This window comes from Rhizobium sp. ERR 942, assembly GCF_007828395.1.
GTDB lineage: Bacteria > Pseudomonadota > Alphaproteobacteria > Rhizobiales > Rhizobiaceae > Rhizobium > Rhizobium dioscoreae.
On the sequence record NZ_VIUA01000002.1, the window covers coordinates 689885 to 747400 of the forward strand.

The window sequence follows — 57516 nt, forward strand, 5'->3', positions numbered from 1 at the left end:
CCTGCAGACCGATCTTACCGTGCTTGCCGATCCCTCCATCTTGCTGCTGACGGCCGCCATCGTCATCATAGCGAGCATCGGCAAGTTCGGAGGCGCTTTTGCCGCCGCCAAGTTTGGCGGCTATTCGGCATCCGAAGCTCTGGCGCTCGGCTGTGGAATGAACGCCAGGGGATCGACGGAAGTCATCGTCGCGACCATAGGCCTGTCCGTCGGCGTATTGGACGAAAAACTCTTCTCCATCATTGTCGCCATGGCCGTCATCACCACGATGGCGATGCCGCCAACGCTTCGCTGGGCGCTTGCCCGCCTGCCATTGCGCGAAGAGGAGCGTGACCGGCTCGAACGTGAAGAATTCGAAAGCGAAAGCTTCCTCGGAAATTTCGAACGCATCCTGCTGACCGTGGATGGCTCGCAAAGCAGCCGCCTCGCCACGTGGATCGCCGCCTTCTTCGCCGTGACGCGCAAGATGCCTGTCACCGTCCTGGATATCAGGGAACCACGCGACGCAATATACGATCCAAATGATACAGCGACGACAGGCGCAGCGCCGCAAGGTCGAGCCGTCGCTGACGATTTGAGACAATGCGCGACCGATTTACTGGCGTCGGCTTCCCCGAAGCAGGATATGGCCAGCGAAAGCGATATCCATGTTACGGTCTGGGAGAAGAACGACACGCTGGAAACCATGCTCGAAGATGTCTCGGGTGCCGGCCACGATCTCCTCTTCATGGGCATCGAACCGACCATGGGCGAAGACGGGCGCTTCAGCACGGCCCTGCAAATCATGACCTCTGCCTTCCAGGGAACGTCAGCTATCGTAACAGCACGCGGTATGCTCCCCGAACGTCCCCAGGACTTGAGAATCCTGCTGCCGGTCAGCGACACCGAACGCTCCGTCCGGGCAGCCGAATTCGGGCTTGCGATTGCGAAGGCGGCGGGAGCCCATTGCGCCCTGCTGCGGATCGTTGAACCGCGACAGGTCAGAGCCATTCCGCGCATCAGCGACCGAGGCAATGACCAATGGGACGTTCTCAACAAGGTCGGCGCGATCGCGGATTACTATGGCGTCGAGATCGAGAAGGTGGTTCAGCAAGGACCGTCACCGGAGCTCTCGATCCTGCGGCGCGCCCGAAGCGGCAAATATAATCTGATCGTGCTCGGCGTGAGCAAGCGAGCCAGTGGCAGCCTCTCCTATGGCAGCGTGGCAGACACACTGCTGCAAACGGCAGACAGATCATGCGTCTTCATTGAAACCGACCTGGCCGCCTCGCAGGCAATTCGCGAATAGCCCTGTCCGTCAACGGTGGGATGGATCAAGAGAATCAATAGGCGCCATCAGTACTATTCATTTCTCGAACGTAGCCCCGTGAAGCATATTGACCGGCAGCACGATCTTTTGCAGAGCCCGATATGTCCGACCTTATCCTTTCGCGCGACCATGAAGAAGCCGATACGCGGGAAGGATGGAAGGTCGTCGCCGCCACCCATGTGCTGACGACCGTGACGTTCGGAGCCGCCTACTCCTTCTCCGCCACTTTGCCGGGGCTTGCTGCGGAGTTCAATGCGTCGCGCGGCGAGGTCGCCCTCGTCTTTTCCATTTCCGCATTTCTCTTCTACTCGCTCGGCGCGATTGCCGGGCCTCTCGCCGACAGATGGTCGTCGCGCAGCCTTGTTCTTCTGGGACTGGGAGCAATGATCATTGGCTATATCGCCGCCAGTCGTGCCGGATCCTTGACCGCACTTTACATCTGGTATGGCTTCGGCGTCGGATTTGGGATCGGCCTGTCATACGTTCCGGCGATCGGAGCGGTGCAATCCTGGTTCATCCACAAACGAAGCCAGGCGTCGGGCGTCGCGACGGCGGGGATTGGGCTTGGGACCTTGATCCTGCCCTTCGCCATCGGCCAGGCTCTTCCCTTCATCGGCTGGCGAAGGTGTTTCCTTGCGCTTGCCTGCATCTTCGCCGTTTTTGGCATACCGGCGGCTCTGCTTGTCCGCAAGCGCCGTGACGGTACGATCTCGTTCCCGGCGCACGCCGGCAATCCCAAGCTCCCCGCTATATGGCGCGACGGACGGTTCTGGCTTTTCTATATCGTGCTTCTCCTGTCCTCTCTGTGCACCTTCATCCCCTATGTTCATATCGTCGCCGCCGCCCGCGACATGGGACTTTCCATTCAGGACGGAACCGCCCTTGTCAGCGTTATCGGTGTCGGCAGCGTCATCGGCCGCTTCTTTCTGGCAGGCCTGGGAGATCGCTTCGGCCGCCGGCAACTGCTGGCATCGCTCACCCTTGCAGTCGCGGCCTCCTTTGCCATATGGGCGTCGGCATCAGGCATGATCCAGCTGATCTTGTTCGCATTGATCTTCGGCATGAGCTATGGCGGGTGCGTCGGCCTTTATCCGGCTGTCGCCGCCGATCTGTTCGGCACGCGCCAGATTGGTGCAGTTATCGGGTATCTCTATTCGGCCGTGGGTGTGGCAGCCCTGATCGGGCCAACTGCAGCAGGCTTTATTTTCGACCATACCGGCAGCTATTCCGGCCCGATTATCGCAAGCGGCCTCGCCGCATTCGCAGCAGGCTTTATCGCGTTGCGCCTCGGGAAGAAGTCCTAGAGCTGAGCTGCGATTGCAGCCTTGTCGATGACAGACCAGACGTTCCGGATCCGCCCGTCCAGAAACTCATAGAAGACATTCTCGGCAAACTGCACCCTTCTGCCATTCACCGCCATACCGAACAGCATTCCCGTCGGCCTACAATCAAATTGCAGGCGGCTTGCGACGCGTGGCGGTTCGCAGATCAGTAGAGTGATATCGAAATGAAGATCGGGAATGGCGCGAAAATCGCCTTCGAGCATTTGCCGATAGCCTGATAGTCCAATGTAGGCGTCATTGTAATGCACGTCTTCATGGACGAATTTACCCAGATTCGACCAATCCTGCTTGTTCAGGCAGGCAATATAGCCTCGGTAGATCTCGGACAGATCGACGCTTGCCATTCTCATCACCCACGCCCTGGAGGCGGCCTGCGCTTCAGGCCGATGCCTGCAGACGGCGGCGACTCGTATGCATCATCGTAATCGGATGCTTGAGCGCCGGTGCCGGACGGCCGATATGGTATCCCTGAACGGCATCGATGCCAAAGGATTTGACGAGATTGAGCTGCTCCTCGTCCTCCACGCCCTCGACCAGAATGCGATGGCCGCGATTGCGCACCAGACCGATGATGTCCTCGAGAAGGATCTTCGCACCGCCGTTGCTTGCCGCGTCATGCAGGAAGGATTTGTCGATCTTGACGGTTTCGAATTCCATCAGCCGCAGCCATGACAATCCGGCAAAACCTGTGCCGAAATCATCCAGCCAGAATTTGATGCCGAGCTTCTTCAGATCCTGAATGCTGTCGAGGACATCGGGGCGTATCTCCATATCGACGCCCTCGGTGATCTCGAACGCCACCCTGTGACCCGAAACGCCCGTTTCCGCCAGAATAGCGGCTACCTGTGCGGCGAAACCCGGAGCCCGCAGCTGGATCGGGGAGACGTTTATGCTGACCGTGTCGACAATGTCGCGGGTAAGCAAATCACAGCAGGCCCTTCTGATCGCCCAATAGCCGAGTTCCATGATGGCGCCGGTGCGTTCCGCTATCGGGATAAAGACGGCGGGAGAAGCATTCGATCCGTCGAGCAACTGCAGGCGCATCAGAGCTTCATAGGCACCGATTTCTCCAGTCTGGAGATATTGGATCGGCTGGTAGACCAGCGAGACGAGGTTCTGCTGGATGGCGATCTTCAAAATAGCCGCGATATTCTCGCTCGCATCGCCGCCCGGCAGCTCGTTCGGATCGAAGATCCGTGCGCAATTGCGGCCGCTCGCCTTTGCCGAATACAGAGCACGGTCTGCCTCGTTGATCACGTTCTCCAGCTTCGCGCCGGCGACGTCTCTCGTAATGGTCGCTCCAACGCTCACCGTGACATGCCGGAAGCCGTCCAGACGTTGTGCATGGACGATATCGAGAGCCTCTATCCCCTGACAAATGGCATCCGCCAGAGCCAGCGCATCCGAACTGCTCTCCAGATCAAGGATAACGATGAATTCCTCGCCGCCGTAACGTCCCACCGTTGCCCCGAGTGGAGCAACGATGTTCGACAGCGCATTGGCAACCGTCACAAGGCAGTGATCCCCCTCCTGATGGCCGTAATAATCATTATACTTCTTAAAGAAGTCGACATCGACCAGCAGGATGGCGAATGCTGCGCCCTTCTCGCGCCAGCGATCCCAAAATTGTTTCAGCCTTATATCCGCGGCTCTTCTGTTCTCCATCCCGGTCAGGGAATCCGTAATCGAAAGCCGCAGAAGCGCCTCGCCGCGCTCGGTCGCCTGGCGCTGCTGCAGCTCCGCTTCCCTGGCATTGAGAAAGACGTTGAAACGCTCCTTGTTCAGTTTCCAGTTCACATAGGAGGTGAACACGAAGCAGCAGAGATAGAAGGTGGTGAAGGCCAGACAGTAGGCGGCGCTATAGTGAAATTCCGTCAGCGACAGCAGGAAAAAGGCGAAGATCAGCCCTGACGACATCAGTGCCAGGCCGAATTCAAGGCTGAAGAACAGGTTAACGCCCATCATGAAGATGGCGCCGAAGGCGGCATAATAGGAGAATGCCTCGGCATTGGCTGTCTGCAATGCCGGCAGCAGCCACACGACATATCCAAGAACGACGGCCGCAGCACATGTCGCCTCAAGCTCGCCGGCACGACGTTGCCGCGAAAACTGCATTTCCAGGATCAAAAGCGAAAAGCCCCCGATCAGAAACCGCGCAGGGATCGTCACGTGCGAGACGTCGGGAATGAAGACCAGATCCGTGACCAGGAAGAGGATATAAACGGGCACGGCAAGCCACAGACCGCTGCGAGCCAAGACGCGCCGCGCATCGTTGCTATAGGCTTTGTAGAGCCCGCGCAGCTCATCGGGGCGGTTAGTCATGCGAGCCTCGCTCTGACCAAGATCGCTGTTTCCCGACAATCGACGCATGCTCATCATCACCCGAGTTAGCCGAGACCTCATGTCCACCGCGTTACCTTTGCGTCGCTCGAATGAACAAATCGCCCGCTTCACCACGGCGGCTAATTTGATCCGTTTGATAACGACAGCGTTGCCGCAGCGACATTAACAAAACCATAGCGCTCAATTTTTATATGAGATATGGTTTGCGTAGTGTTCACGGAATGATTTAAAATTGAAACAATTTCAAACCGCTCTTGATGGCTTCAGCCTCGTTACCTCCCAGTCCATCTCGGAACATACGAGATCGTCCGGTAACAACATTGCAACCGACCAAATAAAGGAGGGCGAGGCCGAACTCGCCCTCATTCTCTCCCTCACGCAGCAGGCGTTCGAAGCAAACGCGCCCGTTCCAGGCACCATGCAAGCCTTGACGGAGCGTCTGCAGGCGCTGAAAAACAAGACGACACCCCTGACCTGGGCACATCTTGCCTCGGTGGCGCAGGGACATCCCGTGTCGTCCTACCTGTTGCAGGACCCTCTGACACGATGGTCCTTCGAAAAGCCGCGTGGCTACAGCGGCGATGCCTATCTGCTGGATTTCATCTATGAACATCCGGCCGTTGCCGCACAGGTGGCGGAAGCTTCGGCGCTGGGCGCAGAAGTTTACGATTTCACCCGGCGCGCACCATCCGCCGTCGCCGTGCGAGAAAGGCGCGAGATCCTGGCAGCCCACGTCGATGCAGTGGCGGAGGCGACGGATGGCGCCGAAGTCCTGGCAATCGCGGCCGGCCATCTTCGCGAAGCGGAGCTCTCAAAGGCTCTGCAAAGCGGCAGGCTCAAGCGCTGGGTCGCGCTTGATCAGGACCCGGTCAGTGTCGGGGCGGTGAGCTCGACCTTCCATGGCACCTGCATCGAAGCGATCAACGGCTCCGTTCGCACCATTTTGGGACGCGCGCAGAAGCTCGGCACGTTCGACTTCATCTATGCAGCCGGCCTTTACGACTATCTGGCTGAAAGCGTAGCCGTACGACTGACGGAACGCTGCCTGCAGATGCTGAAGCCCGGCGGCAAGTTCCTGCTCGCAAACTTCGCCAAGGATATCGGTGTCGAAGGTTATATGGAGACCTTCATGAATTGGCCGCTGATCTGGCGAACGGACGAGGATGTCCAGTCGATCATCGACAAGGTCAAACACCCGATCGCCGATGTTTCCCTTACACGCGGCGAAAACGGTGGCGTCATCTACGCCGTTCTGACCATATAGCCGACGGCAAGCGTGATGACCGGCTAAGCCGCGCTGCGGCTTGGCCGGTAAAATCGCAGCAGCGCAAGCAGCAGAAGATTGACCAAGATGATTGCTGCGACGGCGGCAGGTGCTGCTGCATCTGGCGCCAATATTTGTTGACGCAACAAATACCCTGACACCAGGAACGGCGTATTCCAAATTAATGCGCCGCAGAATGTCGCGATGGCAAACCCTGGCGCCGGGATGGCAAGCACACCTGCCGGCAATGCCATATAGGCGCGAACGATAGGCACAAGCTGACCGAAGAGCGTGGCCCGTATGGCATGACCATGATAATTGCGTTTCAGGCGCAGATACCACTCTTCTTTGATATCCAGACGCCGGGTCATCCTCAGCACGAAGAGGTCGCCACGCGCAGGTCCCAGCCAACAGCCTACTCCATACCAGAACAGCGAGCCTGCCGTTGAACCGGCGGCGGTAACGGCGATCACTGCAGGCAGATCAACCGGGTTGGCGACACCCAGCATGCCCAGCATCAAGAATAGGGCGATCGACGGTAGGATGGGGACAAGCTTCTCGATCGCGGAACACAATGCAAGGCCGAACAGTCCCCACGCCGCCAGATCGGGCAGAACATCCAACATATAGGAGGAGTCACTCATGTGGCGGCAGCCGGAGATTTTATCGGCCTGCGCCGGACGATCTTATAGACCCTAGCAGGCGGAAAGTTGCGCAGCACCTGGCCCTGCAGCGTTGCCTTGAAGCCATACCGGTCGAGCAGGCGATGCGGTATCGGACAGCGCAGGCCATAGGTGAACTGATAGAGTGCCCCGCCCTCACGCAGTCTCGCTGATACCGCAGCAAGAATGGCAATGACCGTCTTCGGCGACATGTTAAGTAGCGGCAACCCGCTGATCGCACAGCCGAACAGCTCTCCTTCAGGCAAGTCATAGGCATCAAGCCGCGCAGCATCGGCGCAGATGACGCGGGCATCAGGAAACCGCTGTCGCAGCAGACTGGCAAAACTATCAGCGGATTCAATCAGCGTAATATCGCTTTCGCATATGCCGCGTGCGAGTAGGGCTCGTGTGAATACTCCCGTGCCCGGACCGAGCTCGAGGATCGGTCCCGCCGAAGGACCAATTTCACTTGTAATCAGATTGGCCAGGACCGGGCCGGAGGGGGCGATCGCTCCCACCATGCGCGGATTGGTCAGCAGAGTTCGCAAGAATAGTGATGTGTTTGACATATGTTCCCGCCAGTAGGGGCTCAAGAGATTCGCCTGTGCGGCAGGCTTTTCCTAGGAGGAGCCGATTGCGAGAACATTGCATCGGGAGCCGATAGGCTATCCGGCCATCGGAAAGTTCAATCTGAAAGACGCACCACCCGTCGGTCCGTCGATGACGCAAACCTTTCCGCCATGGAGCCTCGCAATCTCCTGAACGAGGTTCAGCCCGAGGCCGAAACCTTTGCTGCGTCCCTGGAGGCGGTGAAACGGTTCGAAGATGCGGTCCCGCTCCTCTTGCGGTACACCGTTTCCTTCGTCGCTTACGGTGATGCCGGTGGCGCGGCCGACATGGACGGTGATCCTGCCGCGGCGGCCGCCATGCTGGATCGCATTCTGCACGAGGTTGGTGACGGCCCGCTCGATGGCCATGCGATCGCCAAGGACCTCCACGGCCTCCTCGTCCTTGATGAAACAGGGTTCGTAATTGGCAGCGATCGCGAGCGGCGCCAGTTCCGAAACGACGTGTTCGGCGACCTGTACGAGATCAACTGAAGTTGGCTCGAAGCGATGATTGAGGCGCTGAAGATCGAGGAACTGCTCGGCAAGCGTCGCAAGGCGCACCGTATCCTCAAACAGCCGCTCCTTCAAAGGGCCTGCCGGCAGACCATCGAGACGTGCCTGCAGGATCGCGACCGGCGTCCGCCACTCATGCGCAAGATGGGAAAACAGACGCTTCTGCCGCTCATAGCCGTCGTCCAGCCGGCTCAGCGCGTCATTGACGGCTTCGACAAGCGGCAGGATCTCGCGCGGAACATCATCGATCGGTAGCCGCATCCCCTGGCGATTGATATCGATCTGCCCGGCGCGGGCAACGGCGGAATCGAGCGAAGAAAAAGCGCGGCGAATCACGAGTGGCGCGGCAATCACCGTTGCGATCGCCGTTACGATGAGCAGCGGCAGAAGAGCGCTGAAGAAGACAATGCCCACCGCGCCAAGGACACGGATCGTCGACACGCTGCCGTCCATACCTGTCAGAACCTGGACCTCACCGGCCGGAGACGAGACCCATTGCAACCGGGCGGCAGGTACGGTGCTGCCGCCGAGATTGCCGCCGAAACGGGCTTGTCCGACACCGTCGAGCGCAGCGCCGATCGCGGCATAGGCCGCGGGTACGTTTCCGTCCTTGATCGTGGCGCCGCTGCGATCGCGAACGACGAACCAGAGACCCGGCAGATCCCCACGCCGCGCCAAAAGCGCTGCCGTCTCCTTCAGCATAAGGGCACCATTCTGATCGCGCCCAAGGGACCGGGAGATGGCATCGATGGTCTCATCTTCCGGCTGAAGAGAGATGAAACTGCCGGTCGCCCAAAGAGCAGCCACGATGAGCACCGCAAGCAGCGACAGGAAGATCGCTTGCAGGAATGATAGGCGCGATACGAGACGCCATCGCAAGGAAGGCTGGCCTCCGCTCATGATTTCAGTCTCATCAGATAGCCAATGCCGCGAACAGGATGAATCTCCAGCCCGGACTCCACCAAGGCAAGCTTGCGGCGAAGACGGGAGATATGCGCATCCAGGGTGTTTGACTGGATATCTTCGCTGAACCCGTAGACAGCCTCCTCCAGAGCGTGGCGCGATACCGTGCGACCAAGCCGACGCGCAAGCGCCTCAAAGACCAGAACTTCCCGGCGTGGCAATTCGAGCCGTTCACCCTCGATCAGGATGTCATGACAGCCGAAGTCATAAGACAGCCTGCCGAAATTCACCACCTCGCTGCGCACCTCACCCGGGCGACGCAGAATGGCACGCAGCCGCGCCAGAAGCTCCTCCATGGCAAAGGGCTTGACGAGATAATCATCGGCGCCGGTATCAAGACCGCCAATACGATCGTCGAGATCGCCGCGTGCCGTCAGCACGATAACGGGCGTATCGATGCCGGCCGCGCGCAGCTTCGGAATGATCGACAAGCCATCGCCATCCGGAACCTGCCGGTCGAGGAGAATGACATCATAAGGGAGATTGATCGCAGCCTCTTCCGCATCGGCCAGGATCGAGACGTGATCGACGACGGCATCGCGAGCCTGCAACGCAGCGCTCAGCGCCGCAGCCATTTCCGGCTCGTCTTCAAGCAACAATATCCGCAATGTACCATCCCCAAAAATGTAAGGATTGCATTGCATAAGCGGATTGCGGGAAGATTGCGACCCTCTCCAGGCGACACTTCATCATTCACTGGAGAATTCAGACCGATACGCTGTCGGTAGGAAAGATAACGGCCAGTTTCGGCTTTCGACGCCAGTCAGGTCACAGGGGAAGGCATCGCCTCCCCTGCGATATCCGCCGCGCGGCGGCTGATAGATAGGCTACAGCGAACGGAGCGGTGAACCCACCATACAAATGGTTTCCCGTCCGTCGTGATTTCGCAGCCGCACCGCCATTCTCGAACCAGCAGAGGTCAAGAAGGACGAGCCGCAAAGTGTCCATCTGCATCAAACCCACCTCATTTAAGGCGGCTCACATGCAACGCCAGCAAGCTGCGATAATCCAGCCCTTCCTCACGCTCGGGAAGACCGATATCCCGAAGCTGATAATTCGATAATCCGTATACCTGCTCATAAGTCTGCCGCCGTTTCCAGACAACAAACAGCAGGGCGCGTGCAGTCCTCCACGCACCGAATTTCTGGTACAGTTCATCGACCGTCGCCGTCAAACTCTCGGCAACTATAAATTGTGAATGAGTCATCGCTATTCCTGGCGCAGTCACGCGACCAGGTCCTCTTGAAGCTTGACCGGCTTCAGGAGTCGATGCGTCAACGACACACCAAATCACACCCTCGGCAAGTCATATAGGTTTATTGGGAAAACGCCTAAGCGGCGGCAGATAAAGCTTTTTTAGCTTTAATTATAAAGTCGCCGCGCAGTTGGTGCAATGCACACCAAGGCCGTCGACATCATTCCGCCGGAGACGTAGGTAAACATATGTGAATTATGCATGTCACGCCTCCTTGTTCGATTTGCGGATGAACGTGATCATACGCGAGATCTGGAAATCAGCAACCCCACAATTTCGAATTGCAGATATCAGGCATGAAATGTTGCATCGAAGCAACAGTGACGACGGTATCGAATCGCCTGCCGGGAGATTGTCTCAAGGCAGCACGATAGTCTCCAAACTTACTGTGTTCAAAAACACTTCGCTAGAATGAATTGACGATACCGCCGCCAGTGCGCATCTGCTGCACCATGATATGGGCGTGATAATGCATGGCGCATTTGATGGCATAGATTTGCAGGACGACGGGAGAGCGCCGATGCCGCAGGAGATTGAAAAGCCGCGCGCGGTAAGTGGCGCGCAAATCCGCCTCCTTCACCTGGCGCATCAACCGAAGGAAAATCCCGACAGCTTCGAATGCCCATGTCGCATTGAGTGCCAGCAGGCGCAGCGGATGGCGGCGCAGGTGGCGTAAGCGGGTACTTTCCGGTTCGATACGCGCATCGATGTAAAGCGCATCCAGCCGATCGAAATAGGCAGCCGGCTCGTGCAGATCGCTTAGAACCGAAAGATATCCATCCCGCAGGGTTTCGCGCGAGAGATTAAGCGGTATGACATTGGTGCCATAGGCGGGCGGATCGTCGTGGTCGAGGCGGCCTTCCTTGGCGAGGCGCGTATAAAGCGGCGTCTTCGGAATCGCCGCCAGCATACCGATCATGGCGTTGACGATGCGCGCATCCCTGATGAAGACCCGCTGCGCATCGAAAATAGTCGCATCGTCACTATCGAAGCCCAGGATCATGCCGCACCAGACTTCCATACCGGTCTGCTGGATCGTGTGGATCTTGTCCAGCATCGTCCCGCCCTTGCGCAGGTTCTGCAGCTTCTTGGTTTCGCGCAGCGCCTCCTCGTTAGGCGTTTCGATGCCGATGAAGACGACGCGGATATTGGCATCGACCATCAGCTGCATCAATTCAGCATCGTCAGCCAGATCGATCGATGCCTCCGTCAGGAACGTCATCGGGTAATGATGGCGCTCCTGCCAGGCAACGACATCCCGCAGGACCTCCTTGATTGCCTTCTTGTTGCCGATCAGATTGTCGTCAACGATGAAAGCCGTATCCATCCCGGAGGCGAGCAGGGCCTCCATCTCGGCAATAATCTGCGTACTGGTCTTGATGCGCGGCTTGCGGCCGAAAACGACGATGATATCGCAAAAATCGCAGGTGAAGGGACAGCCGCGCGAAAACTGGATGCTGCCGACAGCATATTCGTCCATCTTCAGGAGATCAAAACGCGGCACGGGCACCTTGCTCATATCCGTCTTGTCAGCCTGTTCATAGCGCCGCGCATGATGACCCTCCTGCCATTCAGCCAGGAATTTGGGCCATGTCTCTTCCGCCTCGCCAATGAAGGAGACATCGACGAGATTGCCGAAATAATCCTCCTTGACCGTAACCCAAGGTCCGCCGACGACGGTGAAACAGTTGCGCCGTTTGAGCTCGGTCAGGATTTCCGTCATGCGGAAGCGCTGGACGATCATGCCCGTCAGCGCAACGATATCGGCCTTCTCGCAAAGGCCGTAGTCTATCGGCTCGATATTCTCGTCCACCAGAGTGACGGTATGTTCGGCCGGCGTCAGCGCCGCCAGCAAAGGCAGGCAGGCCACCGGAAGGTTGGCCTTCACGTCGAACAGCGGCAGAGCGTGCTCCATGCCCCAATAAGAGGTTTCGAAACGCGGATTGATGATGACGATATGAGCCATTGAATGGTCCGCTCCATGATATGAATCTGGTTCGGTATTGCTTTGAGCCTGTATGTCATTTGCAGCTGCATGCGCTGGCCTTACAGCCGCGAAGCAGGGTCTTCCAGCATCGAGGCGGCTGTCTTAGCAGCCCTATATGAGCTCAAGATTAAATTCCGGATGCTGGCGGCGGCTGGACGTTCAGGTCATCACCCCGCAGGAGGACATTTTTCTAGCGGGGCGCACTGGGTGCGAAACAAAACCTCCCTTCGAGGCCCCTCAAGGGGAGGGTAAGCTTCTACCACTTCGGTTGCCGAGGCCGCCTCTCATCCAGGCCGCTTCAACGTGTTCCCGCACCGCCGATTAAAATTTTTCCGGCGGCAATGTCGAAATCGTCCCGACGCAATCGTCTTTATTCCAGACATGGCGCGAAAGGATATTATCGGATCTTTCGCGCCTGAGCCGCCGGATGAAGGGAGCTGCAAAATGAGTTCGTCCTATCGTTGGGTGATTGTCGGTGCCGGAGCGCTGATGACCTGTGTTGCGCTCGGCGCGATGTTTTCCTTGGCGATCTTTCAGGTACCAATTGCCGCTGATACAGGCTGGTCGCATGCCGGCATCGCTGCCGCCATGACGCTGAATTTCCTGACCATGGGCCTCGGCGCCTTTGCCTGGGGTGCCGCAAGCGATCGTTTCGGCATCCGCATCGTGGTGGTGATCGGAGCGTTGCTGCTTGGACTTGCGCTTGTTCTGGCAAGCCGGGCGGGCTCGCTTCTGCAATTCCAGCTGACCTACGGTATTCTCGTCGGCCTTGCCGCCAGCGCCTTCTTCGCACCAATGATCGCGGCGACGACCGCCTGGTTCGACGAGGGCAGAGGTCTTGCGGTGTCACTGGTCTCGGCCGGCATGGGCGTTGCACCTATGACGGTATCGCCCTTCGCCCGTTACCTGATTTCCGCTTACGATTGGCGTTTCGCCATGCTCATCATCGGCATCATGGCCTGGGTTCTACTGATACCGGCGGCACTGCTGGTGCGGCGGGCACCTGTTCTTGCCGAAGCCACCGCTTCGGGCGGGCAGAGGGAAGAGCAGAGCCTGCCCCTTGGCCGGATCTTCCGCTCGCCGCAATTCCTCGTACTCGGCGCGACCTTCTTTGCCTGCTGTGCAGCCCACTCCGGGCCGATCTTCCACATGGTCAGTTACGCCACCATCTGTGGTGTGGGGCCAATGGCAGCCGTCAGCATCTATAGCGTCGAGGGCCTTGCGGGTCTTGGCGGCCGTCTTCTTTACGGGACGCTGGCGGACAAGCTCGGCGTGAAACCGGTGCTGGTTGCGGGCCTTCTCGTGCAGGCGGCGGCACTTGCTACCTATCTGATGGTCAGTGAACTCGGCGAGTTCTATGCTTTGGCGGTCATCTTCGGCAGCGCCTATGGCGGTGTCATGCCGCTTTATGCCGTGCTCGCGCGCGAATATTTCGGACCGCGCGTCATCGGCACCGTCTTTGGCGCGGCATCGATGCTCTCGAGCATCGGCATGGCCGCCGGGCCTTTGATCGGCGGCTGGATCTTCGATACCTTCGCCAATTATTCCTGGCTCTTCATCGGCTCGTCCCTGGTGGGGCTGGGGGCTGCCGCCATCGCGCTTGCCTTTCCACCAATGCGCCGCCTGCAACTCCAGGCGGCATAAGACAGGCCGGAAGCGGCCTGGACCCGCTTCCGCGAATCCTGCCAAGTGCATCATATTTTACCGCGCCCGGCAGCGTTTTCCCCGGCGACAAGCCCTTGCCGCCACGCTAGGGAAGGACATATTCGTATTTCTTGATGCTTACACACAGATTTCCATAAGCGTCAGCGGTTGCAGCCATTGCAATTTTCAATTTTTGGCCAACACTCACATTTGCATCAGGTGCGTGATCTTCTGGGGGAGGAAATCAGGAGAGCACCCACTGGCGCGACTTTCCGCGCCCATCGGCAGGAAAGTCCTGCGTAATGTCATTATGGGGGACATGACACGGGTCTTTTGACCATGTCCCTGGTGCAATTGGGAGGATTGATTCATGGCATCCACGTCCGTGGCCGAGACGACGAGTCGAGGCATGACCAGGGAGGAGAAGAAGGTCATCTTCGCCTCCTCCCTTGGAACCGTGTTCGAATGGTACGATTTCTATCTTTACGGTTCTCTGGCCGCCTTCATCGGCACGGCCTTCTTCAGCGACTATCCGGAAGCAACCCGCAATATCTTCGCCCTGCTCGCCTTTGCCGCAGGCTTCCTCGTCAGGCCGTTCGGCGCCCTCGTCTTCGGGCGCATCGGCGATCTTGTCGGGCGTAAATACACCTTCCTCGTCACGATCCTGATCATGGGTCTTTCGACCTTCCTGGTCGGCGTCCTTCCCGGATCGGCGAGCTGGGGCATCGCCGCGCCCGTCGTCCTGATCATCCTTCGCCTGCTGCAAGGTCTGGCGCTCGGCGGAGAATATGGCGGTGCTGCGACTTATGTCGCCGAACACGCACCCGACAACAAACGCGGCTATTATACCTCCTGGATCCAGACGACCGCGACGCTCGGCCTGTTCCTGTCGCTGATCGTTATCCTGATCGTCCAGAATGCCCTCGGGAAGGATGCCTTTGCCGCCTGGGGCTGGCGCATTCCCTTCCTGCTCTCCTGCCTTCTGCTCGCCATCTCCGTCTGGATACGGCTGTCGCTCAGCGAATCGCCGGCATTTAAGAAGATGAAGGAAGAGGGCAAGGGCTCCAAAGCTCCGCTTTCCGAGGCCTTCGGCCAGTGGAAGAATGCCAAGATCGCCTTGATCGCCCTGCTCGGCCTTACCGCCGGCCAGGCGGTCGTCTGGTATGCCGGCCAATTCTACTCCCTGTTCTTCCTGCAGAACGTGCTGAAGGTCGACGGCCAATCGGTCAACATCATGATCGCGATCGCGCTTCTGATCGGCAGCGGTTTCTTCGTGTTCTTCGGCTGGCTTTCCGACAAGATCGGCCGCAAGCCGATCATCATGGCGGGTCTTGCACTGGCGATCCTCACCTATTCCCCGCTGTTCAAGGCTTTGACCAATGCCGCAAATCCGGCGCTTGCCCAAGCGGAGCAAACCATCCGGGCGACGGTGACGGCTGCTCCTGGCGATTGCACCTTCCAGTTCAATCCGGTCGGCACCGCCAAGTTCAACAATTCGTGCGATATCGCCACGTCCTTCCTGGCGAAGTCGTCCGTGCCCTATACCATTGTCGAAGGCGCAGCCGGGCAGCCGGCGACGGTCAAGGTCGGCGACGCGACCATCACTTCTTACGATGCGACGGCGGCAGGTGCCGGTGCAGCGGCCAAGAGCGCGGCATTCACGCATGACATGAACCTTGCCCTGCAGAAGGCCGGTTTCCCACTGGCTCGCGATCCTGCCAAGGTACCGGACGCCAAGCTGGATGCCTTCATCGCCGCAAATCCCGAACTGGGGCTCAACGCGGCAACCGTGCGGGCGGGCGACAAGACGGTCACTCCGGTCGCGGATCTCGTCAAGGCGAAGCTTCTGACGGCGGATCAAGCTGGCGGCGCAACCGAGATGCCGGTCTATACCATCGCCAATGGCGGCGCCTTCAAGATGATTGCTAATCCCTCGGCCATCAACTGGCCGCTGACCATCCTCATCCTGACCATCCTCGTCATCTATGTGACGATGGTCTACGGCCCGATCGCCGCAATCCTGGTTGAGATGTTCCCGACCCGCATCCGCTATACAGGTATGTCGCTGCCCTATCATATCGGCAACGGCTGGTTCGGCGGCCTGCTGCCCGCAACGGTCTTCGCCATGAGCGCCGCCAAGGGCGATATCTACTACGGCCTCTGGTACCCGATCGCGATTGCTGCGATGACTCTGATCATCGGCCTTATCTTCGTTCGGGAAACCAAGGGCGTCGATCTGAACAGCATCAAGTAACCGCATAAGGCCCGGCGTTCAGATGCGGCACGCCGGGCCTTTCTTTGCTTCGTCTCGCCAACCCTTAATCGAAGCGCAGATCTCAGCTTCCGCAAAGAGCGTGGAGCAGCACCAGAAGCGAAAAGAGGACCATCAGGCCCGCCAGAAAATGCTGCAGGATCGACCAGACGCGTTTGGTTGCCGCAAGGCTTGGCCGCGTTGCAAGAGAAGCGAGATAGAGCACTGTATCCATGAAAACCCCTGGCGCATGTTTCCGCAGGCGCGACGTGGTCACCTCGCTATCGCGGCCATTGCTGATATTTAACGATTTTATATTGTCTATAAAATTAGTAGATTAAAGGAAGGGTTTTCCGGTTCCCTCGGAATTTCAGACAAATTAAACTCCCTGGCGACAGGCGTCGGCAAGACTTGCTCGGTCTCGCCGCACATCCACGAGCTCCAGATGGAGGCGAGCCGGAGTTCGGAAAAAATTTATTCTATAGATTAAATAAACAAAGCAAGGCTCGTCCTTTTAATTGATCGCCAGTGGCTTACGAGTACCGCTGACAATCATCGAACCCATGCCCATGACCTTGCTGGACGCCCAAAATCTTTCGCTTGCTTTTGGCTCGACACAGGCTTTGTCGGCAGCGTCTCTAACCGTTGATCGCGGCGAGGTCGTCGCACTGATGGGAGCGAATGGCGCCGGCAAGTCGACGCTGGTCAAAATCCTGTCGGGCATTCACCGCGCCGATTCAGGCACGATCCTATGGAACGGCGCGGATTATCGCCCCGAAAGTCCGGCCGAGGCAACAGCGCGGGGCATCGTTACCGTGCATCAATCGACCGATGTCGTCGGGGTCGCCGGCCTTTCGGTCGCGGATGCGCTGCTGCTCAACCAATATGTTGACGGACGCCAGCCCTTCTTTCTGTCGAAGCGTTCAGTGCGGCGGAAGGCAGAAGCGATCCTGTCTGAAGCCGGCTTCGACTTGCCGCTCGACGGGGATTTCGGCGATCTTGGAACCGCTGACCGACAGATGGTCGCCATTGCGCGCGCCCTTTCCAATCAGGCGCAATTGCTGATCCTGGATGAGCCGACCGCAAGCCTGTCTGCGCGCGAGGCGAGCCGGCTTTATGATATCGTCCGTCGGCTGAAGGCCCGCGGCTTGGGCATTCTCTATATCTCGCACCGTACGGCCGATCTCGATGCGCTCGCCGATCGCGTGGTCGTCCTGCGCGGCGGCCGCAACGTCGGTGCCTTCTCGCGCCCGATTGACTTCGATGCCGCCATCGAAACCATGATCGGCCGTTCCATGAAGGCGGCTCGCCCGCATCGCCGTGAACAATTTGACCGAACCATACTGGAGCTTCAGGGCATACAGCTGTTTGCCGACAGCCCGCCGATCGATCTCAGGCTTCATGCCGGCGAGGTCGTCGCCATTACCGGCGTCCTCGGCGCCGGCAAGAGCCGTCTTCTGTCTACGCTTTTCGGCCTCGAGCGCTTTGCCTCCGGCACGGCACTTCTGGATGGCATTGCATTTCAGCCCGGCTCGCCCGCGGATGCAATCGCGCGTGGCGTCGTCATGGCTGCCGCCGACCGGCATCGCTCTTCTCTGATGCCATCAGACTGGCCCGGAGAGAGTATTGCGGCAACGATCAGCCTACCGCACCTAAAACGCTGGTATCCGTCGGGTTTCCTGTTTTCCGGGCACGAGAGCCGTGAGGGAGAAAAGGCCATCCGGCGCCTCGGCATAAAGGCCCCCGGTCCCGAGGCGTCCGTCTGGTCTCTTTCCGGCGGCAATCAGCAAAAGGTCGTGCTCGCGCGCTGGGAAGCCGAGCCAAGCCGCCTGCTGCTTCTCGACGAGCCCTTTCAGGGGGTCGATGTCGGCGCCCGCCAGGACATTATCGCGGCCATACGCGCCCATACCGACCGCGCTACGCTGATCGCCACATCCGATCCGGAAGAAGCACTCGAAGTCGCCGACCGAGTGCTGGTGATGGAACATCATGGTCTCAAAGAAGCCGTTGATGCGGCCTCGGGCGGCCGACAGAACGAGGAATATGCCTGATGAGTGAAGGTACCGTGGAAATCCCCGAACAGATCAGGCGGACGAACCATGCGATATCGCCGCAGGAATTCGTGCGGCGGGGCGCTGTATTTCTCCTCCTCCTTGCCCTTATCATCATTTTCAGCTTCGCCCAGCCGGCCTTCATCAACATCAACAATCTGATGAGCATCCTGCAGGCGGTTTCGGTGGTCGCCATCATCGGTGCCGGCGTGACGGTGACGCTTGCCATCGGCGGTTTCGATCTATCCGTTGGCGCGGTGGCTGCCTCCAGTGTCATGGCCGCCAGCTACGCCATGATCGTATGGAACCTCGATGTCTATGAGACCGTGCCGCTGGTGCTTGCCTTCGGCGCGATCGTCGGGCTCGTCAATTCTCTGCTGATCGTTCGGCTGAAGGTGCCGGATCTCCTCGCGACCCTCTCTACCATGTTCCTGCTCACGGGATTACAGCTGATCCCGACAGCCGGACGCTCGATCTCGGTGGGATTGATCCTTCCCGATGGGACGAAGGCGATCGGCAAAGTCGATCCCACCTTTTTGACGATAGGACGTTCAAGCCTGTTCGGCACCATTCCCTTTCCCGTCATTCTGATGCTTGTCGTCGCCGTCGTGCTCTATGTCCTCACCGAGCGTACGCGCCTCGGTCGCCTTCTTTACGCAACCGGCGGCAATGAAGCCGCGACGCGGCTCGCCGGCGCCAATATCGCCCGGCTGAAAACCTTTGCCTATGTGCTGTCAGGCGTTCTCGCTTCGCTCGGCGGCATTATCGTTGCTGCCCGCGTCGGTCGCGGCGACGTCTCTTCCGGCGCATCGCTGCTGATGGACTCCGTCGCAGCCTCGCTCATCGGCTTTGCCGTCCTTGGCCTGCGCCGCCCCAACGTTCTTGGCACGACGATCGGAGCGGTCTTCGTCGGTGTGCTTCTGAACGGCCTGACAATGCTGAATGCGCCCTATTATACCCAGGATTTCATCAAGGGTGCCGTTCTCGTCGGCGCGCTTGCGCTGACCTACGGGATCGGCCGCAGCAAGGCGTGATCCCGCCATCCATCCCAACTCAACACTCAATGGATTTTCAATGATCAAATTATTCAAAATCATAGCTTCGGCCGTCATCGCCGGCTCGCTTTTCATGACCACGGCATCGGCGGCAGGCCTCAGCAGCGCGCCCGCTCCCTTCGATAAAAGAACAGTCAATATCGCCGTCATCAGCTTCCTTGGCAGCGGCGACTGGCTGCAAGCCTTCGAGGCTGGCGTCAAGCGGCAGGCGGATGCGCTTGGCGTCAACCTCACTGTTTCGCAGGCCCGCAATGACAACGACACGCAGCGCAATCTTGTCGAGCAGGCGATCAATCTCGGCGTCGACGGCATCATCATCAACAATGGCCGCCCAGAGGTCCTGAAGGATGTCGCGCAGAAGGCACTCGACAAGGGCATCAAGGTGGTCGCCTATGACGTCAACCTCGACAATCCGCAAATTCCGCAGATCGAACAGAGCGACAAGGATATGGCCAAGCTCGTGCTTGACCAGGCCGTGAAGGATAAGGGTGACGGGTTCACCGGCGGTGCGGTCTACGTTGCCGGTTTCGCGCCGCTCGACCGCCGATATGCGGTGTGGAAGGATTTCATTGCCAAGCACAATCTGAAGGAAAAAGCCGTCTGGGGCGTAGTCAATGACACCGTTCCCGCCTCCGTCGCCGACCAGACTAAGGCCGTCCTGCGCGCCAATCCGGATATTTCGGTGATCTTCACGCCATGGGATGAGTTCGCCAAGGGTGCAAAGCTCGCCATCGACGAGCTCGGCCTTTCCGCCAAGGTGAAGATCTACGGCGTCGACACGTCGACTGCCGATATCCAGCTGATGGTCGAACCGGACAGCGCCTGGGTCGCGACGGCTGCCACCAACGCTGCCGTCGTCGGTGAAGTTTCCGTCCGCGCCGTTTCGCTTGCCATTGCCGGCCAGCCCCCGGGTCACTCCGTTCTTCTACAGCCGACACTCATCACGCGCGACGATCTCGTCAGCAACAAGATCGGCACCATCGAAGAGCTGCAACAGAAATTCCCGGCCTTCCTGAAGAGCGATGCCGCGACGGCAGCCTGGATTCCGGCGGCCAAGAACTGAGACTTATCAGCTGCTTTCGCAGGCGCCGCCCGCAAGGGCGGCCCTTTTCATTCCCCTGAGCGTGAGACGTCCCATGGCATCGACCGACCTGCCGAAACCTGACTTTGCCCGCAACATGACATTGATCGGCCATAACGATATCGGCGGCCGTGGCGATGGGTTGCAATTGATGGTTCATCGAGGCTACGCCTATGTCGCCCATCCCTGGTCGCAGGGCTTCTCGATCGTTGACGTACGCGACCCGAAACATCCCAAGACGGTCAATTACGTGCCAGCGCCAGCCAACACCTGGAACATCCATCTGCAGACGCATGACGACCTGCTGCTGGTCATCAACGCGCTCGACCTCTTTGCCGACGTGGAAACCTTCACGGACGAGAAGGCCTACTACACGCAATCCGTCGGCGAGACGGTCGCCTCCAGAAAGCGTGAGCGCGCCTGGACCGCGGGCATGAGCGTGTTTGATATTTCCGTTCCCGACAAGCCGCGCAAGATCGGCCAACTGGATGTCGAAGGCGTCGGCTTTCACAGGCTTTGGTATGTCGGCGGCCGCTATGCCTATGCCTCGGCGCTGCTCGACGGCTTTACCGACTATATCTTCGTGACCATCGACATGGCCGATCCAACCAGGCCCGAACTTGTCGGCCAATGGTGGCTTCCCGGCATGAACCGCGCGGCGGGCGAAACCCCAAATTGGGGCGACGGCAAGCGCTATGCCCTGCACCACGCGCTCGTCCATGGCGACACCGCCTACGCTTGCTGGCGCGATGGCGGATTGACGCTCCTCGATATCAAGGATCATTCCGCCCCCCGGCTCATCAAACACCATAACTGGTGCCCGCCCTACGGCGGCGGCACACATTCGCCGCTGCCACTTCCCGGCCGCGATCTTCTTGTCGTGGCGGATGAGGCTGTGCTGGACAATGAGGAAGACGGCCGGAAACATACCTGGGTCTTCGACATCCGCGTGCCCGAAAATCCGATCAGCATCTCGACTTTCCCGATCCCCGCCGAAATCGACTACGCGAAGAAGGGCGGTCATTTCGGACCGCACAATCTGCACGAAAACCGGCCCGGATCTTTCGTCTCCGAGACGCTGATCTTTGCGACGTGGCAGAATGCCGGCATCCGCGCCTTCGACATTTCCGACCCCTATCATCCTGTCGAAACCGGCGCTCTCGTGCCGGCGGGGCCGACTGTCATGACCGACCGCCGTCCAGGCCGCCCGAAAGTGATCCAATCAGCCGACGTCTTTGTTGACGCCAATGGTCTGATCTATGCCACGGATTACAATGCCGGGCTCGAAATCATCGAATATGGCGGCTGATGCGCGAGCTTGGCTCCAAATCCATATTTATCTACGAAAGAAGAGAAGTTTTTACCAGCGCGGCATGAGTCGGCATGTGAGTGACGAGGCTGACCTTGTCGTCAGGCGCCCGTGCCAAAACGCGCCCGATAAAAGCCGGGTGTTATGGCAAGATTCTTGAGAAAGGCCCTATGCAGCGTGTCGGGGCTTGAAAAGCCCGAACGCTCGGCGATGCGGGCCAGCGGCCAGTCAGAGCTTTCGAGAAGCGCCTTTGCCCGCTCCAACCGTGCGGTTTCCACGAATTGCGCCGGCGTTGTTCCGGTCTCCTTGCGGAAACTGCGCGAAAAGGTGCGCTCCGTCATGCCGACCCGGCTGGCAAGAGCAGGTCCCGATAGATCCCCTGTGGGATCGTCGATGATCTCGCTCAGGAGCTGACGCAAGCGCGGTGTCGCATTCGCCTGAAGGGCGAGGCCCGCGCTGAACTGCGACTGACCGCCCGGCCGGCGCATGAACAATACCATCTGTCGCGCAACGGCAAGAGCGGTCTTCGGACCACAATCGGCCTCGACCAGCGCCAGACATAGATCGATGCCAGCCGTAATGCCGGCTGAGGTGAAGACGGGCGGCTCCGCCACAAAGATGGCGTCGGGCTCGACCTCGATCTGAGGCCGCAATTCCTTCAAAAGGGAACAGGAATTCCAATGCGTGGTCGCGCGTCTGCCATCGAGGAAACCGCCGGCCGCGAGGATGAAGGCTCCGGTGCAGACGCTAGCCATGCGCCGGGTAGGCTTCGCCCGCGAATGCAGCCAGGCAAGCAGGTCGGTCTGAAATATGACCTGCCGAAGCCCATCCTCGTTGCCGCCGGAGAGGATGATCGTATCGAGATCGGCGGGCAGTTGTTCGAGGCTCATGGTCTCGCCGAAGACAAGGCCGCCGGCGGAGCTGCTTTTCACCGATCCACCGGCCGGGGACGCGAGCACGACTTCGTAAGGCGGCGCACCCTCGGGCAAATGAAGGTTCGCCATCGCGAAGACCTCCATGGGTCCGACGATATCGAGCGCCTGAACGCCGTCATAGCCGATAACGACGATGCGCCGCGGGGAATGTGCAGAATCCTGCATTGGCGGAAAATGCGATATCTTTGTCATTTTCGCCAGCCCGCGAACCAAATATTTCCGAGGGTATGACATCAAAAATCTGGACACGTGCCATGGATCGCCATTCCCCCAAAATCTTGTTTCTCGCCCTGCTCGTATTTTGCATTGCGGTTTTCCCTTTCGTGAGACCTGCGATAGCTGCGGAAAATGCCATCCGGCTCCCGACGTTCAAAGCCGGACGGACACGGCCCCTCATCGCGATCGCCGCCGACAACCGGGGCACGGAGACAACCGATCTCGTCATCCCCTACGGCGTCCTGCGCAGTGCCGATGTCGCCGATGTCATTATCGTCTCGACCCAGGCTGGCATCGTGAATCTCATGCCGGCGCTGAAAATCAAGCCGGACGCGACAATGCGGGATTTTGACCGTGAGCATCCGGAAGGCGCCGATATCGTCATCGTCCCCGCCATGCATGACAACAGCAGCCGCAACGTCATTGCCTGGATTCGCGAGCAATCATCGAAGGGCGCGATGGTCGTTTCGATCTGTGAGGGCGCCTGGCTTGCAGCAAGGGCCGGCGTATTCGACGGCAAGCACGCCACCACCCATTGGTACGCCTTCGACGAAATCCGCCGTACCTTTCCGCGGACAGAGTGGGTTCATAACCGGCGTTACATCGTCGACGGTAATGTCATGAGCACCACGGGCGTCACGGCATCGATCCCCGCTTCCCTGACTCTGGTGGAGGCCATTGCTGGAGCGCAGAAGGCGCGCTCGGCTGCCACCCGGCTGGGTGTCATCGATTGGAGCAGCGCGCATGATTCCGCACCGTTTCACATGACAACGAGCCGCCTCTGGCGCTTTGCCGGCAACACCCTTGCCTTCTGGAACCACGAGATCATCCGCCTGCCCGCGGAGGACGGTTTCGATGAAATCGCTTTGGCGCTGACGGCGGATGCGTGGTCGAGAACCTATCGTTCGAAGGCTGTCATTGCGGAGCCGGCCCAATCCATCCGTTCGCGCAGCGGCCTCCTGCTTGTGCCGGACCTTTCAGCCCATACCGAGGCCTCGGTCTTGACGGTTCCCGCGCGCCCGCCCGCGCAGGCGCTGGATCAGACGCTGTTCGAGATTGCCGCGCGGTATGGTGCGCGAACATCTGATATCGTCGCGCTGCAGCTCGAATATCCCATACAGCATTGATCCATCATTATCCGCCACCGATCTCGCAAAGTCCGGCGGTGGTCGACGGCTGCACTCTCGTGATGAACACGGCAACTAAGGCATGACTTACGCCACCTTGACCGTTGCCTTTTCGGCAATCGATAGTGCGCATAATTGTTCTTTATTAGAACGCTGAATTCCCCCATCATCCCTGGCATTGGTGGATAACGAGACGAAAAGTCCGATCGCCCAATCAACAGGGGAACTATCAGCATGTCTCAATTCATGATGAATCGTCGCCGTTTCCTATCCAATGCTGCCTTAGTCGGGGGTCTTGCTGCGACCCAGACCTTCGTCGGCATCCGTGCCGGCAAGGCCGCCGATGTTGCCGAAGTGCGCATGCAGCTCGGCTGGCTTGCTTCCAACGGACTCATCGGCGAAGTCGCGGCACAGAAGAAGGGCTTTTTCACCGAGCAGGGCATCAATCTCACCATCGTCCCCGGCGGCCCGAATGTCGATGGCGTTGCCGGCGTTGCGGCAGGCCAATCCACCATCGGGCAGATTTCCTCCAGCCCGTCCGTCATGCTCGCGCGCTCGGCCGGCATGCCGGTCAAGGCGTTTCTGGCAGGATACCGTAAGCATCCCTTTACATATTTCTCGCTGAAAAAGGCGCCAATCCGCGAGCCGAAGGATATGATCGGCAAGACGATTGCCACCCAGCCGACCGCCTTCATCCTGCTGCGCGCGCTCCTCGCCAAAAACGGCATTCCGGAAGACAAGGTGAAGATGGTCAACATGGGTTCCGACATGAACCAGCTGATGACCGGCCAGGCCGATGCCGTCACCGGCTGGGTCACGAACACCAATGCGCTGAAGGTGCTCGGCGACGAGCGTGTCGACATGATGCTCTGGGATGCCGGCCTGCAGCTCTACGCCAACGTCTATTATACGACCGACGAACAGCTCGACAAACATTCCGACGTGCTGGTGCGCTTCACCAAGGCTGCCGCCAAAGGTTGGGGCTACGTCCGCGACCATCCGGAAGAAGCCGTCGACATGCTGGTTAAGGCCTACCCCAATCTCGACAAGGCCAGCGAGCTTGAAGCCGTCCACCCGGTCATCGATTTCTCCTTCGGCGATAGCACCAAGCAGACCGGCTGGGGCGCGATGAACAAGGACAATTGGGCAGCACAGATCAAGGCTTACGCCGATCTCAAGCAGTTTACGGGAGCAATACCGACCGTCGATGACGTCGCCACCATGGCGATCCTCGACGCGACGACCGATATCCGCAAGCAGATCGGGTGAATGCCATGATGAGCGCCGCCACCATCAAGCAGCCGCCGCTACCGGTCGTCGAAACGTCAAGGCTTGCCGTTTCCATTCGCGATCTCGATATTCGCTTCGGCGACAAAGGCAACGAGTTCACCGCTCTGTCCAAGGTCTCCGTCGATATTCCGGAAGGATCGTTCGTCACCATGCTCGGGCCGTCCGGATGCGGCAAGTCGACCTTGCTGCGCTGCATTGCCGATCTCGTTGACATCAGCGACGGTTCGGTTTCGGTTTTCGGCCGACCGCCACGAGAGGCGCGCCAGGGTCGCGATTTTGCCTTCGTCTTCCAGGAGGCAACGCTTTTGCCGTGGCGGAGCGTCATCGACAATGTCCGCCTGCCGCTGGAAGTCGGCAGGCACGACAAAAGCTCCTACGCCGATCCCATGGAGCTGCTCGCTCTCGTCGGCCTCAAGGGTCGTGAAAATGCCCTGCCGCACGAATTGTCCGGCGGCATGCGCCAGCGCGTCGCCATCGCCCGCGCCCTGATAACAAAGCCACGTATCCTGCTGATGGACGAGCCCTTCGGCGCTCTGGATGAAATCACCCGCGACAAGCTCAACGAGGAACTGCTTCGCATCTGGCGCGAAACGGGCACGACCATCGTTTTCGTCACCCATTCCATTCCGGAGGCGGTCTTCCTCGGTCAGCACGTGCTGATGCTGCAGGCCCACCCCGGCCGGGTGAAAGAATTCATGAAGGTCGATCTTCCCTATCCCCGCGCCCTTGCGATGCGTGACACGGTCGACTTCATAAAAGTGACCGCGCATCTGCGTGCGCTGCTGGAGGAATGCATATGAGCAACGCCGTGCACTCCGACATCGGCCACATCGCCAAGGCGCCGCGCAAGGTCGCCATCCTCGACGCAACCATCGGCGTTCTCTCCTCGCACATGCCGGCGATTCTTGCGGCATTCGGCTGCATCGTGCTCTGGCAGGCGGTCATCTGGATCTTCAAGATCCCGACTTTCATGGCGCCAAGCCCGCTCGATGTGCTCTCTGCCTTTCGCGACAATGCCGCGACACTGACGCGAAACTTCCTGCCGACTGTGCTCGAGGCCGTTCTCGGTTTCGTCTTCGGCAATCTCGTCGCCATACTGCTGGCGATCTGGTTCGTCCACAGCACGACGGCCGAGAAGGCCTTCTATCCGATCGCCGTCTTCGTCAAGGCGATCCCGATCATCGCGCTTGCGCCGATCCTGGTCCTGATCTTCGGCAACGGCGTCGCCCCGAAGATCATCATTGCCGGCCTCATCTGCTTCTTCCCGACGCTGGTCAACATGGTGCAGGGACTTCGCTCCGCCAGCCCCGCAATGCTCGACCTGATGCGGGTGCTTTCGGCCAGCAATTCGGAGATTCTCTGGAAGGTCCGTCTGCCAAGTTCGCTGCCATTTCTGTTCGCCGCGCTGAAGATCGCCGCAACGAGCAGCGTCATGGGCGCGATCGTGGCCGAATGGATCGGCTCCAGCTTCGGGCTCGGCGCCCTCATCATCGAGGCGACCTACAATTTCCGCTCGCCGCTGCTTTATGCGACGGTTGTCATTGCCGCGCTGCTGGCCGTGATCCTCTTCTTCATCGTCTCGGTCGCCGAGGCGAAGATGATCCGCTGGAAGCCGGCAGGACAGCACTAAAGCTTAGAAAACATCGAGGGAACACCAATGGAACAGGTTATTCACCAGCCTGCACGGGATATCCGTGTCGTCGATCGCTCTGATGTGGTTGTGGTCGGCGGTGGCCCGGCAGGGATTGCCGCAGCCGTCTCAGCCGCACGCAACGGCGCCAGCGTCACGCTTCTCGAACGTTATCCCTATGTCGGCGGACTTGCCGCCGGCGGCATGGTGCTCGTGCTCGACGACATGATCAACGAGCTCGAAATCACCGTGCGCGGCATTTGCATGGAGATGATCGAGCGTATGAAGCGCTGGGGACTCTGCGTGACCCCGACCGATCGCGATCGCCTGATCGAATTCCGCGATACGCCGGAGGCCTGGCAGCGCTGGGCGCGCTGGGGCCTTTTCGACTTCCACACCCAGTCGATGCCGCATCCGATCTGTTTTTCGGCCGCTTTCGATCCCGACGCCTTCAAGCGCGCGGCCTATGACATGATCGCCGAAGCGAAGATCAAGCTCAGGACCCATAGCTGGTTCTCCTCGGCGATCGTCGAAGGTGGCGCAATCAAGGGCGTCATCTGCCAGACCAAGGAAGGTATGCAGGCGATCCTCGGCGATGTCGTCATCGACACGACGGGCGATCTCGATGTCGCTGCAAGCGCGGGTGCTTCCCATGTCGAATCCAACTTCATCCTGACGACGGTCTCGCGGTGGGGTGGCGTCGATACGGAAGCGGCGGAGCGTTTCGAACGGCAGGAGCCGGAAGTCTTCAAGGCGCTCGATCACGAAGCCAAGCGGCTGATCGGCGGTTGCTGGTCCTTCTGGTGGCTGAAGACGCCGCTGCCAGGGGTCGTCTGGCTGAACTGCCCGCATATGCCGACGCTGAGTGGTTTGAAGGTCGACGACCTGACCAAGGCGGAGATGGAAGGCCGCTCGCGGATCGCAAAGCTGCTCGATTTCGCGCGGGAAAAAATGCCCGGCTTCGAGAACGCCTATGTCGTCGATTTCGCGCCGCAGACCGGCGTGCGCCAGACGCGGCTGTTGCAGGGAGATTATGTCGTGACGAAGGACGACGTCATGACTCGCCGCCATTTTGCGGACACGGTCTGCCGCGGCCGCGATTACTACACGCCGTACCGCGCCATGCTGCCCAGGGAGGTCGATCAGCTGATCGTTGCCGGCCGGCATTATTCGGCAACGCCGCAGGCACAGAAATCCAGCCGCGAGATCCCGCCCTGCATGGCGATGGGCGAAGCGGCGGGTGTCGCAGCAACGGTTGCCCTCAATGCCGGAACGACCGTTCGCAAGGCCGATATCCGGGCAATTCAGAAGCAGATGCGGGCTCAAGGAGCCGATCCAGGCGACATTCCCTCGGAGAACGCGACATATTTGGAGGCTGCAGAATGACGACTTTGCCACTCGACGGAATCCGCGTGATCGATTTCACGCAGGTCATGCTCGGCCCTTCCTGCACGCAGGTTTTGGCCGACTATGGCGCCGAAGTTATCAAGATCGAGAAGGTCAAGATCGGCGATCTCTCGCGTTGGTCGCTGGGCTCCGATCCGGACGGGCTCAACAATCCGGTCTTTTGCTCCTTGAACCGCAACAAAAAGAGCCTGGCGCTCGATCTGAAGGATGCCGGCGCCCGCAAAACCGTCCAGGCGCTGCTTGAGACTGCCGACGTAGTCGTCAACAACTTCCGGCCCGGCGTCATGGAACGCATGGGTTTTGGCTATGAGGATCTCAAGAAGATCAATCCGCGCCTGATCTATGCCGTCGGCACGGGTTTCGGGCTGACCGGCCCCTATCAGCATAAAGGCGGCCAGGATGTGCTGGCGCAGGCCGTCTCCGGCGTCATGCGCCGCAAGTCGGACAATAGCCACCCGACCTCGATCTATGCCACGCCGCTTGCCGATTACTCGGCCGGCATGCATCTCGTCCAGGGCATCCTACTTGCCCTGCTGCAACGCGACAAGACCGGCGAAGGCCAACAGGTCGCCGTCAGCCTCTACAACTCCATGATCGCCATGCAGATGCAGGAGGGCACTACACATCTGATGCGCCAGAAGGATCTGAACTGGGGCGCCTTTCCGCTGACGGGTGTTTTCGAGACAACGGACAGCGCGATCGTCATGGTCGGTGCCTTCAAGCCGAACCCCTTGCGCGATATCTGCGAGGCGTTGGAGATCGAAGACCTCTCGCAATATCCGCACTACAAGGATTTCGATGCCCAGATGGCGCGGCGGCCAGAACTGCAGGCGATCTTCCGCGACAACTTCGCCAAGAACAGCACCGCGCACTGGATTGAACGGCTGGAAGGCGTCGACATCCTTTGCGCCCCGGTGCGTTCACTCCCCGAGGCGCTGAAGGACGAGCAGACGATCATCAACAAGATGATCCTCGAGGCAGGCGAGACCGCAGCCGGTCCGATCCGTCTGATCGGCTCGCCGATCGACATGTCGGCCGCACAGGTGACCGTGCGAATTTCTCCGCCGCAGCTCGGCCAGCACAATGACGAAATTCTGGCTTCCCTTTCCGAGGTGCAGGGAGACGCAGCATGAGCGTCTCCTTCACCGTAGGAGACCGCGTCGCCCGCGTCACCCTGGACCGGCCCGACCGGATGAACGCCGTCGATGCCGAGACGGAAGCCGAACTTGAGTCGATCTGGGCGGAGATCGAGAAGCGCGACGATATCAGCTGCGTCGTCCTGACAGGCTCAGGCGAAAAGGCTTTTTGTGCAGGCGCCGACCTCAAGGGTGGCAGCGGCAGTTCCGGCGTCGATTATTGGACCGTCGGCCGGGAAAACGGCTTTGGCGGCCTCGCGTTCCGCCGCTCGCTCGACGTGCCCGTCATCGCCCGCGTCAACGGCTACGCGCTGGGCGGCGGTTTCGAGATGGTGCTCGGTTGCGATATCGTCATTGCGGTGGAAACGGCACGCTTCGGCCTGCCGGAAGCGCGCGTCGGTCGCATGCCGCTCGATGGCGGCATGGTGCTGCTCCAGCGCAAAATCCCGTTCAACCGCGCCATGGCCGTGATGCTGACGGGACGTCAGTTCGGCGCCCAGGAAATGGCAAGCTATGGTGTCGTCAACGAAGTCGTATCGGCTGGCGAACTCGATGCGGCTGTCGATCGCTGGGTTGCCGACATTGTCGCCTGCGCGCCGCTGTCGCTGCGGGCGATCAAGCAGACGGTCAATCGCACCGCCCATTTGAGCCCGGCCGAGGCACAGGCGCTGCGAACGCCGGCGCTCATCAAGGCGCTGAAAAGCGAGGATGCGATGGAGGGTGTAGCGGCCTTCCGCGAGAAGCGTGCGCCCGTTTGGCGCGGCAGATAGGCATGCTATAGCTTCAAGATTGCCGAGGGCTTTCTATGCATGCCAGCATCCTGAAATATTTCACCGAGGTCGCACGCTCTGGATCCATCCGCAAGGCGTCCGAAGAGCTGCATGTGGCAACCTCCGCCGTCAGCCGCCAGATCAAGAAGCTCGAAGACGAGCTTGGAACACCGCTCTTCGAACGCTTTTCCGACGGGCTGCGGCTGACGTCCGCCGGCGAAATCGTGCTGCGCCACGCCAAGGAGACGCTGCAGGACTTCGAGGTAATGAAGTCCAATCTCGGTGACCTTCAGGGAAAGAATACGGGCCGCGTCCATATCGCCGCCCTCGACAGCCTGCTCGTCACGTTTCTTCCTGATTTCATTAAGAGGTTTCATAAACTGCATCCTGCGGTCGACTTTCGCGTCCGAGCGGGAGCCTACAACAATATTTTCCATTTCATGGCGGCGGGCGACATTGATATCGGCATCAGCTTTGACCTTGCGACCCCACATGACCTGAAGCTTGTGGGGTCGATCCGCACAGCCTTCATGGCCATGGTCGCTTCATCGCATCCATTGGCTAGGGCGAAATCGGTGACGCTGCCAGAATGCGCCCAATATAAGCTGCTTCTGGCGCTCGACAGCGAAGTCGTCAGTTCGGCGATAGCGGTCGAGCTTGCGGGGCTTAATCGTGTGGGGCGAACGTTGGTCGCATCCAACAATCCAATCCTCCTCAAACCATTAATCATGTCGGGAGACGGCATTGGTTTCTTTACCCCGGTTGGACTCTGGCCGGAAATCCAGACGGGCGAAATCGTTGCCATTCCGATTCGGGACTTCAAGCTCAGCACCGTCGATATCGCTGTTTTCGTCCCCCGCGATCGGCATCTAACTCATGCTAGCCAAGCAGTCATCGAGCTGCTTAATACCGAGTTGCGTAGGTTCGGCGAGGATTTGAGAGCCATCGTCAGCAGATGAGAAAAGTATGAAAACGATCCGCCTGCTAAAATGTCCTGGCTACGACCCGGCCACGCGCTTCGACAGATTGACAGACCTGCCATTGCAGTTCAACGCTGCGACTGCGCTGCCCGGCGACCTCATCCTCCCCTCACCTGTCAACGCCCACGATCATGGCTATGGCATCCGCACACTTGATTTTGGCACGGCCGACGACGCACTTGAGGTGTGGATACCGGGCTTGAGGCTGCGGCCGCGCACCGATCCCTATCTCGAGGCGCTTGTCGCCTTCGGCCGGCTGGCCAAAACCGGCATCGGCGCGACGATGCACTGCCACAACTCGCTCAATGTCGATCGTCTGGTCGATGAGGCAAGCGCCGTCATACGGGCCGCCGGCGATATCGGCATTCGACTTGCGCTTTCCTGTCCGCTGCTCGACCATGATGCCTGGGCCTATGATGGTGGGCCGCAACGGCTGAAGCCGTTTCTGTCCACAGGTGATTGGCAGGCGTTGGAGCCGACCATCCCAGCCTACGCTCCGATCCCCACCCAACTTGCAGCCGTCGAGGCGATCGCTGCGGTCAACACCAGCCCGCTGGTCGATGTGCAGTATGGGCCGATCGGGCCGCAATGGTGCTCGAACGCACTTCTGGAGGCGATTGCCGAGGCTTCTGCGCATCATAATCGACGCATACACATGCATCTGCTCGAAAGTCCCCGCCAGCGCCTATGGCTGGACCGCCGCTTTCGCGAGGGCGTCGTCAACTATCTCGACAAAATAGGCTTCCTGTCGCCGCGGCTCGCCATCGCCCATGGCGTCCAATTGCGCCCCGATGAACTTGAACTGCTTGCCGAGCGCGGCGTGCAGCTCGTCAGCAATCCCTCAGCCAATCTGCGCCTTCGCTCCGGCATCGCTCCGATCGCATCCATGACCGAACTCGGCGGTCCCGCCTTCGCCATCGGCCTCGACGGCACAGGGCTGGATGACGATCAGGATCTATGGCGGGAAATGCGTCTCCTTTATCTGCTGCATGGCGGACGTAACCTGACACGACGGTTGACGGCCGAGAATGTCTTCGACGCAGCAATCCGGGTTGGGAGGCAGGTCATCAATGCCAGGAGTGCGGAAGACTTTACGATCATCAACTATAAAGCCCTAATCGCCGATGCGCTGTTCGATGATGTCGACGAGGCGGAGGTCCTGTTGACGCGCATGAGCGCGCAATATGCCAGCGGACTTGTCGTGGCTGGCCGCGAGGTGATGCGCGGAGGCGAACTGACAGGCGTCGACTTCGATGCTGCCCTTGCCGAGCTCCTGGCGCAGGCAAGAGCCGATCTGCCGAGACTTGAGAGGCAACGGCCTCTCGTCAACGCATTGTCAGAAGCGACGCGCGCCTATTATGCGAGCTGGCCCGGCATTTCCTGATATCGCGAGAGGCAACAACCACTGCCCAAAGGGCAGCGGAGACACCTAATCAGGACATCTTTGTATCACAAGCGATTTTCGGGCGCACCATCGTAAGCCGCCACGAAGGGATGATCGAGACTGGTCGTGCGGCTCTTGTCCCAGCCGCCGGGGGCACCCCAGCCGGTCACGCCGTCGGCAAAGAAATCGCGGTTGACGTCGCGCAGGAACAGCCGCTCCGCCGGCATTTCCTCGTCCCACAGGATGGCGTCGACGGGACAGACCGAGAGACAGAGGCCGCAATTGATGCACTCGTCCGGATGGATGTAGAACATACGTCCGCCCTCATAGATGCAATCGACCGGACAGGCGACAGTGCAGGCGCCATCCTTCGTATCGATGCAGGGCTCGGTGATTACGTAAGCCATAACGCTCGCCTCGCAGCGCTCTCAAGGGCGCTTTCGACGAACTATGACAAATGGGAGCGTTCTGAAGAAGCGCCGATTTTCGGCCTTCTGATTGCCGAAATGGCAACGCTCGCGGGGGAGAAAATCTGTTGGAAGACACCCACCGGAAGTGAGATAGGCTTGAGGCATTTGAGCCGCACGCATTTACACAATGCGGCTCAAGCCGAACTGTCGTTAGAGCAGCTTTTCCAGCGTGATCGGCAGGTCGCGAACACGCTTGCCGGTGGCATGGAACACGGCATTGGCGATGGCAGGCGCGACACCAACGATGCCGACTTCCCCGACGCCCTTGCCTCCGAGCGCCGAAGCATTATGGTCCGGAACGCCGACGGAGATCACCTGGATATCCGGAATGTCGGAATTCGTCGGCACGAGGTAATCGCCGACATTGTTGTTGATGGTGCGTCCGTTACGCTGATCGACCAACCCCTCTTCCAGAAGCGCCTGGCCGATGCCCATGATGATGCCGCCCCGCCACTGGCTTTCCACCAGCCTCGGATTATAGAGCCGGCCGCAATCAAAGGCGGAAACCATGCGCGAGACGCGCACCGTGCCGAAGTCCTCGTCGACTCGCACTTCGGCAAAATGGGCGCACCAGCTATGCATGGAATAATCGCCCATGGTCGGTCCCTGAACCCTAGCCATGGTGGTCCACGCCTGAAGCTGCTCCTGTGCGTTCGCACCGTCAGGCAGGGTGTTGCGCCGGACTTCGATCTCCTCGCGCTTCAGCGCGGACATCAGTTCGGCGAGCGTCAGCGATGGTGCCTCGCCACGCGGGGCTGCGATGCGCCCCTCGGCAAAATTCAGCGTATTTGCACCCGTATCGCGGAAGGGCGAATTGGCATCACTAAGCGCAAGGCCGATGAGTTCGTCACGGGCAGCGACCGCCGCCTTATGGACGGCCCCCATGATCGAGCCTGCCAGCATCGAGCCGCCGGCGATCGCCGAACCCGGTAGGCGTGAATCGCCGAGATAAACCTCGACCTGATCGACCGGAATGCCGAAGACCTCCGCAGCGCTTTGGGCAAGGATCGTGTAGGTGCCCTGCCCCATATCGATGGCGCCGCTGACGACCTCGACCCGACCGTTTGCGAGAATGCGGATCATCGCTTCACTCGGTGCGCGGATGACCGGGAAGGTGCCGCAGCCGATGCCCCAGCCGATCAGCGTCTTGCCGTCCCGCATCGAGCGCGGCGCGTGGCTGCGCCGCGACCAGCCGAAGGCTTCCGCGCCTTCCGTCAGCGCCTCGCGCAGCCGGCGCGTCGACCACGGCTTGCCGGACTGGTAATCGTGATCGGCATAGTTCTTCAGCCTTATCTCGAGCGGGTCCATGCCGAGCTTGTAGGCCAGCTCCTCGATCGCACATTCGATGCCGTAGGCACTCGGATTCTTGCCCGGACCACGCAAGGCGCCCGGCGTGACGCTATTGACCGGCACGACACGATGCTGCGAGGAGAAATTCTCGACCTTGTAGAGGATCGACGTTGCCGCCCCCGTCTGCTCCGGCCAGTCGGCATCGACCGAGGTTTCGCTGGCACCGCGATGGACGATCGCCTGCAGGATACCGTCTTCCGTCGCGCCAAGCGCGATCTTCTGCCTGGTCGCGGCGCGCCCGCCATAGCTCGTGAAATTCTGCGGGCGGGTGACCGCTAGTTTCACCGGCCGGCCTAGCTTTCTGGCAGCCGCAACGGCGACCGCGCCATAGGCAAGCGGCACCCCCTTCGATCCGAAACCGCCGCCGATGAAGGGCGAAATGATCCGGACATTCTCATAGGGCATGTCGAACCATTCAGAATACATGCGCGCCATGCCATGGGACCATTGGCTTGGCTCCCAGATCGTCAGCTGGTCGCCATCCCATTTCGCCGTCAGACCATGCGGCTCCATCGCCACGTGATATTCGCGCGGTGTCGAATATTCCGCTTCGATCCTAACCGGGGAAGCAGCAAGTGCTACCTCGGCATCACCCCAGGCAATCGAGAGGGGCTCCATGAGCTTGCCCTCGCCGGCATTCGGATCGTTGAGATCGGCGACGTGCTGGCTCTCTTCGTAAGTGACGCGCACCAGCCTGGCGGCCTCCGTCGCCAGTTCGCGGCTCTCCGCAACGACAGCGGCAATCGACTGTCCGTTGAAACCCACATCACGCGGCAGCGGATAGTAGGGTCCGTCGGCGGGCTTATTGCCGCCCCAATCAGCCGAAAGCTTGAGACCGAGATCATCTTCCGGCGTCAGCACCAGCAGCACGCCCGGCATCGCAAGTGCTGCCGAAGCATCCACCTCGACAACGCGGCCAGCCGGAATCGTACTCTGGATGAGCACGGCATAAGCGAGGTTTTCGACCGGATATTCCAGCGCATACGTCGCCGTACCCGTTACCTTCATACTGCCTTCGAAGCGCGACTGACGACCGCCGACGGTGCCGTCGGACGCATCGCCGTGCTTGCGGGGTTCCATCATGGTCATGCGAGACCTCCCATCTTCTGAATGGCGCGGACGATGACGCGCGGCGCAAGTTCGATCTTATAATGGTTGCCGCCATGATCGACGGCACCCTCCATGGCGAGCCGGCTGGCCTTCTCCAAAGCCTCCGGAGTGAGAGCCTTGCCGATGAGTGCCTGCTCGACTGCCCTTGCCCGCCAGGGCTTGGTGGCAACCCCGCCGATTGCCACGCGGACATCACGCACCGTTCTCCCGTCGGCTTCAAGCTCCAGGCCGACCGCGGCACTCGCGGCAGCAAATTCATAGGACTGCCGATCATGGACCTTGAGGTAGGTGGAGTTCCGAGCAGCGGCGGAGGCAGGAATAGTGACGGCGGTAATGATCTCGCCGCGCTGCAGGACGGTTTCCTTGTTCGGCGTGTCGCCCGGAACGAGGAAGAAATCGTCGATGCCGACTTTACGGCTATCCGTCTCGACCACGGCGTCAAATGCGACCAGAGCAACCGCCAGATCACCGGGATAGGAGGCGATGCAGGCCTCGCTGGTTCCGAGCACGGCGTGATTGCGCGTGACGCCGCCGATCGCCGAACAGCCGGAACCGGGATTGCGCTTGTTGCAGGCGGGAAAGGCGCCGGGATCGCGGAAATAGGAACAGCGCGGCCGCTGCAGGAGGTTGCCGCCGACTGTCGCCATGTTACGAAGCTGGGCGGAGGCGGCCAGAGACAAGGATTCGGAAACAGCCGGGAAAGCCGCGAGGATATCCTTGTGGTCGGCGACTTCGCTCATTCTGGCAAGCGCGCCGATCGTTGCACCATCGGCGGTTACGGTGATGCCACTCATACCGGAAAGATGGGTAATGTCTATGACGGTATCGGGCTCGCCGACACCGCATTTGGCAAGATCGAGCAGCGTCGTTCCGCCGGCAAGCAGCATGGCGCCGGCCTGCTGCGCCGCCTGGGCGGCTTCCGCTGTCGATGTGGCGCGCAGATAGGAGAAGTTTCGCATCATGCCACCTCCGCGGCCTGGCGCACCGCCGCAACGATGCTGTTATAGGCCCCGCACCGACAGAGATTGCCGGACATATATTCGCGGATCTCCGCATCCGAGCCGGCATGTCCCTCGCGAATGCAGGCAACCGCCGACATGATCTGGCCCGGCGTGCAATAACCGCACTGGAAGGCATCATGCTCGATAAATGCGGCCTGCACCGGATGCAGATCGCCGCTCTCGCCGCTCAGTCCCTCGATCGTCGTGATCTCACGCCCTTCGGCCTGCGCAGCCAGCGTCAGACAGGATAGCACGCACTTACCGTCGACATGGCAGGTGCAGGCGCCGCACTGTCCCTGATCGCAGCCCTTCTTGGTGCCGGTGAGGGAAAGATGCTCGCGCAGCGCATCGAGAAGCGTCACACGCGGCTCGATATCGAGCTCGTGGCGCTGCCCGTTAATGTCGAGCGCGATATGGATGGTTCGTGTCATGATAAGCTCCTGCCATCGTCACGAAGATAAGACCTGCGGAATCTAGTGGAATCTATCCGTCGGTCTACCGGTTGCTATGGTTTCTGTTGGAAAGATGGGCCGATGGAATTCTGACGTCATGATCGGCTCTCATCTGAATTGGGAAGCGGAGGACGCAACAAATAAACGGAGGCGCCTCCGTTTAAATTAATGCCTGGCTTGTTTTCGTCAAGCCCCGACATTCGGGCGAATCTAGCTTTGAAACGATCGAGATAGAGGATGGGCAGGAGGCGGATCGAAAGAGCCTCTGCTATTTGTCCTCGGTCCCTTCTTGCGAGCCGGCCGGGTGAAGGGATCGATCAACGCCCGCTCCCCATCCATCAAATCACTTGAAAAATGAAGTGTACCTAAGTTATGCTCAAACCGAGCAATAGTAGCCGAGGCCATCGGACCCTCATTTTGATTCAGCACCAAAATGATCACAACCTCCTGTCATCGCTCAACTATTTTTAAATCTGGCCGTCAGTGACAGGCTCGACCTCTTGTGAATTCACTTAAGGAGGATTTTCATGATCCATGAAATGCGCATCTATACCTGCCTACCCGGCAGGCTGCCAGCGCTCCAGGAGCGTTTTGAAACGGCGACACTGGCGATCTGGGATCGGATCGGAATCCGCCCCATCGGTTTCTGGACGACGATGATCGGACCGTCCAGCAATGACCTCATCTATTTACTTGAATGGCAATCACTAGAGGAACGCCAGCGGAAATGGGCGGAGTTCGTAACCGATCCGGTCTGGAAGGAAGCTTTGGCAAAGAGCGAGGCTTCAGGCCCGATCATCGCCAATATCGCCAGTTCGATCCTGCAGCCGACTGCATTCTTTCGCCCTTTTATCTCCGTCGAGGCCGATGGCTGAAGACGGACAGCAGATTGATGAACCTGGCGTAAAAGCCGGGACATGCCCGGCTTTCAAAATCTTTCGGCAGGCGTGCTTGCCGCTTCCTGTCAGCCGTTCTGGTCGCCGCTATTGTCGGCAGCCGGCTCCTGTTCTTTCTCCTTCAGCACGTCCGTCAGCTTGTTGACGCCTTCGAAACCGGCGACGGCGGCGGCCGCCTTCGTCAGGAAACCGGCATTCGGGTCGACAGCCTCGACGGCCTCGTCGGCAGCCACGGCACCTGCAACTTCTTCAATCAGCTTTCCGATACCCATTTCAAGCTCCTGATCGTTTTTTGTCTGCCGCAAAGTTGCGGCAATCGAGCGTTGCGAACGCCTCGCAGCCGATGTTTGGAAAGTCACCGCAAGCGACCTTTTCCTCCCTGGGGCGAGGCATGGTTTTCCCCGGCTCCTGCCATTTAGGCAACTAAACTGAAAGCGGCCTTAGCCCAAGATGAAGCGAAGCTGATGCTGCGCAATCTCTGCGGCACGCGCCTGCCCACATTTGTCACTTGCCGCCGTCAAGCCGTCACATCAGCCTAATAGGCCTGTGCTAAGCTTCCAGAATTTCGGACAATGCCAAACCGTTTGAACCTAGGAAATTTCCCGCCATGACATTCTCGTATCGCGTCACGGCTCTTGCCGCATCCTTCCTCCCCCTCCTTTTCGCACCGGCCTTCGCCGACTCCGACGTGCTCTGGAAGATCGTTCATGACAAGTGCGTCGTACAAACTGCACCCTGCCTTTCGGTGAATACGGCCGAACACTACGCGATGCTGAAGGATCTGCGGGGCGTTGCGCAAGTTCTGCTGATTCCGACCGACAAGATTACCGGCATGGAGAGCGCGGCGCTCCTCGATCCTGCAACGCATAACTTCTTTGCCGATGCCTGGGCCGAGCGGGCCGATGTCGATGTCCGATTGCCGCATGCGCTCCCGCGTGACGGCCTCAGCCTGGCTATTAACGCACAGCAAGCGCGCTCACAGAACCAGCTGCATATCCACATCGATTGCCTGAGCGCTGATGCACGGGCAGTCCTCAAGGCCGATGCCGACAAAATTGGTGCCGACTGGGCACCTCTTCCCGATACCATCGCCGGCCACAGGTTCACGGCGGTCCGCGTCAAGGGCGAGACATTGGGCGACTTCAATCCATTCCTGGCGCTTGCCAAGATATTGAAGGACCCGGCAAAGGAAATGGGCGATCACAATCTCGTGGTGGTCGGCGCCAACTTCGCCGACGGCCCCGGTTTCGTCGTCCTGACGGATGTCGCCGCACCCGGCATGGGCGGCGAGGACGTGCAGGACCATAGCTGCGCGATTACGCATTAGAATCAGCATATTATCGCTTGGCGCGAAAGCTGCATCGATCACTTCTTCGATGCAGTCGCCCCTTTGCGCAAACGAAAAAGGCCTGGAAATCAGATTTATGAATCTGGTTTCTAACGTCTATCACGTTTCACATACTAATCTTTTTGATGCGGCCGGTTCAGTGTTATAGTCCGGGTTGTGAGCCTGAGCTATACGTCATCCGTTCGTTGAGCATCCAGATCATCGAACAGCACCGGCATTGAAGGTTCGCGATCGAAAGCCTCAGGAGGCGCCTCATGAATCTTCAAATCAATAGCCAGTCCTACCAAGTCGATTCGGAGGGAGATACACCGCTCCTCTGGATCATCCGCGATGAGTTGGGCATGACCGGCACCAAATATGGTTGCGGGCTGGCACAATGCGGCGCCTGTTCGGTCCTTGTCGACGGCGAAGTGGTGCGCTCGTGCGTAACGCCGCTCGACAGCGTCGCCGGTCGACAGATCACGACGATCGAGGCGATCGAGGCCGACCCGGTTGGAAAGCGTGTTGTCGCTGCCTGGGTCAAGCATCAGGTTCCGCAATGCGGTTACTGTCAATCGGGGCAGGTCGTCGCCGCGACCGCGCTCCTCAAACAAACGCCAAACCCCTCCGATGACGAGATCGCCGCGGCGATGATCAATCTCTGTCGATGCGGGACTTACAATGCGATCAAGGCGGCGGTTAAAGACCTCTCCTCCAAGGAAGGAGAGACGCTATGACCGAAACCAGCCGCAATCTCGTTCCGGAGGATGAATTCCCTACCGGATCTCCGGTCAACATCTCACGCCGGCACTTTCTCCTCACTTCCGCCGGTGCGGCAGCCGGGGCATTCGTGCTTGGCTTCGGCGTTCCTGTCGGCCGGGCACGGGCACAGCAGGCGGCAAGCACTATGCCTCCAGGCACTCGCGTTCCGGCATTCCTCGAAATCCGCCCGGATAGCACCATCCGCTTCATGAGCCCCTTCGTCGAGGGCGGGCAAGGCGTCTTCACTGCGATGGCACAGATCGTCGGCGAAGAACTCGATGCCGATCCGAAGACCTTCATTGTCGAAAATGCGCCGACAGGCAGCGACTATCTTGTCGTGCACGGCAAGATGCGCATTACCGGCGGCAGCATGTCGGTGCGCACCAGCTATGAGACCATGCGCCGGCTCGGCGCGCTCGCCCGCAACATGATCCTGCAAGCAGCCGCCAAGCGCCTGGATGCGCCCATCACCGAGCTGACCACAGAGCCGGGCCGCGTGATCCATGCCGCATCGGGGCGCAGCCTTGCCTATGGCGACGTTGCGAGCGAGGCACTGGATCTGCCGGTTCCTGCCCCTGAGAGCGTCACGCTTCGGGACCCAAGCAAATTCCGATGGATCGGCAAACCGGTCGAACGGCTCGATATGCATGACAAGTCAACGGGCAAGGCAATCTACGCGATCGATTGCAAGGTTGACGGCATGTTGCATGCCGCCGTCCAGCACGCTCCCCGCCTCGGCCTGACGGTCGGCGAGATCCGCAACGAAGACCAGCTGAAGGCGATGCCGGGTGTTCATTCCGTCCATAGTCTGCCCGGCGCCGTTGCTGTCGTCGCCGAACGCTGGTGGAATGCCAAGCGGGCAGCAGAAGCCGCTCAAGTCGATTGGCGCGAACCCGACTCGGACGCCGATCCTGCGCTCCGCTATATGCCCGCCGATTTTTCGACAACAGCTTTCAACGACAAGCTCGCTAACGAACCGGGTAATGGCAAGGAGGCGGAGAATGTCGGCGATATCGCCAAAGCGTTCGACGGCGCCAAGACCGTCATTTCCGCCACCTACAGGAGCCAGTATCTGCATCATGCGCAGCTGGAGCCGCCATCGACCCTAGCCCGCTTCAACCCGGACGGCAGTCTCGAAATCTGGATGCCCAACCAGGCGCCCGAGCAATTCCAGGCGGATATCGCCAAGCTGACCGGCCTCGACCCATCGAAAGTGACGCTCCACAGCCCCATTCTGGGCGGCTTCTTCGGACGGCACTTCCTGTATCCGTCCGCCAATCCCTATCCGCAGGCCATCCAGCTTGCAAAAGAGGTAGGGCGGCCAGTCAAACTGATCTGGAGCCGCGAGGAGGAGTTTCTGCGCGATCCGATGCGCCCGATGGCGGCAGTGCGCTTCCGCGGCGCACTCGATGCCAACGGTATGCCGGTGGCGCTCGAGGCCATCAGCGCTTGCGAGGGACCGACGGAGGGCGTTTACGGTCACAAGGAGGATTCGCTGGATCCGACGGCCCTGGAGGGCCTGGCCGGCAAATCCTATGCAATCCCGAACTACCGCATCGCACAGATCTACGTCAAAAACCCCACGACACTCGCCTATTGGCGCTCTGTCGGCAATTCCATGAACGACTTCTTCTACGAGACCTTCCTCGACGAACTGGCCGACAAGGGTGGGCAGGACCCCTACGAGCTGCGTCTCAAGCTGCTGCAGAAGAACGAGCGGCTGAGCAATCTCCTGAAAGCGGCCGGCGATCTCTCAGGCGGCTGGAAGCGGGGTCCCTTCACGGCGGAGGATGGCTCGAAACGGGCGCGTGGCGTTGCCATGGCCTCTCCCTTCGGCAGCCATACGGCGGCAATCGCCGAGGTCTCCATCCGCAACGGCCAGGTCGTCGTCCATGATGTCTGGGAAGCGATCGATCCTGGCAGCATCGTCAATCCGGCGATCATCGAAGCACAGATCAATTCGGCGACTGCGCTCGGAATGTCACAGGTTCTGATGGAGGAGGCCGTTTACAAGAACGGCGAGCCGGTGGCGCGCAACTACGACCTCTATCCGATCCTGCCGCCGGATCGCATGGCGCGCGTTCATGTCCGCATCGTCGAAAGCGGGGCAGAGATGGGCGGCATCGGCGAGCCGGGCCTGCCAGCCGTCCCTCCGGCGGTCGCCAATGCAGTTTCCACGCTGACGGGCAAGCGGATACGTAGCATGCCCCTCTCCAACTACACCTTTGAAAGCTGAGACGCAGCACTCGCTGCGCCAGGCAAAGTTCCGGCTCTCGGTCCATTTTCGGTCCGAGAGCCGGCTTGGTTGGCTCCCCCTTAGAGCCGGACGATCTTGTCCGGTTCTAGAATCAAAGAAATGGAGCATGATGTCGTCCGAAAACCGATCCCATTTTTCGGCATCATGCTCTGGCCGCATACGAAATCCCGAAGCAAAGACATGAGGGCACACTCTTGAAGAAACTTCTTCTGGTTCTTCTCCTGATTATCGTGCTTGTGGCCGGCGGTATTGCGTGGTTCGTCACGCGCAGGCCGGCTTCGCCCTTCGATAGTGTCGCCGCGACACAGGCGCCCTCGGAGGACCTGCTGCAGCACGGCGAATATGTTGCGCGCCTCGGCGACTGCGTCGCCTGCCACAGCACGCCGAAGAGCGCTCCCTTCGCCGGCGAGCTGGAAATGGGGACGCCGCTCGGCTCCATCTTCACGACCAACATCACCCCGGATAAGGAAACCGGTATTGGCAACTATACGCTCGCCGATTTCGACCGCGCCGTCCGCCAGGGTGTTGCGCGGGACGGGCATCGCCTCTATCCGGCCATGCCCTACCCTTCCTATGTGAAGATGAGCGACGACGACATTCGTGCGCTCTATGCCTATTTCATGAATAGGGTCGCGCCGGTCCAGCAGGCGGACAGACCCTCCGACATCAAATGGCCGATGAACATGCGCTGGCCTCTGGCACTCTGGAACGCCGTTTTCACCGAAGGCGGCACCTATCAGCCGAAAACGGCCGGCGACGACCAATGGAACCGTGGCGCCTATCTCGTGCAGGGGCCGGGACACTGCGGCAGCTGCCATACACCGCGCGCCATCACCATGGCGGAAAAGGCGCTGGATGAGAGCAGTCCGCTCTATCTTTCCGGTGCTCTTCTCGACGGCTGGTATGCGCCAAGCCTGCGCGGCGATCCCAATACCGGCCTTGGCCGCTGGAGCGAGGAGGATATCTATGCCTTCCTCAAGAGCGGCAGGAACGGTCACGCCGTCGTCTTCGGCTCCATGGCGGATGCCTTCAACAATTCGACACAGTTCATGAGTGATGACGACCTGAAGGCAATAAGCCATTACCTGAAATCCCTGCCCGGCGATCCCGCCCGCGACGGCACGCCCTGGCAATACGACGAAGGCACCGCCCAGAACGTATCGCTTTCCAACCGTGAGCAGATACCGGGCGCCCAGACTTTCGTTGCAAAATGCAGCTTCTGTCACGGCGTCGACGGACGCGGAAAGCAGCAATGGATCCCACCGCTCGCCGGCTCTGCCGCTTCGCTTGCGAAGGAAAACGCATCGCAGATCAATGTGACGCTGAACGGTTCCAGCCGCGTCGTGGCGAACGGAATTCCGGATGCCTATCGCATGCCGCCGTTCCGCCAGCAGCTTTCGGACCAGCAGATTGCCGATGTCCTGACATTCGTGCGCTCTTCGTGGGGAAATCAAGGTGGGGCGGTTGCAGCAAACGATGTGAAGGCCCTACGCGAGCATACGGATCCGGCAAGCAGCAGCCCGATCATATTGCAGATGCGGTAGCTCCTGGTTGCCCGTTGACCGTTGCCGTGCCGCTACTTGTGACTTCCGGCATTGTCTCCCCATAAGCCGCAGGGCTATTGCACATGGGGCGGATGAGCACTGAAAATTCCCTCTCCCCGGCGGGGAGAAGGGACGCCGCAACGACTTCAGTTCATGCGGTTGCCCTGCCATAAGCCGGGATCAAGCTTCTAGTGTTCCTGCCCGGCAAGCTTGAGAGCTTGCGCCCGCTTTCTTCTCCGGCTCACCCGCGACGAGGGCGTCTTGACCTGCCCTTCCTGTGGCAAGGAAATGATCGCCATCAGACCGGGATTGTTGGGCTGAAGCAGGATATCGCCGCCATGCTGCCGGGCCACTGCCCTTGCAATCGACAGGCCGAGTCCGACGCCGCCCGTGCCCCTGTTTCTCGAAGCTTCCAGACGGAAGAAGGGCGCGAATACCTTTTCCTTCATATCCTCAGGTATGCCCGGGCCATTGTCTTCGACGACGATATCGATGGTGCTGGCGGAATGGTGAATATGGACCCTGGCATGGCCGCCGTAGCGCGCCGCATTTTCCGCAAGATTGCGGACGGCGCGGCGCAAGCCATCGGGCCGGCAGCGATAGGTCGTCTTCGGGCCTTCAATGTACTCCACTGGCAGGCCGAGATCGGCAAGGTCGTCACAAATGCTGCCGACCAGCGCCTCCAGTTCGATGGCCCGCGTTTCCTCGGCCGTGGATTCGCCGCGTGCGAAGGAAATGGCGGCTTCCGTCATGCTCTGAAGCTCGTCGATGGTCGATAGCATCTTCTGCTGGATATCGGCGTCCTTGACGAATTCCGCCCGCAACCGAAGCGAAGTCAGCGGCGTCCTGAGATCATGGCCGATTGCGGCCAGCATCCGGGTGCGATCGTCGACAAAGCGATGCAGGCGTTCCTGCATCCTGTTGAACGCCTCGGCCGTGCGCCTGATGTCATCAGGTCCTTCTTCGGGCAGCGGCGGAAGATTTTCGCCGCGCCCCAAGGCTTCCGCCGAAACGGCAAGCCGTCTCAGCGGGCGTGCGATGCGGCTGGCGATGAATACTCCGATGAGCGACAGGATAAGCGCGGTGGTCGCAAGTGAGGTGAGCGATTTCATATCCCACCAGCGATCGCCGACATTCTTATAGAACGCCGTATTCAGCCACATGCCATCATTGAGCTTGACGGCAAGGCCATATCCATTGCGATCCCCGAAATAAACGAACTTTGCCGGCTGCGGCAGGCTCCAGAGAACGGACGGTGGGGTAGCCCAGCCCTCGGCGGCGTTCGCCGTCATTGCCCCCTTCGACATCAGATGATCGACATCGGAGTTCGAGCGCATGCCCCACTTCGCCCCAAGATCGATAAAATTCTCGATCGGCCGCGCAAGTTCATTTGCCGCACGCGAGCGCCATGCGCCGGCATCCGTCGGCTCTATCTGCGAAAGCCAGAAACGGGAATAGCTGGTCTCGCTTGCGAGCAGCGCCTGTTCACGCAACGGCTTGGGCATGGATTCCATCAAGCGCGTGACGGAGGCGCACCGGCTGAAGAATTCGCTTTTCATGGCGGCATGCAGCGCCTTGGTGCGCTCGTCCCAGGAAATCGAAAACGTCAGGCACTGCGAGACGACAAGGGCAAGCAGGGTAAAGCCGATGAACTGGGCAGCAAGGCTCCTCCTCCACCAGTAGATCATTCGAACCCCACATCCGCCGAGAGGCTGTAGCCGCCGCCCCAATGCGTCTTGATGACCGAAGGATTCTTCGGATCCGGCTCGATCTTCTTGCGCAGGCGGCTCACCTGGTTGTCGATGCTTCTGTCGAAGATGTCGGCCGTCCTGCCAACCGTCAGATCGAGAAGCTGCTCGCGGCTGAGCACCATGCCCGGACGTTCGAGGAAGACCTTCAGAAGCCGGAATTCGGCGGTGCTGAGCGGGATGCCGACACCGTCGTCGCCCGAAAGCTCCTGCCGCCCCATATTGACGCGCCATTGACCGACGCGGATAACCCTGGCCTTTTTCAGCGTTTCCCGCTGCTGCTGCGGCACACCATTGGCCCGACGCAGGACAGCCCGGATGCGTGCCAGCAATTCGCGCGGATTGAATGGCTTCACCAGATAATCGTCAGCCCCCAGTTCAAGGCCGATGATGCGGTCGGTCTCCTCACTCATGGCGGTCAGAAAGATGATGGGGGTATCCGTCGTCGCCCTGAGATGACGGCAGACGGAGAGACCATCTTCGCCCGGCATCATGACGTCCAGAACGATCAGATCCACCGCACCGCGCTCGAGGATCCGTCTCAGGGCGAGCCCGCTATCGGCGACGCTGACCTTATAGCCCTGCTGCTCGAGATATTGGCCGACGAGGTCCCTTATATCCGAATGATCATCGACGACGGCGATGTGCGCAGCTTTTTGCATGACGGTTTCCACGATCTCAAGTCATTCTACAGAAGGCCGCTCCGAGCCGCATCGAAAAAAGTGTATCAAAGTTTCACATAGACCGGAGGGTTGCGCTGCAAGCGGCACCGCCGCTTGCAAACCTTGCGACAGCCGGTGCAAGCCGTATCGAGAGGATACGGATTTCATCGAACCTGTCCTCGAAATCCAATCGATATGTTGCGCGAAGAGGTCCCCTGCAGCTGACAAACTATAAGGTTGTTGTCACATGGATGTGCCGCGGACGGGCAAATTTGTAACAAGCTGTCGCAGCTCTCGCATCACCGATATGCGGATTGGGGCGACGACATCGCCCGGCTTCGATCAAGGGCAAATCCTGCCATTTGCTCTGCAAAATAGGCCGCTTGCCGCAGCCGTCCAACAATCACTGCCGCGCCGACCTGTGCCAGAGCCGATGGCCGGCGCTGCCATCGCCGGCGACAGGCTTTTACATCTCCGGCACAAAGCTGCGACATGAGCGTCTTAACCTCCTGCCCGAAGATCACTTGCCCGGTCGAGACTATCGACGCTGACAGGAGGATATGGAATTGGCCATGGAATTATCACAGATCGCAACGCTTCGCCGCGTTCTCGAAATCTTCTGCGCCCGGCACGAACTGGAGTTCGCCGATCGAACGGCGATCATCGCCGCCCGTGAGCTCATGAAATTCGCCGACGAGGGCGAAACCGATCCCCTGGCTCTCGAGCAGCGCCTCGACGAGGCAATGCAGACTTCCGGCGGACCTATGCTGCCGGCCCGGAGGGCCGCGGCATCGATCGGCGCTTCCTCGGCGCGGCAGCAATGATTGTCCGCCTTAGAAATTGTCCGGTCATCTTCCGCACCCAAAAGCCTCGTTTAAATCGGAAGGCAAACCCATGCACCTTTCCCGCCGCACCGTATTGACATCGATGGTGGCCGCGGCCGCCGCACCCAGATGGAGCTTTGCCGCAGACGAACGACGGGCTCTGGTCGTCTATTATTCCTATACCGGCCATACCAGGGCGGTTGCCGAAAAGCTTCGTGCACTCCTGGGGGCCGAGCTCTTCGAAATCCAGATGCGCAACCCTTATCCTCTCGACATGCAGCGTGCAGCCGAGCAGTCCAAATACGAACTGGAAACGGGAGAGCTTCCTCCCTTGCTCGATGGCCTTCCCAATCTTTCGAAATACGACCTGATCCTCGTCGGCGGCCCGGTGTGGTGGAATACCATCACGCCGCCTGTCATGAGTCTCCTCGAACGGATGGATTTTGGGGGGCGGAAGGTTGCCGCCTTCTCCACATATGTGCTGGAGCCGGCGCACTATGAAAGGAATTTTGCCGCACAGGCACGCAGCGCTTCGCTTCTACCCAGCCTGATGATCAGCGAATTCGAGGTCACGGAGAGGCTGGCGGACAAGGCCATCGCATCCTGGGCTCTCAAAAACCTGCCGAAGGATGCGCCGCAAGCTCTCTAAGGTCGCCAACACACGCGGATTGCTCTCGCTCCACCATCCACGCATGTTGCAGCCTCTTGTCGCGATGACGCCGCATTCGCCGTGATATTCTGACGCCGCGGTATCAATGGTATTCTATGGTGCCGCAAGTCCTCCATCTGCGGAGATCCCAATGGGCGAAGCATTTCCAGCGGCATCGATGCCGGACCGCGATTGGTGGACGGCACTTTGGCCCGATCCGCTGGCAACACTCCAAGCACTCGGCATCAAGCCCGGCATGACCGTCCTCGATCTTTGCTGCGGCGATGGCTACTTCACTGCACCGCTGGCAAAACTCGTTGCCGGAAAGGTCTATGCGCTCGACTTGGACGAAACCATGCTCGAAATGGCGAGGACGGAAGCTGATCGACAAGGCGTCTCCGTGCAAAAATGGATCCATGCCGATGCGCGCGACGTCGCAAGACATCTTCCTGAAAATGTCGATTATGTCCTGATGGCGAACACGTTTCACGGTGTTCCCGATCAGCCTGGCCTCGTCCGCGCCGTCCATTCGGTGCTCGCTCCCAAGGGGCTTTTCGGCATCGTCAACTGGGAGACACGATCGCGCGAGGAGACCACGGTGCTCGGGCTGCCGCGCGGCCCCAAGACCGAGATGCGCATGGCGCCGGCCAAGGCCGCGGCGATTGTCGAGACCTTCGGCTTCAAGTCCCGGGCCGTGATCAAGCTGCCGCCCTATCACTACGGCGTGGTTTTCGCTGCCCTATAGCTGTGCCAAGGATGTCGCTGGTCATATTGCCAAGCCTACTGGCGGTCCCGGCCGAACGCAGGGACCACCATATCAATCAGCCGAACGCAACAGTGTGTATCCTGCGGAGCGAGAGTGCGATCAACAGGCCGGCGATCGCGGCGACTGTGCCCGCCAGAAAGACGCTGCCATAGCCGGCCCGGTCGGCCAGAAGGCCGGCAAATGGCCCGGTCAGCCCGTAGGCGAGGTCCTGAAAGGCCGAGAAGCCCCCAAGTGCTGTGCCGCGCAGATGCGGTTCCACCCGCCGGACGACCTCGCGGCCCATGGAAGGATAGATCAGTGAGCATCCGAGCCCGGTCAGAAAGGCACCCGCCAGGGCGAGCATGGGATCGGCGGCACTCCAGATCAGCGATTGGCCTACCGCTTCGACCACCAGTGACCCGAGCGCGACCGGCAAGCCACCGATACGATCAGGCAGATGGCCGAAGAGCACGCGTACCAGAACGAAGCCGACGCCGAAGGCCGTCAGGCCCAGCCCGGCATAACTCCAGCCCCGATCAAGGAAATACAGCGTGAAGAAGGCACCGATCGCGGCGAAGCCTATGCCCTGAAAACACACGACCGCCCCATGCAGCCAGACCTTGCCGACGACGGTCCAGAATGGCGGGCGTGGCGCACCGGGATGAGGCGCAACGGCGGGAACCCGCCAGATCGCCATCAGCCCTAGGAATGGCAGGATAGCGCTGATCGCCATTGTCCCGGCAAAGCCAAACCGGCTGAACAAAGCCAGACCGATCGGCCCGCCTACGGCGAGCGCTCCATAGATGGCGGCGCCGACCAGCGCCAGAACCCTGCCCGAACGAGCCGGGCCGACGACGCCAATGCCCCAGGCGATGATGCCGACGGCAACCAGACTTTCGCCCAGCCCCAAAGCCAAGCGTCCCAGAAGGAGAAGCAGAAAGGACGGTAACGGCGTGTCGGTGAGAACGCCGGCACCCAAAGCCATCAAAGCCCCGACGACATAGAATGCAAGTCCCCGCGTCACAGCCACCTTGGCGCCGCGATGGTCCGAGAGCCCGCCGGCATAGCCGCGCGTGAGGATGGTTGCCAGAAAGGCGATGCCGATGCCGAGCCCAGCCCAGACATTGCCGAGCCGCAACTGACCGCTCACATAAAGGGGCACGATCGGAAACGAGATACCGATGCAAAGATAGGATATGAAGAGAATGACGCTCAGCAGCAGCAGCCGGCCGCGCGTCTGTTCAGGTGTCGATCGAAAAGCCATGATAATCTCCGGGCTTTTCCTCGATCAGCGAAGGCACAAAAAAACGCACTCCGACCGACGAGGATCGTTGAGTGCGTTGCTTGACGTCAAACGCTTACGGCCGGCACCGCCGGCTGCCATTCCAATAGGCGCTTGCCGCAAGCGTGTCAACATCGCGTTGACCGCGCCGGAGGCATGCTGGCCCGCCCCTCACCGAAGCCTGAGGCTTTTAAGATAGGCGCAGAACATATCCGCCATGGCATCGCCATAGGCTTCGATCTCCTGCGCAGTTTGCGTGCTTTCCGAAAGCTGCTTTCCCGTCGCGCTCAGCGTCGTGGCGATCAAGTCCGCCGCCAGGACACGGGCCGCGTCATCGACCTCCGGCAAGGCTTCGCGCATGAAGAGCTGCAGGATGCGGTCCCCGGATGACCGCGCCTCATGTGCCTCCGGCGCATCACGATAAAGCGGCGCCGCGTCGTTGAGCGCAACACGCATCGCGGCCTCCTCGCATTCGGAGCGGATGAACGCGTGGACCAGGGAGCGTAATCGGCCCAGCGGTGGCGTTGCCGTATCCTCGAGGATGCGTCGCAGCATATCCGAAGTCCGCCGCCATTCGTCACTTTGCAGGCGAAAGAGGATCGCCGCCTTGTTGGGGAAGTATTGATAGAGGGAGCCGACACTGACACCGGCCTTTTCGGCAACGCGTGCGGTGGTGAAGCGCTGAGCGCCCTCCGTTGCCAAAACCTGAGCCGCAGCACTTAGGATCGCGGAAACGAGCTCGGTCGAGCGAGCCTGCTTCGGCTGCTTTCGCGAGGAAATCCGGGCTCTTGGACGATCCGTCATATCGAGGCCTGACAATGCGAATAGGAAAGATGACGAATTAATCGTATTTTGCGCGCCATGCAAACCGAAGAACAACATGGCGATGAAAGCAGCGGGCCGGCACGCGGAGCAGTCGAAACCGACGCCCTGGCAAAGACTGTCTCGCATGTGAGCCAAAGCCTGGTGAAAGCCGCACTTGCCGGCGCGAGCGACTCCGAGCTCGTCATTCTTCTCGGCCGTGCGCTGTATGCGGTGGGTCTCGACATTTCGACGATCGAGATCGGCTGTGATGCCGTCGATCCGGAGAGGGTGCAGCATTTCATTCGTTGGCGGCGAGACGGCGAAGGCACCGAAGACAATATTCTCGGCGGTAAGATCTTCACTGCCATGCTGGAGGAGGACGCAACGGTTCTCCGCCTTGCTGCTCGCGGCGGTCGCCTTGCATCCGTTCCGCAGGATAGAGCAACGGATGCCATCGCCTTTGCGAACCATCTTGCCCCCGACGTCACGCTCGGTTTCTTCGACGACGTCATGAGCCTGTTCATCACCGAGCGTCCCGGTGGGGTTTCAGCGATGGAAATAGAGCTGCTGCATCTCTTGACGCCGGTCTTCGCACTTGCCCTCGGAGCCCGATTGAATGCCGCCGCCGCGCGCGTTCTGCTGCAGACCTATCTCGGCCGCAATGCTGCAACCGCCTTGCTCGACGGCCGCGTGGGCCTTGGCGAGGTCGAGCAAATTCGGGCGATCGTGATCTATTGCGACCTATTCCAGTTCACCTCGCTGACCGAGCGGCTGGATCCTCGGGCTCTCATCGACCACCTCAATCTGTTCTTCGAGACGATTACCCGGCCTGTGGCTCGTGCCGGCGGCCAGGTCTCCGGTCATGTCGGTGACGCCGTCGTCATGTTCTTTCCCATTCCGGACGCCGAAAGTGAACGGCCGCTCTGTGCTGCTGCGGTAAAGGCCGCGCTGGAGGGGCTGCAGGCACTGGAGCGCGTCAATGCCATGCTGTCACGAAAGACGGCGCCGCCGCTGCGGGCGCGGATCGGCATCGACATCGGCGACGTCGTTCACGGCAATATCGGTTCCGCAGGCAGATTTTCGTTTACGATCATCGGCACGCCGGTAAACCGCTCGGCCCGATTGCAGGCCCTCGCCAAGGATCTGGACGCAGTTATGCTGATGACTTCGGCTCTCGCGGAGGCCGCCGGCATTCAATGCAAGTCTTTCGGCCGCCACGCTCTAAGGGGCTTCGACCATCCGGTCGACATCGTCGGTTTCGATATCTCCGGCGACCACTGAAATGCGAATGACAGCTCTCACGAGATTGCACCGGATGTGATCAGCTCGCAGATTTACTGAATATTTTCAAAATCATAAATGCATTCCACGCCTACATCGGCCGACGCGATTATGAAAAGCGACGAATTATTCGTATTTTTTCGCCGACGAAAACGTCAGTCCTGAACGGAGAAAAATATGACCTCCCTGACCAACGCCCCGCTCGCACCCTTGCTCGATCGCCTGTTCGAGGAAGCCGATGCGACGTCGCCCGCGACAACTCCATCGGTCGCCGCCTACTGGGGCGGCCTTTCCAGCGAGGAACGCGCGCGTCTGGTGCGCAGCAAAACCGACTACCTCGATTTCTATGCCCGGCTGAAGGACATACCGCTCGCGGTCTCGCGCGAGGCTGGAACCTTGCTCTATATGCTGGCGCGAAGCACGGGAGCCCGCACCATCGTCGAATTCGGAACTTCCTTCGGCATCTCCACCCTTCACCTTGCGGCTGCGCTGCGGGACAATGGCGGCGGGCGTCTGATCACCACCGAATTCGAACCCTCCAAAGTGGCACGGGCGCGGGAACATCTAAAAGCCGCTGGCCTCATCGATCTCGTAGAGATCCGGGAAGGCGATGCCCTGCAGACGCTGAGCGCCGATCTGCCCGATGCTATCGACCTGTTGCTTCTCGATGGCGCCAAGGCGCTCTATCCGGACATTCTGAGGCTGGTGGAAAGCCGCCTAAGGCCGGGAGCTCTCGTGCTGGCCGACAATGCGGATTTCTGCCCCGATTACTTGGCATGGGTGCGGTCGCCGGCAAGCGGATATATGTCCGTACCGTTCGCCGAAGATATCGAGCTGTCGATGCGGATCGGATGACGCCATTCACGGCGCAAGCGCGTCCCTGGAGTGCTTGCAACATCCCCTGCATTCACTGCCGACTGCGGCGACGGCTTTCACATGCTCTATTGCGTTGGCGTCGCGGCCGTCACGCCGCGGTATGAACAAGCTTGAACTGCGAGCGCCTGTAGAAGGCCAGCATTTCCCGCTCGAAATTTTCCACGGCCAGCACGACCCACGGCTCGTAATGGTCTCTGCGGGAGCGCATCCTGCGTCGGCCATCCGGGTCGAGCATTCCGCGCAACGCCCAATCTACCAACCCCATCCCGTCACTCTCACCCCGCCAAGGTCCCTTCACCATCCGCCTTACCGGCCTCAATCGCGTCCGACGGCATGGCCAACGCTAAATAGGTAACCCCTGATCGAAAGAAAGGTGAAGAAACGTTGTATTAAGGTTTGTAACATGGGTTTGCCTGGGACTGTCGCATTGCGGCGACACCCGGCAGCCAATCCCGCTCCGCGGCGATCGCAAACAGGGCTGAACGAGGATGTCGGCGCCTGCTTCCATAACGATGGGATCATCTGAACATCAGGCGCGTGACGTGGCGATCGATCATCCGCGAATTCGCTTCGATCCAGCGCCAGACCATGGCCATGGCAAACATGGTCAGAAGCCACCCGAGCATGACATCCGACAGGAAATGAGCACCAAAGATCACGCGGTTGAACGCCACGAACAGCGAGCATGGTACCAGGATTACCGCAGCAATCCATCTGCGCCCCACAGGCACGAATATCAATAGGGACAGCGCCGCAGCAGCCGCGGCTGCTTCGCCGGAAGGGAAGGAACAATTGCGGGTGCACGCTGCCGAAAACTGCCACACCGGGGTAAAATCAGCTGTGCCCCCGAACTCGATCAGCTGACGAGGGCGCACGCGTCCAATCGCTACTTTTAGCGTCTGCACCACCAATAGCGGCCCGGCGGCAAAGCTCAGGAGCACGAAAAGCGGTTTGTGAGGAGGGCAGAACCGCAATCGCCGCGGCAGGAAAACATGCAGGACGATGATGACGGCCATGGTGCCGAGAATATAAGGCTGGCTTTGACGGGCAATATCCCTCACCGCCTTCAGCCAGGGGTTTTCCGCGAGCCAGAAGACATGTCCGTGGGCAAATAAGCGCGCAACGGCCAGGTCGAGTTTCGGAAAGACCACGAAGACGAAACTGCTCCAGACGATCAGCATACCGATGGCTGCCAATTCACCATCAGCCGTTGCGTGCTCCTGCCGCCGGCGCAGCCGCGCTTGGCCGGAATCGGAACTCCAGGAATTCGATGCAAATTTCCACATGCCATGTCTCCAGAGGCGGAACGGCGCCAAGCTGAAGCCCGATTGTCAAGAAATGGCGAAGATCGCATCAAGGCCGTGTTCAGAATCGACCGTCGAACGATCGGAAAGCTGTTTGGAAATTGCGGAAGCCTGCTTTGTCCGCAATAGTAAGGTTAGGGCGACAAAGCCCAACGAAAAACGGAAGAAACACAGGGCGCTAGGGTTTGGATAACAGTCTCGTTCTCATCGTCGAGGATGAACCGGCAATCGCACAGATACTCGAGGGCTATCTGACGCGGGACGGCTTTCGCACGGTTCGCGCCGGCGATGGTGAAACCGCTTTGCAGCACCATGCGCTTTTGAAGCCGGACCTGGTGTTGCTGGATGTTCGCCTGCCGAAACTGGATGGCTTCGGCGTGCTCGGCCGGCTGCGCCAGGCGGGCTCAACACCGGTCATCATGGTCACCGCCGTCGCTGATGACATAGACCGCCTGAGCGGGTTGCGCCTCGGCGCCGACGACTATATCGTCAAACCGTTCAACCCGCAGGAAGTCGTCGCCCGCGTCAGAGCGGTCCTGCGCCGGACGCAGGGCGAGCGCGCAGAAGCCATCAAGCGCTTCGGTGCGCTGGAGGTTGATTTTGGCAGCTATACCGTCTTCGTCAACAAGGACGAGCGTCGTATCGCATTGCCGCTGACACTCAGCGAATTCCGCATACTCGCCTACATGATCCGCCATCCGACCCAGGCTTTCGCGCGAGCAGATATTCTCGATGCCTGCCTGCCGGAAAGCGATGCTCTGGTGCGTACAGTCGATACCCACATCTCTAATCTCAGACGCAAACTGGAAGAAATGGGGCAGATCGGCTTCTTTCCCGCCGTGCGCGGCATCGGCTATCGCTTTTCGGATCCGCGATGAAAAGACAGAGAATTCCCAGCGCGCCGCTTGCAACGCTCACGGCCATAGTCACCACGATCATGCTGCTGCTCAGCGTTGGCCTGACCTATCTGGGGGTCAACTGGTATGCGACCTATCTGGAGCAAGGCATCAGCGAGGCCCTGCCGCCCAAGGCCGCGGCGACCTACAAGATGCTGAGCGAAAACAAGGTTCCCGACGGAGATTCCCTTAAGCTCCTGGTCGAACACCTCATTTCGCTGACGGAACCAACGGATCTCAAGGTGCAGCTCTCCGTCCTCGTTTTCGGCCTCTTGTCGGCTCTACTCTGCGCCGTAATCGGCGTCTTCCTGGCGCGGCGGCTTGCGCGCCCGCTCGAAGATCTCACTTTCGCCGCCGAGGGCCTGAAGTCCGGCGACTTCTCCGTCCGCGTCGCAGCCTCCTATCGCAGCACGCGCGAAGTCGCGAGCCTCGTTGAAACCTTCAACGCCCTTGCGACCAGCCTGGAGACGATGGAGGAAAGATTGCGCTTCAACAACATGGCGGTTGCACATGAGCTGCGCACACCGTTGACCATCCTGCAGGGATCGCTGCAGAGCATGCTCGATGGCGTGTTTCCGATGGATCGGAAAATCATTTCCGACCTCCTCCTGCAGGTCGAAGGCCTGGGACGGGTTGTCGAGGATCTGCGCACCCTGTCGCTCGCCATCGGCCAGAAACTCGTGATGGAGCGTCAGCGCATCGACGCATCCCTGCTGGTCGAGACTGTCATCGCCTCGGCAAAACCCATGCTGGAAGCCAGCAAACTGCAGGTCGAAACCGGGCTGAGACCCGCCTGGATCTCAGCCGACTCCCCCCGCATTCGCCAAGCCGTGCTGGCGCTGCTCGAAAATGCATGCCGCTACGCTGCCGAAGGCGGATGGCTGCGATGCGAAACCGAGCAGCTGGCGGACGATAGGATCGTCATTCGCGTTCTCGATCACGGTCGCGGATTTCCGCAGGATATGGATGCCGTCGCCGTCAACCCTTTCTGGCGCGGCGACCCCTCGCGTTCGCGGGCGACCGGCGGCACCGGGCTGGGACTATCCGTGGTGCAGGCAATCGCGGCTGCCCACGGCGGACATCTTGAATTCGCAAATCGACCCGAGGGCGGTGCTATGGTCGCAATTCATTTGACGGACGGTATGCCTGGAGAAACGCGCGGTTTCGGTGAGCAGGATACAGCCTCCGGACAATGCCGGCTTTGTTGAACAAGGCCACCGCGGTCGGGCCGTCAGTGGAAGAGTTCGCCGATATTGAGGAACCACGACTTTTTCTGGCTGCGCCTGTCCTCTCTCTGAATTTTCGAATGGGGGATCTGGAAGCCGTAGACGCTCTCCGGCTCGCCGGAACGCTCAAGCCAGAAAGCATCGATGTTCGATAGCAACATCGATTGCCGAGAACGCCGGCGATATTGAATCGGGTGCCTTGCCTGCGAAACGGCAAGGAAGTGCTGCATGCCTCCCTCCGCCGCCAGGCCCTGCAGCACGATCAGGATCGCCTCTTTGGGCCTGAGGCCGGCGAGATCGCGAGTTACCTCGATGATACGGTGCTTCGCGTTGCGCGGCCCCTGCATGCTCCCGACAACGAATGTATAGCGCCCCTCTACCCCTTGATTGACGAAGATGAATCTGACCGTGCAAAGAACAGCCTGATCGCTCACGCGCAGGAGTTTGATGGCGAAAGCACCCTCATGGCGGCCACCGCTGCGGTCGGCGAGCGCAAGGTGGCATGCATATGCCTCGCATTTGCCTTGCACTGTGCCCATTTTCAGCCAATCACCGCGCCAGAGCCGTATCATGCTGTCTCTGGAGAGGATGGTTTCAGCAATCGAAAAATGCTCGATGAGAAGGGACAGCCGACGGGAATTGGGCATTCCGTGGACGAGAAACTTCGAAAGCGGTTTCTGCAGCAGTTCGTCATGCGGAGGCGGTAATTCACGCGTAGCCGCGAACGCCGCGATAAAGCGCCACCAACGAATAGTCAGAAGCGGGTTTGCAGCAAAGCGGCACCAGAAGAGAAAAGCACGCTTCCAGCGCACGCGCAGGCCGAAAGTCAATATTCTCCAGATGACGATGTATCGCGATATAGGCGGTCGGGAAGCCGTTGGCGGCAACGCAGGACAAGGGGAAATCTTGGATAGGAGGCGCTCCGGCGCCGCAGCAGCTGATGTCTTTTGATTCATGCGAAAGTCCGGCGGATTTGGTTTCGCCGAACCATCTGCGTTGGGATTGTCAAGGCAGCGTCAAGACAAGATCAGCCTTTCATGAGGCATGCCACGAAGGGCTCCGAGCCTAAGCGATCTGATGCGCTCGAGGAAATCACGAAAGGCATCAGCTCTGCGGTCTCCTCCCATTTGCATTGCGAATGATCCCGACCGCGCCGATCGAACGCCGGCACGGCCCGGCTTGATATCAACCCAGGAAAGCGCGGATTTCGACTGCGATCTCGGCAGCGTGGGTTTCTAGAGCAAAATGGCCGGTATCAAAGAATTTGACCACCGCGTCTGGAATGTCCCGGCGATAGGCCTCGGCACCTGGCGGCAAGAAGAAGGGATCGTGCCTGCCCCAGACCGCAAGCAGACGCGGCTTGTAGGTTCTGAAATAATTCTGGAAGGTCGGATAGAGCGCGACGTTGCTCTTGTAATCGCCGAAAAGATCGAGCTGCACCTTCTCCGAACCAGGTCGGGCCATATAGAGACTATCGAGCGAATAGCCGTCGGGAGAGACCTTCGAGGGGTCCGGGACACCATGCGTGTATTGCCAC

The 57516-nt window shown here is 59.9% G+C and carries 53 protein-coding genes (2 of these 53 only partly in view); 30 read left to right on the top strand and 23 right to left on the bottom strand.

Annotation, left to right across the window (positions count from 1 at the left end; all coding sequences use genetic code 11):
* Window positions 1-1288 carry the 3' portion of a cation:proton antiporter gene (locus FBZ97_RS10025; protein ID WP_145318971.1) on the top strand. Its footprint begins 1040 nt before the window's first position, so 1288 of the gene's 2328 nt are visible here — the last part of the coding sequence; its start codon lies off the left edge, out of view; the stop codon is at window positions 1286-1288.
* Window positions 1289-1410: 122 nt separating this feature from the next.
* A complete protein-coding gene (locus FBZ97_RS10030; protein WP_145318974.1) occupies window positions 1411-2613 on the top strand; it encodes an MFS transporter in 1203 nt (400 codons plus the stop codon).
* Here the strand turns inward: FBZ97_RS10030 and FBZ97_RS10035 are convergent.
* Window positions 2610-2996 carry an ester cyclase gene (locus FBZ97_RS10035; protein ID WP_113329574.1) on the bottom strand — a complete coding sequence of 129 codons (387 nt, stop codon included), beginning with the start codon at window positions 2994-2996 and terminating at the stop codon, window positions 2610-2612. The genes FBZ97_RS10030 and FBZ97_RS10035 overlap by 4 nt on opposite strands.
* A 34-nt stretch (window positions 2997-3030) precedes the next feature.
* A complete protein-coding gene (locus FBZ97_RS10040) occupies window positions 3031-4974 on the bottom strand; it encodes an EAL domain-containing protein (protein ID WP_246661725.1) in 1944 nt (647 codons plus the stop codon).
* Window positions 4975-5227: 253 nt separating this feature from the next.
* Here FBZ97_RS10040 and FBZ97_RS10045 point away from each other — a divergent pair, with 253 nt between their 5' ends.
* Window positions 5228-6259, top strand: a complete 1032-nt coding sequence (locus tag FBZ97_RS10045) for a class I SAM-dependent methyltransferase (protein WP_145318980.1) — start codon at window positions 5228-5230, stop codon at window positions 6257-6259.
* Between the two features lie 23 nt (window positions 6260-6282).
* Here FBZ97_RS10045 and FBZ97_RS10050 read toward each other — a convergent pair whose 3' ends face one another.
* The 6 genes from FBZ97_RS10050 to FBZ97_RS10075 all read right to left on the bottom strand — a co-directional run bounded on the left by FBZ97_RS10050 (window position 6283) and on the right by FBZ97_RS10075 (window position 12226).
* Window positions 6283-6903 (bottom strand): DedA family protein, encoded by a 621-nt coding sequence (locus FBZ97_RS10050; protein WP_145318983.1) that lies wholly within the window; start codon window positions 6901-6903, stop codon window positions 6283-6285.
* Window positions 6900-7490, bottom strand: coding sequence for a methyltransferase domain-containing protein (locus FBZ97_RS10055; protein ID WP_112723326.1), 591 nt, complete (start codon window positions 7488-7490; stop codon window positions 6900-6902). The genes FBZ97_RS10050 and FBZ97_RS10055 overlap by 4 nt, the downstream gene beginning before the upstream one ends.
* 96 nt (window positions 7491-7586) lie before the next feature.
* Window positions 7587-8942 carry a HAMP domain-containing sensor histidine kinase gene (locus FBZ97_RS10060; protein WP_145318985.1) on the bottom strand — a complete coding sequence of 452 codons (1356 nt, stop codon included), beginning with the start codon at window positions 8940-8942 and terminating at the stop codon, window positions 7587-7589.
* Window positions 8939-9613 carry a response regulator transcription factor gene (locus tag FBZ97_RS10065; RefSeq protein ID WP_186449477.1) on the bottom strand — a complete coding sequence of 225 codons (675 nt, stop codon included), beginning with the start codon at window positions 9611-9613 and terminating at the stop codon, window positions 8939-8941. The genes FBZ97_RS10060 and FBZ97_RS10065 overlap by 4 nt, the downstream gene beginning before the upstream one ends.
* A 356-nt stretch (window positions 9614-9969) precedes the next feature.
* Window positions 9970-10212, bottom strand: coding sequence for a DUF1127 domain-containing protein (locus FBZ97_RS10070; RefSeq protein WP_113329568.1), 243 nt, complete (start codon window positions 10210-10212; stop codon window positions 9970-9972).
* Between the two features lie 454 nt (window positions 10213-10666).
* Window positions 10667-12226, bottom strand: coding sequence for a DUF4070 domain-containing protein (locus FBZ97_RS10075; protein WP_145318991.1), 1560 nt, complete (start codon window positions 12224-12226; stop codon window positions 10667-10669).
* A gap of 465 nt (window positions 12227-12691) precedes the next feature.
* Here FBZ97_RS10075 and FBZ97_RS10080 point away from each other — a divergent pair, with 465 nt between their 5' ends.
* Together FBZ97_RS10080 and FBZ97_RS10085 are read left to right on the top strand one after the other, a co-directional pair.
* Complete coding sequence (locus FBZ97_RS10080; RefSeq protein WP_113329566.1) at window positions 12692-13891, top strand: MFS transporter; 1200 nt, start codon at window positions 12692-12694, stop codon at window positions 13889-13891.
* 370 nt (window positions 13892-14261) lie between these two features.
* Window positions 14262-16145: an MFS transporter gene (locus FBZ97_RS10085; RefSeq protein ID WP_145318994.1), complete on the top strand. Its 1884-nt coding sequence runs from the start codon at window positions 14262-14264 to the stop codon at window positions 16143-16145.
* 82 nt (window positions 16146-16227) lie between these two features.
* On the opposite strand, the gene FBZ97_RS34350 is transcribed toward FBZ97_RS10085, so the two are convergent.
* Window positions 16228-16377, bottom strand: coding sequence for a hypothetical protein (locus FBZ97_RS34350; RefSeq protein WP_156090748.1), 150 nt, complete (start codon window positions 16375-16377; stop codon window positions 16228-16230).
* Between the two features lie 334 nt (window positions 16378-16711).
* Here FBZ97_RS34350 and FBZ97_RS10090 point away from each other — a divergent pair, with 334 nt between their 5' ends.
* From FBZ97_RS10090 to FBZ97_RS10105, 4 genes are all read left to right on the top strand, one after another.
* A complete protein-coding gene (locus FBZ97_RS10090; RefSeq protein WP_145318997.1) occupies window positions 16712-18193 on the top strand; it encodes a sugar ABC transporter ATP-binding protein in 1482 nt (493 codons plus the stop codon).
* Window positions 18193-19227, top strand: coding sequence for an ABC transporter permease (locus FBZ97_RS10095; protein WP_113350662.1), 1035 nt, complete (start codon window positions 18193-18195; stop codon window positions 19225-19227). The genes FBZ97_RS10090 and FBZ97_RS10095 overlap by 1 nt, the downstream gene beginning before the upstream one ends.
* Window positions 19228-19267: 40 nt before the next feature.
* Window positions 19268-20311, top strand: a complete 1044-nt coding sequence (locus tag FBZ97_RS10100) for a substrate-binding domain-containing protein (RefSeq protein WP_145319000.1) — start codon at window positions 19268-19270, stop codon at window positions 20309-20311.
* Between the two features lie 73 nt (window positions 20312-20384).
* Window positions 20385-21638 (top strand): hypothetical protein, encoded by a 1254-nt coding sequence (locus FBZ97_RS10105; protein ID WP_145319003.1) that lies wholly within the window; start codon window positions 20385-20387, stop codon window positions 21636-21638.
* Between the two features lie 101 nt (window positions 21639-21739).
* Here FBZ97_RS10105 and FBZ97_RS10110 read toward each other — a convergent pair whose 3' ends face one another.
* On the bottom strand, window positions 21740-22765 hold the full coding sequence (locus FBZ97_RS10110; protein ID WP_246661726.1) for a helix-turn-helix domain-containing protein: 1026 nt from the start codon (window positions 22763-22765) through the stop codon (window positions 21740-21742).
* Between the two features lie 131 nt (window positions 22766-22896).
* Between FBZ97_RS10110 and FBZ97_RS10115 the strand changes: the two genes are divergently transcribed.
* The 9 genes from FBZ97_RS10115 to FBZ97_RS10155 all read left to right on the top strand — a co-directional run bounded on the left by FBZ97_RS10115 (window position 22897) and on the right by FBZ97_RS10155 (window position 32513).
* Window positions 22897-23916 (top strand): DJ-1/PfpI family protein, encoded by a 1020-nt coding sequence (locus FBZ97_RS10115; protein WP_246661727.1) that lies wholly within the window; start codon window positions 22897-22899, stop codon window positions 23914-23916.
* Between the two features lie 234 nt (window positions 23917-24150).
* The gene (locus FBZ97_RS10120; protein ID WP_145319008.1) at window positions 24151-25185 is read left to right on the top strand and encodes an ABC transporter substrate-binding protein; all 1035 of its coding nucleotides are present in this window, start codon (window positions 24151-24153) and stop codon (window positions 25183-25185) included.
* 5 nt (window positions 25186-25190) lie between these two features.
* Window positions 25191-26006, top strand: coding sequence for an ABC transporter ATP-binding protein (locus FBZ97_RS10125; RefSeq protein WP_113329810.1), 816 nt, complete (start codon window positions 25191-25193; stop codon window positions 26004-26006).
* Window positions 26003-26836, top strand: coding sequence for an ABC transporter permease (locus tag FBZ97_RS10130; protein ID WP_145319010.1), 834 nt, complete (start codon window positions 26003-26005; stop codon window positions 26834-26836). The genes FBZ97_RS10125 and FBZ97_RS10130 overlap by 4 nt, the downstream gene beginning before the upstream one ends.
* A 27-nt stretch (window positions 26837-26863) precedes the next feature.
* Window positions 26864-28222 (top strand): FAD-dependent oxidoreductase, encoded by a 1359-nt coding sequence (locus tag FBZ97_RS10135; protein WP_145319013.1) that lies wholly within the window; start codon window positions 26864-26866, stop codon window positions 28220-28222.
* Entirely contained in the window at window positions 28219-29376 is a 1158-nt protein-coding gene (locus FBZ97_RS10140) for a CoA transferase (protein ID WP_113350667.1), read from the top strand. Before FBZ97_RS10135 ends, FBZ97_RS10140 begins: the two co-directional genes overlap by 4 nt.
* Entirely contained in the window at window positions 29373-30149 is a 777-nt protein-coding gene (locus FBZ97_RS10145) for an enoyl-CoA hydratase-related protein (protein WP_113350668.1), read from the top strand. Before FBZ97_RS10140 ends, FBZ97_RS10145 begins: the two co-directional genes overlap by 4 nt.
* A gap of 35 nt (window positions 30150-30184) precedes the next feature.
* Window positions 30185-31108 carry a LysR family transcriptional regulator gene (locus FBZ97_RS10150; protein ID WP_069610244.1) on the top strand — a complete coding sequence of 308 codons (924 nt, stop codon included), beginning with the start codon at window positions 30185-30187 and terminating at the stop codon, window positions 31106-31108.
* A 7-nt stretch (window positions 31109-31115) separates the two neighbouring features.
* A complete protein-coding gene (locus FBZ97_RS10155) occupies window positions 31116-32513 on the top strand; it encodes an amidohydrolase family protein (RefSeq protein ID WP_145319016.1) in 1398 nt (465 codons plus the stop codon).
* Between the two features lie 65 nt (window positions 32514-32578).
* Here the strand turns inward: FBZ97_RS10155 and fdxA are convergent, their stop codons facing one another.
* The 4 genes from fdxA to FBZ97_RS10175 all read right to left on the bottom strand — a co-directional run bounded on the left by fdxA (window position 32579) and on the right by FBZ97_RS10175 (window position 36875).
* Window positions 32579-32920, bottom strand: coding sequence for a ferredoxin (gene fdxA, locus FBZ97_RS10160; RefSeq protein ID WP_113329554.1), 342 nt, complete (start codon window positions 32918-32920; stop codon window positions 32579-32581).
* A gap of 213 nt (window positions 32921-33133) precedes the next feature.
* Window positions 33134-35422 carry a xanthine dehydrogenase family protein molybdopterin-binding subunit gene (locus tag FBZ97_RS10165; RefSeq protein ID WP_145319019.1) on the bottom strand — a complete coding sequence of 763 codons (2289 nt, stop codon included), beginning with the start codon at window positions 35420-35422 and terminating at the stop codon, window positions 33134-33136.
* Window positions 35419-36402: a xanthine dehydrogenase family protein subunit M gene (locus FBZ97_RS10170; RefSeq protein ID WP_145320025.1), complete on the bottom strand. Its 984-nt coding sequence runs from the start codon at window positions 36400-36402 to the stop codon at window positions 35419-35421. Before FBZ97_RS10170 ends, FBZ97_RS10165 begins: the two co-directional genes overlap by 4 nt.
* Entirely contained in the window at window positions 36402-36875 is a 474-nt protein-coding gene (locus FBZ97_RS10175; protein WP_145319022.1) for a (2Fe-2S)-binding protein, read from the bottom strand. Before FBZ97_RS10175 ends, FBZ97_RS10170 begins: the two co-directional genes overlap by 1 nt.
* Window positions 36876-37423: 548 nt before the next feature.
* On the opposite strand from FBZ97_RS10175, the gene FBZ97_RS10180 reads away from it, so the two are divergent.
* A complete protein-coding gene (locus tag FBZ97_RS10180) occupies window positions 37424-37771 on the top strand; it encodes an NIPSNAP family protein (RefSeq protein ID WP_145319024.1) in 348 nt (115 codons plus the stop codon).
* Between the two features lie 89 nt (window positions 37772-37860).
* Here the strand turns inward: FBZ97_RS10180 and FBZ97_RS10185 are convergent, their stop codons facing one another.
* On the bottom strand, window positions 37861-38064 hold the full coding sequence (locus FBZ97_RS10185) for a hypothetical protein (protein WP_092707204.1): 204 nt from the start codon (window positions 38062-38064) through the stop codon (window positions 37861-37863).
* 335 nt (window positions 38065-38399) lie between these two features.
* On the opposite strand from FBZ97_RS10185, the gene FBZ97_RS10190 reads away from it, so the two are divergent.
* The 4 genes from FBZ97_RS10190 (at window position 38400) to FBZ97_RS10205 (ending at window position 43682) form a co-directional block, all read left to right on the top strand.
* A complete protein-coding gene (locus FBZ97_RS10190) occupies window positions 38400-39119 on the top strand; it encodes a CDP-diacylglycerol diphosphatase (RefSeq protein WP_145319027.1) in 720 nt (239 codons plus the stop codon).
* A gap of 275 nt (window positions 39120-39394) precedes the next feature.
* Complete coding sequence (locus FBZ97_RS10195; RefSeq protein WP_145319030.1) at window positions 39395-39856, top strand: (2Fe-2S)-binding protein; 462 nt, start codon at window positions 39395-39397, stop codon at window positions 39854-39856.
* Complete coding sequence (locus FBZ97_RS10200; protein ID WP_145319033.1) at window positions 39853-42117, top strand: xanthine dehydrogenase family protein molybdopterin-binding subunit; 2265 nt, start codon at window positions 39853-39855, stop codon at window positions 42115-42117. The genes FBZ97_RS10195 and FBZ97_RS10200 overlap by 4 nt, the downstream gene beginning before the upstream one ends.
* Window positions 42118-42332: 215 nt before the next feature.
* Window positions 42333-43682: a cytochrome c gene (locus tag FBZ97_RS10205; RefSeq protein ID WP_145319036.1), complete on the top strand. Its 1350-nt coding sequence runs from the start codon at window positions 42333-42335 to the stop codon at window positions 43680-43682.
* Window positions 43683-43870: 188 nt separating this feature from the next.
* Here FBZ97_RS10205 and FBZ97_RS10210 read toward each other — a convergent pair whose 3' ends face one another.
* Together FBZ97_RS10210 and FBZ97_RS10215 are read right to left on the bottom strand one after the other, a co-directional pair.
* On the bottom strand, window positions 43871-45370 hold the full coding sequence (locus tag FBZ97_RS10210; RefSeq protein WP_145319039.1) for a HAMP domain-containing sensor histidine kinase: 1500 nt from the start codon (window positions 45368-45370) through the stop codon (window positions 43871-43873).
* Window positions 45367-46092 (bottom strand): response regulator, encoded by a 726-nt coding sequence (locus tag FBZ97_RS10215; RefSeq protein ID WP_145319042.1) that lies wholly within the window; start codon window positions 46090-46092, stop codon window positions 45367-45369. Before FBZ97_RS10215 ends, FBZ97_RS10210 begins: the two co-directional genes overlap by 4 nt.
* Before the next feature lie 572 nt (window positions 46093-46664).
* Here FBZ97_RS10215 and FBZ97_RS10220 point away from each other — a divergent pair.
* The 3 genes from FBZ97_RS10220 to FBZ97_RS10230 all read left to right on the top strand — a co-directional run bounded on the left by FBZ97_RS10220 (window position 46665) and on the right by FBZ97_RS10230 (window position 48310).
* Window positions 46665-46916: a hypothetical protein gene (locus FBZ97_RS10220; protein ID WP_145319044.1), complete on the top strand. Its 252-nt coding sequence runs from the start codon at window positions 46665-46667 to the stop codon at window positions 46914-46916.
* Window positions 46917-46986: 70 nt separating this feature from the next.
* Window positions 46987-47565, top strand: a complete 579-nt coding sequence (locus tag FBZ97_RS10225; RefSeq protein ID WP_145319047.1) for a flavodoxin — start codon at window positions 46987-46989, stop codon at window positions 47563-47565.
* A gap of 151 nt (window positions 47566-47716) precedes the next feature.
* Window positions 47717-48310 carry a class I SAM-dependent methyltransferase gene (locus FBZ97_RS10230; protein WP_145319050.1) on the top strand — a complete coding sequence of 198 codons (594 nt, stop codon included), beginning with the start codon at window positions 47717-47719 and terminating at the stop codon, window positions 48308-48310.
* A gap of 76 nt (window positions 48311-48386) precedes the next feature.
* Here FBZ97_RS10230 and FBZ97_RS10235 read toward each other — a convergent pair whose 3' ends face one another.
* Window positions 48387-49574, bottom strand: a complete 1188-nt coding sequence (locus FBZ97_RS10235) for an arabinose transporter (RefSeq protein WP_145319053.1) — start codon at window positions 49572-49574, stop codon at window positions 48387-48389.
* Between the two features lie 189 nt (window positions 49575-49763).
* The gene (locus tag FBZ97_RS10240) at window positions 49764-50396 is read right to left on the bottom strand and encodes a TetR family transcriptional regulator (RefSeq protein ID WP_113351047.1); all 633 of its coding nucleotides are present in this window, start codon (window positions 50394-50396) and stop codon (window positions 49764-49766) included.
* 57 nt (window positions 50397-50453) lie between these two features.
* On the opposite strand from FBZ97_RS10240, the gene FBZ97_RS10245 reads away from it, so the two are divergent.
* Window positions 50454-51677 (top strand): adenylate/guanylate cyclase domain-containing protein, encoded by a 1224-nt coding sequence (locus FBZ97_RS10245; protein WP_145319056.1) that lies wholly within the window; start codon window positions 50454-50456, stop codon window positions 51675-51677.
* A 177-nt stretch (window positions 51678-51854) separates the two neighbouring features.
* Window positions 51855-52532: an O-methyltransferase gene (locus FBZ97_RS10250; protein ID WP_113350685.1), complete on the top strand. Its 678-nt coding sequence runs from the start codon at window positions 51855-51857 to the stop codon at window positions 52530-52532.
* A gap of 109 nt (window positions 52533-52641) precedes the next feature.
* Here the strand turns inward: FBZ97_RS10250 and FBZ97_RS34355 are convergent, their stop codons facing one another.
* Both FBZ97_RS34355 and FBZ97_RS10255 read right to left on the bottom strand, forming a co-directional pair.
* Window positions 52642-52818: a hypothetical protein gene (locus tag FBZ97_RS34355; protein ID WP_156090749.1), complete on the bottom strand. Its 177-nt coding sequence runs from the start codon at window positions 52816-52818 to the stop codon at window positions 52642-52644.
* 253 nt (window positions 52819-53071) lie between these two features.
* Window positions 53072-53734, bottom strand: coding sequence for a phosphatase PAP2 family protein (locus FBZ97_RS10255; protein ID WP_246661728.1), 663 nt, complete (start codon window positions 53732-53734; stop codon window positions 53072-53074).
* 308 nt (window positions 53735-54042) lie between these two features.
* On the opposite strand from FBZ97_RS10255, the gene FBZ97_RS10260 reads away from it, so the two are divergent.
* Window positions 54043-54735: a response regulator gene (locus FBZ97_RS10260; protein WP_145319062.1), complete on the top strand. Its 693-nt coding sequence runs from the start codon at window positions 54043-54045 to the stop codon at window positions 54733-54735.
* Window positions 54732-55961 (top strand): ATP-binding protein, encoded by a 1230-nt coding sequence (locus FBZ97_RS10265; protein ID WP_145319065.1) that lies wholly within the window; start codon window positions 54732-54734, stop codon window positions 55959-55961. The genes FBZ97_RS10260 and FBZ97_RS10265 overlap by 4 nt, the downstream gene beginning before the upstream one ends.
* 23 nt (window positions 55962-55984) lie before the next feature.
* Here the strand turns inward: FBZ97_RS10265 and FBZ97_RS10270 are convergent, their stop codons facing one another.
* Window positions 55985-56809: a DUF535 family protein gene (locus tag FBZ97_RS10270; RefSeq protein ID WP_246661729.1), complete on the bottom strand. Its 825-nt coding sequence runs from the start codon at window positions 56807-56809 to the stop codon at window positions 55985-55987.
* Between the two features lie 355 nt (window positions 56810-57164).
* Window positions 57165-57516: the end of an alpha/beta hydrolase gene (locus FBZ97_RS10275; protein WP_145319071.1), read on the bottom strand. 491 nt of this gene lie beyond the right edge of the window; the window shows 352 of its 843 coding nt (coding positions 492-843); its start codon lies beyond the right edge, outside the window; the stop codon is at window positions 57165-57167.

Bases quoted from the DNA above. Each gene is read 5' to 3' on its own strand.
- FBZ97_RS10030 (WP_145318974.1), top strand. From the start codon at position 1,411: ATGTCCGACCTTATCCTTTCGCGCGACCATGAAGAAGCCGATACGCGG.
- FBZ97_RS10035 (WP_113329574.1), bottom strand. From the start codon at position 2,996: ATGGCAAGCGTCGATCTGTCCGAGATCTACCGAGGCTATATTGCCTGC.
- FBZ97_RS10040 (WP_246661725.1), bottom strand. From the start codon at position 4,974: ATGACTAACCGCCCCGATGAGCTGCGCGGGCTCTACAAAGCCTATAGC.
- FBZ97_RS10050 (WP_145318983.1), bottom strand. From the start codon at position 6,903: ATGAGTGACTCCTCCTATATGTTGGATGTTCTGCCCGATCTGGCGGCG.
- FBZ97_RS10055 (WP_112723326.1), bottom strand. From the start codon at position 7,490: ATGTCAAACACATCACTATTCTTGCGAACTCTGCTGACCAATCCGCGC.
- FBZ97_RS10060 (WP_145318985.1), bottom strand. From the start codon at position 8,942: ATGAGCGGAGGCCAGCCTTCCTTGCGATGGCGTCTCGTATCGCGCCTA.
- FBZ97_RS10070 (WP_113329568.1), bottom strand. From the start codon at position 10,212: ATGACTCATTCACAATTTATAGTTGCCGAGAGTTTGACGGCGACGGTC.
- FBZ97_RS10075 (WP_145318991.1), bottom strand. From the start codon at position 12,226: ATGGCTCATATCGTCATCATCAATCCGCGTTTCGAAACCTCTTATTGG.
- FBZ97_RS10080 (WP_113329566.1), top strand. From the start codon at position 12,692: ATGAGTTCGTCCTATCGTTGGGTGATTGTCGGTGCCGGAGCGCTGATG.
- FBZ97_RS10085 (WP_145318994.1), top strand. From the start codon at position 14,262: ATGGCATCCACGTCCGTGGCCGAGACGACGAGTCGAGGCATGACCAGG.
- FBZ97_RS34350 (WP_156090748.1), bottom strand. From the start codon at position 16,377: ATGGATACAGTGCTCTATCTCGCTTCTCTTGCAACGCGGCCAAGCCTT.
- FBZ97_RS10090 (WP_145318997.1), top strand. From the start codon at position 16,712: ATGACCTTGCTGGACGCCCAAAATCTTTCGCTTGCTTTTGGCTCGACA.
- FBZ97_RS10095 (WP_113350662.1), top strand. From the start codon at position 18,193: ATGAGTGAAGGTACCGTGGAAATCCCCGAACAGATCAGGCGGACGAAC.
- FBZ97_RS10100 (WP_145319000.1), top strand. From the start codon at position 19,268: ATGATCAAATTATTCAAAATCATAGCTTCGGCCGTCATCGCCGGCTCG.
- FBZ97_RS10105 (WP_145319003.1), top strand. From the start codon at position 20,385: ATGGCATCGACCGACCTGCCGAAACCTGACTTTGCCCGCAACATGACA.
- FBZ97_RS10110 (WP_246661726.1), bottom strand. From the start codon at position 22,765: ATGACAAAGATATCGCATTTTCCGCCAATGCAGGATTCTGCACATTCC.
- FBZ97_RS10120 (WP_145319008.1), top strand. From the start codon at position 24,151: ATGTCTCAATTCATGATGAATCGTCGCCGTTTCCTATCCAATGCTGCC.
- FBZ97_RS10125 (WP_113329810.1), top strand. From the start codon at position 25,191: ATGATGAGCGCCGCCACCATCAAGCAGCCGCCGCTACCGGTCGTCGAA.
- FBZ97_RS10130 (WP_145319010.1), top strand. From the start codon at position 26,003: ATGAGCAACGCCGTGCACTCCGACATCGGCCACATCGCCAAGGCGCCG.
- FBZ97_RS10135 (WP_145319013.1), top strand. From the start codon at position 26,864: ATGGAACAGGTTATTCACCAGCCTGCACGGGATATCCGTGTCGTCGAT.
- FBZ97_RS10140 (WP_113350667.1), top strand. From the start codon at position 28,219: ATGACGACTTTGCCACTCGACGGAATCCGCGTGATCGATTTCACGCAG.
- FBZ97_RS10145 (WP_113350668.1), top strand. From the start codon at position 29,373: ATGAGCGTCTCCTTCACCGTAGGAGACCGCGTCGCCCGCGTCACCCTG.
- FBZ97_RS10150 (WP_069610244.1), top strand. From the start codon at position 30,185: ATGCATGCCAGCATCCTGAAATATTTCACCGAGGTCGCACGCTCTGGA.
- FBZ97_RS10155 (WP_145319016.1), top strand. From the start codon at position 31,116: ATGAAAACGATCCGCCTGCTAAAATGTCCTGGCTACGACCCGGCCACG.
- fdxA (WP_113329554.1), bottom strand. From the start codon at position 32,920: ATGGCTTACGTAATCACCGAGCCCTGCATCGATACGAAGGATGGCGCC.
- FBZ97_RS10165 (WP_145319019.1), bottom strand. From the start codon at position 35,422: ATGACCATGATGGAACCCCGCAAGCACGGCGATGCGTCCGACGGCACC.
- FBZ97_RS10170 (WP_145320025.1), bottom strand. From the start codon at position 36,402: ATGCGAAACTTCTCCTATCTGCGCGCCACATCGACAGCGGAAGCCGCC.
- FBZ97_RS10175 (WP_145319022.1), bottom strand. From the start codon at position 36,875: ATGACACGAACCATCCATATCGCGCTCGACATTAACGGGCAGCGCCAC.
- FBZ97_RS10180 (WP_145319024.1), top strand. From the start codon at position 37,424: ATGATCCATGAAATGCGCATCTATACCTGCCTACCCGGCAGGCTGCCA.
- FBZ97_RS10185 (WP_092707204.1), bottom strand. From the start codon at position 38,064: ATGGGTATCGGAAAGCTGATTGAAGAAGTTGCAGGTGCCGTGGCTGCC.
- FBZ97_RS10190 (WP_145319027.1), top strand. From the start codon at position 38,400: ATGACATTCTCGTATCGCGTCACGGCTCTTGCCGCATCCTTCCTCCCC.
- FBZ97_RS10195 (WP_145319030.1), top strand. From the start codon at position 39,395: ATGAATCTTCAAATCAATAGCCAGTCCTACCAAGTCGATTCGGAGGGA.
- FBZ97_RS10200 (WP_145319033.1), top strand. From the start codon at position 39,853: ATGACCGAAACCAGCCGCAATCTCGTTCCGGAGGATGAATTCCCTACC.
- FBZ97_RS10210 (WP_145319039.1), bottom strand. From the start codon at position 45,370: ATGATCTACTGGTGGAGGAGGAGCCTTGCTGCCCAGTTCATCGGCTTT.
- FBZ97_RS10215 (WP_145319042.1), bottom strand. From the start codon at position 46,092: ATGCAAAAAGCTGCGCACATCGCCGTCGTCGATGATCATTCGGATATA.
- FBZ97_RS10220 (WP_145319044.1), top strand. From the start codon at position 46,665: ATGGAATTATCACAGATCGCAACGCTTCGCCGCGTTCTCGAAATCTTC.
- FBZ97_RS10225 (WP_145319047.1), top strand. From the start codon at position 46,987: ATGCACCTTTCCCGCCGCACCGTATTGACATCGATGGTGGCCGCGGCC.
- FBZ97_RS10230 (WP_145319050.1), top strand. From the start codon at position 47,717: ATGGGCGAAGCATTTCCAGCGGCATCGATGCCGGACCGCGATTGGTGG.
- FBZ97_RS10235 (WP_145319053.1), bottom strand. From the start codon at position 49,574: ATGGCTTTTCGATCGACACCTGAACAGACGCGCGGCCGGCTGCTGCTG.
- FBZ97_RS10240 (WP_113351047.1), bottom strand. From the start codon at position 50,396: ATGACGGATCGTCCAAGAGCCCGGATTTCCTCGCGAAAGCAGCCGAAG.
- FBZ97_RS10245 (WP_145319056.1), top strand. From the start codon at position 50,454: ATGCAAACCGAAGAACAACATGGCGATGAAAGCAGCGGGCCGGCACGC.
- FBZ97_RS10250 (WP_113350685.1), top strand. From the start codon at position 51,855: ATGACCTCCCTGACCAACGCCCCGCTCGCACCCTTGCTCGATCGCCTG.
- FBZ97_RS34355 (WP_156090749.1), bottom strand. From the start codon at position 52,818: ATGGGGTTGGTAGATTGGGCGTTGCGCGGAATGCTCGACCCGGATGGC.
- FBZ97_RS10255 (WP_246661728.1), bottom strand. From the start codon at position 53,734: ATGCTGATCGTCTGGAGCAGTTTCGTCTTCGTGGTCTTTCCGAAACTC.
- FBZ97_RS10265 (WP_145319065.1), top strand. From the start codon at position 54,732: ATGAAAAGACAGAGAATTCCCAGCGCGCCGCTTGCAACGCTCACGGCC.